General features: G+C 69.3%; 42 protein-coding genes (2 of these 42 running past the window's edge). 19 read left to right on the top strand and 23 right to left on the bottom strand.

Annotation, left to right across the window (positions count from 1 at the left end; translation table 11 throughout):
* The 8 genes from rseP to rpsB form a co-directional block, all read right to left on the bottom strand.
* Positions 1 to 450: the 5' portion of an RIP metalloprotease RseP gene (rseP, locus tag LRG10_RS02050; protein WP_238634559.1), read on the bottom strand. 918 nt of this gene lie to the left of the window's left edge; only the first 450 of its 1,368 coding nucleotides appear in the window; it begins with the start codon at positions 448 to 450; the stop codon falls past the left edge of the window.
* A gap of 7 nt (positions 451 to 457) precedes the next feature.
* Positions 458 to 1,630, bottom strand: a complete 1,173-nt coding sequence (locus LRG10_RS02045) for a 1-deoxy-D-xylulose-5-phosphate reductoisomerase (RefSeq protein WP_201242671.1) — start codon at positions 1,628 to 1,630, stop codon at positions 458 to 460.
* Positions 1,630 to 2,454 (bottom strand): phosphatidate cytidylyltransferase, encoded by an 825-nt coding sequence (locus LRG10_RS02040; RefSeq protein ID WP_201242638.1) that lies wholly within the window; start codon positions 2,452 to 2,454, stop codon positions 1,630 to 1,632. The genes LRG10_RS02045 and LRG10_RS02040 overlap by 1 nt, the downstream gene beginning before the upstream one ends.
* Positions 2,447 to 3,226, bottom strand: coding sequence for a polyprenyl diphosphate synthase (gene uppS, locus LRG10_RS02035; protein WP_201242639.1), 780 nt, complete (start codon positions 3,224 to 3,226; stop codon positions 2,447 to 2,449). The genes LRG10_RS02040 and uppS overlap by 8 nt, the downstream gene beginning before the upstream one ends.
* Positions 3,227 to 3,235: 9 nt before the next feature.
* A complete protein-coding gene (frr, locus tag LRG10_RS02030; RefSeq protein WP_201242640.1) occupies positions 3,236 to 3,793 on the bottom strand; it encodes a ribosome recycling factor in 558 nt (185 codons plus the stop codon).
* Complete coding sequence (pyrH, locus tag LRG10_RS02025) at positions 3,790 to 4,536, bottom strand: UMP kinase (protein WP_201170595.1); 747 nt, start codon at positions 4,534 to 4,536, stop codon at positions 3,790 to 3,792. Before pyrH ends, frr begins: the two co-directional genes overlap by 4 nt.
* A gap of 76 nt (positions 4,537 to 4,612) precedes the next feature.
* Entirely contained in the window at positions 4,613 to 5,488 is an 876-nt protein-coding gene (gene tsf / locus LRG10_RS02020) for a translation elongation factor Ts (RefSeq protein ID WP_201242641.1), read from the bottom strand.
* 15 nt (positions 5,489 to 5,503) lie between these two features.
* On the bottom strand, positions 5,504 to 6,247 hold the full coding sequence (gene rpsB, locus LRG10_RS02015) for a 30S ribosomal protein S2 (RefSeq protein WP_238634552.1): 744 nt from the start codon (positions 6,245 to 6,247) through the stop codon (positions 5,504 to 5,506).
* A gap of 280 nt (positions 6,248 to 6,527) precedes the next feature.
* Between rpsB and map the strand changes: the two genes are divergently transcribed.
* From map to LRG10_RS01980, 7 genes are all read left to right on the top strand, one after another.
* On the top strand, positions 6,528 to 7,295 hold the full coding sequence (map, locus tag LRG10_RS02010) for a type I methionyl aminopeptidase (protein ID WP_201242642.1): 768 nt from the start codon (positions 6,528 to 6,530) through the stop codon (positions 7,293 to 7,295).
* Positions 7,296 to 7,324: 29 nt separating this feature from the next.
* A complete protein-coding gene (glnD, locus tag LRG10_RS02005; RefSeq protein ID WP_238634550.1) occupies positions 7,325 to 9,991 on the top strand; it encodes a [protein-PII] uridylyltransferase in 2,667 nt (888 codons plus the stop codon).
* The gene (gene dapC, locus LRG10_RS02000) at positions 9,988 to 11,187 is read left to right on the top strand and encodes a succinyldiaminopimelate transaminase (RefSeq protein WP_201170602.1); all 1,200 of its coding nucleotides are present in this window, start codon (positions 9,988 to 9,990) and stop codon (positions 11,185 to 11,187) included. The genes glnD and dapC overlap by 4 nt, the downstream gene beginning before the upstream one ends.
* Positions 11,188 to 11,197: 10 nt before the next feature.
* Positions 11,198 to 12,019, top strand: coding sequence for a 2,3,4,5-tetrahydropyridine-2,6-dicarboxylate N-succinyltransferase (gene dapD / locus LRG10_RS01995; protein WP_201242644.1), 822 nt, complete (start codon positions 11,198 to 11,200; stop codon positions 12,017 to 12,019).
* Positions 12,016 to 13,155: a succinyl-diaminopimelate desuccinylase gene (dapE, locus tag LRG10_RS01990; RefSeq protein WP_238634543.1), complete on the top strand. Its 1,140-nt coding sequence runs from the start codon at positions 12,016 to 12,018 to the stop codon at positions 13,153 to 13,155. The genes dapD and dapE overlap by 4 nt, the downstream gene beginning before the upstream one ends.
* A 95-nt stretch (positions 13,156 to 13,250) precedes the next feature.
* Complete coding sequence (locus tag LRG10_RS01985) at positions 13,251 to 14,975, top strand: activator of (R)-2-hydroxyglutaryl-CoA dehydratase (RefSeq protein ID WP_201242646.1); 1,725 nt, start codon at positions 13,251 to 13,253, stop codon at positions 14,973 to 14,975.
* Positions 14,959 to 18,372, top strand: coding sequence for a BadF/BadG/BcrA/BcrD ATPase family protein (locus LRG10_RS01980; RefSeq protein ID WP_238634541.1), 3,414 nt, complete (start codon positions 14,959 to 14,961; stop codon positions 18,370 to 18,372). The genes LRG10_RS01985 and LRG10_RS01980 overlap by 17 nt, the downstream gene beginning before the upstream one ends.
* A gap of 38 nt (positions 18,373 to 18,410) precedes the next feature.
* On the opposite strand, the gene dapB is transcribed toward LRG10_RS01980, so the two are convergent.
* Together dapB and dnaJ are read right to left on the bottom strand one after the other, a co-directional pair.
* Entirely contained in the window at positions 18,411 to 19,214 is an 804-nt protein-coding gene (gene dapB, locus LRG10_RS01975) for a 4-hydroxy-tetrahydrodipicolinate reductase (RefSeq protein WP_201170611.1), read from the bottom strand.
* Positions 19,211 to 20,371, bottom strand: coding sequence for a molecular chaperone DnaJ (dnaJ, locus tag LRG10_RS01970; RefSeq protein ID WP_201170613.1), 1,161 nt, complete (start codon positions 20,369 to 20,371; stop codon positions 19,211 to 19,213). Before dnaJ ends, dapB begins: the two co-directional genes overlap by 4 nt.
* A gap of 267 nt (positions 20,372 to 20,638) precedes the next feature.
* Here dnaJ and LRG10_RS01965 point away from each other — a divergent pair, with 267 nt between their 5' ends.
* A complete protein-coding gene (locus LRG10_RS01965; RefSeq protein ID WP_238634539.1) occupies positions 20,639 to 22,072 on the top strand; it encodes a TonB-dependent receptor in 1,434 nt (477 codons plus the stop codon).
* Between the two features lie 13 nt (positions 22,073 to 22,085).
* On the opposite strand, the gene LRG10_RS01960 is transcribed toward LRG10_RS01965, so the two are convergent.
* The 6 genes from LRG10_RS01960 to LRG10_RS01935 all read right to left on the bottom strand — a co-directional run bounded on the left by LRG10_RS01960 (position 22,086) and on the right by LRG10_RS01935 (position 30,572).
* Positions 22,086 to 23,069 carry a hydrolase gene (locus tag LRG10_RS01960; RefSeq protein ID WP_238634537.1) on the bottom strand — a complete coding sequence of 328 codons (984 nt, stop codon included), beginning with the start codon at positions 23,067 to 23,069 and terminating at the stop codon, positions 22,086 to 22,088.
* Complete coding sequence (locus LRG10_RS01955; protein ID WP_338018465.1) at positions 23,066 to 25,873, bottom strand: sensor histidine kinase; 2,808 nt, start codon at positions 25,871 to 25,873, stop codon at positions 23,066 to 23,068. Before LRG10_RS01955 ends, LRG10_RS01960 begins: the two co-directional genes overlap by 4 nt.
* A complete protein-coding gene (locus tag LRG10_RS01950) occupies positions 25,870 to 26,067 on the bottom strand; it encodes a hypothetical protein (RefSeq protein ID WP_201242928.1) in 198 nt (65 codons plus the stop codon). The genes LRG10_RS01955 and LRG10_RS01950 overlap by 4 nt, the downstream gene beginning before the upstream one ends.
* A 1-nt stretch (position 26,068) precedes the next feature.
* Entirely contained in the window at positions 26,069 to 28,192 is a 2,124-nt protein-coding gene (locus tag LRG10_RS01945) for an exonuclease domain-containing protein (protein ID WP_201171829.1), read from the bottom strand.
* Positions 28,192 to 28,569 (bottom strand): response regulator transcription factor, encoded by a 378-nt coding sequence (locus LRG10_RS01940; protein WP_201171826.1) that lies wholly within the window; start codon positions 28,567 to 28,569, stop codon positions 28,192 to 28,194. Before LRG10_RS01940 ends, LRG10_RS01945 begins: the two co-directional genes overlap by 1 nt.
* Positions 28,570 to 28,649: 80 nt before the next feature.
* Positions 28,650 to 30,572, bottom strand: a complete 1,923-nt coding sequence (locus LRG10_RS01935; protein WP_201171825.1) for a putative nucleotidyltransferase substrate binding domain-containing protein — start codon at positions 30,570 to 30,572, stop codon at positions 28,650 to 28,652.
* Positions 30,573 to 30,849: 277 nt separating this feature from the next.
* Between LRG10_RS01935 and LRG10_RS01930 the strand changes: the two genes are divergently transcribed.
* The 3 genes from LRG10_RS01930 to LRG10_RS01920 all read left to right on the top strand — a co-directional run bounded on the left by LRG10_RS01930 (position 30,850) and on the right by LRG10_RS01920 (position 34,074).
* Entirely contained in the window at positions 30,850 to 33,141 is a 2,292-nt protein-coding gene (locus LRG10_RS01930; protein ID WP_201171819.1) for a sodium:solute symporter, read from the top strand.
* A gap of 100 nt (positions 33,142 to 33,241) precedes the next feature.
* A complete protein-coding gene (locus LRG10_RS01925) occupies positions 33,242 to 33,478 on the top strand; it encodes a hypothetical protein (RefSeq protein ID WP_201171817.1) in 237 nt (78 codons plus the stop codon).
* A complete protein-coding gene (locus tag LRG10_RS01920; RefSeq protein WP_201171814.1) occupies positions 33,475 to 34,074 on the top strand; it encodes a tetratricopeptide repeat protein in 600 nt (199 codons plus the stop codon). The genes LRG10_RS01925 and LRG10_RS01920 overlap by 4 nt, the downstream gene beginning before the upstream one ends.
* Positions 34,075 to 34,212: 138 nt before the next feature.
* Here the strand turns inward: LRG10_RS01920 and LRG10_RS01915 are convergent, their stop codons facing one another.
* From LRG10_RS01915 to LRG10_RS01895, 5 genes are all read right to left on the bottom strand, one after another.
* Complete coding sequence (locus tag LRG10_RS01915; RefSeq protein WP_201171804.1) at positions 34,213 to 34,407, bottom strand: hypothetical protein; 195 nt, start codon at positions 34,405 to 34,407, stop codon at positions 34,213 to 34,215.
* Between the two features lie 84 nt (positions 34,408 to 34,491).
* Entirely contained in the window at positions 34,492 to 36,429 is a 1,938-nt protein-coding gene (acs, locus tag LRG10_RS01910; RefSeq protein ID WP_201171803.1) for an acetate--CoA ligase, read from the bottom strand.
* 159 nt (positions 36,430 to 36,588) lie between these two features.
* On the bottom strand, positions 36,589 to 37,953 hold the full coding sequence (locus LRG10_RS01905) for a sigma-54 dependent transcriptional regulator (RefSeq protein ID WP_201171802.1): 1,365 nt from the start codon (positions 37,951 to 37,953) through the stop codon (positions 36,589 to 36,591).
* 6 nt (positions 37,954 to 37,959) lie between these two features.
* Positions 37,960 to 40,917: a sensor histidine kinase gene (locus LRG10_RS01900; protein WP_201242923.1), complete on the bottom strand. Its 2,958-nt coding sequence runs from the start codon at positions 40,915 to 40,917 to the stop codon at positions 37,960 to 37,962.
* Positions 40,907 to 41,098, bottom strand: coding sequence for a hypothetical protein (locus tag LRG10_RS01895; RefSeq protein ID WP_201171796.1), 192 nt, complete (start codon positions 41,096 to 41,098; stop codon positions 40,907 to 40,909). The genes LRG10_RS01900 and LRG10_RS01895 overlap by 11 nt, the downstream gene beginning before the upstream one ends.
* A 164-nt stretch (positions 41,099 to 41,262) precedes the next feature.
* On the opposite strand from LRG10_RS01895, the gene LRG10_RS01890 reads away from it, so the two are divergent.
* Complete coding sequence (locus LRG10_RS01890; protein ID WP_238634535.1) at positions 41,263 to 43,335, top strand: TonB-dependent siderophore receptor; 2,073 nt, start codon at positions 41,263 to 41,265, stop codon at positions 43,333 to 43,335.
* On the opposite strand, the gene gluQRS is transcribed toward LRG10_RS01890, so the two are convergent.
* Positions 43,318 to 44,205, bottom strand: coding sequence for a tRNA glutamyl-Q(34) synthetase GluQRS (gene gluQRS / locus LRG10_RS01885; protein ID WP_238634533.1), 888 nt, complete (start codon positions 44,203 to 44,205; stop codon positions 43,318 to 43,320). The two genes, LRG10_RS01890 and gluQRS, sit on opposite strands and share 18 nt — an antisense overlap.
* A gap of 13 nt (positions 44,206 to 44,218) precedes the next feature.
* Positions 44,219 to 44,575 (bottom strand): preQ(1) synthase, encoded by a 357-nt coding sequence (queF, locus tag LRG10_RS01880; protein WP_201171786.1) that lies wholly within the window; start codon positions 44,573 to 44,575, stop codon positions 44,219 to 44,221.
* A gap of 71 nt (positions 44,576 to 44,646) precedes the next feature.
* On the opposite strand from queF, the gene smc reads away from it, so the two are divergent.
* The 7 genes from smc to LRG10_RS01845 form a co-directional block, all read left to right on the top strand.
* Positions 44,647 to 48,144 (top strand): chromosome segregation protein SMC, encoded by a 3,498-nt coding sequence (gene smc, locus LRG10_RS01875; RefSeq protein ID WP_238634531.1) that lies wholly within the window; start codon positions 44,647 to 44,649, stop codon positions 48,142 to 48,144.
* Between the two features lie 13 nt (positions 48,145 to 48,157).
* On the top strand, positions 48,158 to 49,339 hold the full coding sequence (locus LRG10_RS01870) for a cell division protein ZipA C-terminal FtsZ-binding domain-containing protein (RefSeq protein WP_238634529.1): 1,182 nt from the start codon (positions 48,158 to 48,160) through the stop codon (positions 49,337 to 49,339).
* Between the two features lie 23 nt (positions 49,340 to 49,362).
* Positions 49,363 to 51,495, top strand: coding sequence for an NAD-dependent DNA ligase LigA (ligA, locus tag LRG10_RS01865; protein ID WP_238634528.1), 2,133 nt, complete (start codon positions 49,363 to 49,365; stop codon positions 51,493 to 51,495).
* 98 nt (positions 51,496 to 51,593) lie between these two features.
* Positions 51,594 to 52,814: an efflux RND transporter periplasmic adaptor subunit gene (locus LRG10_RS01860; RefSeq protein WP_201171768.1), complete on the top strand. Its 1,221-nt coding sequence runs from the start codon at positions 51,594 to 51,596 to the stop codon at positions 52,812 to 52,814.
* The gene (locus tag LRG10_RS01855; RefSeq protein WP_201171766.1) at positions 52,811 to 55,864 is read left to right on the top strand and encodes an efflux RND transporter permease subunit; all 3,054 of its coding nucleotides are present in this window, start codon (positions 52,811 to 52,813) and stop codon (positions 55,862 to 55,864) included. The genes LRG10_RS01860 and LRG10_RS01855 overlap by 4 nt, the downstream gene beginning before the upstream one ends.
* Positions 55,851 to 57,371 carry a TolC family protein gene (locus tag LRG10_RS01850; RefSeq protein ID WP_238634527.1) on the top strand — a complete coding sequence of 507 codons (1,521 nt, stop codon included), beginning with the start codon at positions 55,851 to 55,853 and terminating at the stop codon, positions 57,369 to 57,371. Before LRG10_RS01855 ends, LRG10_RS01850 begins: the two co-directional genes overlap by 14 nt.
* A 25-nt stretch (positions 57,372 to 57,396) precedes the next feature.
* Positions 57,397 to 57,671, top strand: the 5' portion of a protein-coding gene (locus tag LRG10_RS01845; protein WP_201171763.1) for a DUF2867 domain-containing protein. 220 nt of this gene lie beyond the right edge of the window; the window shows 275 of its 495 coding nt (coding positions 1–275); it begins with the start codon at positions 57,397 to 57,399; its stop codon lies beyond the right edge, outside the window.

The raw sequence follows: 57,671 nt of genomic DNA, 5'->3' as shown, positions 1-57,671 counted from the left end.
CTCCCCCCGCTCGAAACCGGCCATCTCGGCCGGTGAATCGGTGATGGGCTCGTCGACGATGGGCCGCATTTCGACCATGCCGAGCACCGCCACCAGCCAGTAGGCCACCACCGCGAACAGGAAGTTGGCCGCGGGCCCCGCGGCGACGATGGCCGTGCGCTGTCCCAGGGGGCGATTGTTGAAGGCGCGGTGGCGCTCGGCGGGATCGACCTCGCCCTCGCGCTCATCGAGCATCTGTACGTAACCGCCGAGAGGGATGGCCGACAGGCAGTACTCGATGTGGTCCGGGCCGCGCCCGCGCCAGCTCAGCAGCGGGCGCCCGAAGCCGACCGAGAAGCGGCGCACGCGGACGTTGCACCAGCGCGCGACGAGGTAGTGACCGGCCTCGTGGACCGTCACCAGGATCGCGATGGCGACCAGGAAGGCGATGATGCTCCAGACGATGGTCATAGTCGAATCAGTCCGCGATGCGCCGCACGGCCTCTTCGGCCTGGCGGCGGGCCCGCGCGTCGATCCCACGGGCCGAATCCAGATCCTGGGGGGGCGGTGGGGTTTCCGCCGCCAGGGCCTCCTCGATCACTGGCGCGATGCGGTCGAAACGGAGACGCCCGTCGAGGAAGGCATCCACCGCAATCTCGTTGGCCGCATTGAGCACGGCACAGGCACCGCCGCCGGTACGCAGCGCCTGATAGGCCAGGCGCAGGCACGGGAAACGGCGCTCGTCCACAGCCTCGAAGTCGAGACGACCCGCCGCAGCCAGGTCGACCAGATCGACGCCGGAGGCGATCCGCTCGGGATAGCCCATGGCGTAAGAGATCGGCACCCGCATGTCCGGCGACCCGACCTGCGCCAGGTAGGAACCGTCACGGTAGCCCACCAGCGCATGCACCAGGCTCTGTCGATGAATGACCACATCGACGCACCGAGGTTCCAGGTCGAAGAGGTGGCAGGCCTCGATGACCTCCAGGCCCTTGTTCATCATCGTGGCCGAATCCACGGAGATCTTGCGACCCATGGACCAGTTCGGGTGCGCCACAGCCTCCTCCGGCGTGACCGCAGCCAGGGTGTCGGGATCGCGATCGCGGAACGGGCCGCCGGAGGCGGTGAGCACGATGCGCTCGACCCCCGCCGTGGCATCTGCACCGGCCGGCAGTCCCTGGAAGACCGCGTTGTGCTCGCTATCCACGGGCACGATCCGGGCTCCGAACCGCTTCGCCGTCGCCATGAACAGCTCCCCGGCGACGACCAGTGTCTCCTTGTTGGCCAGCAGGATCCGCTTGCCGGCGCGGCAGGCCGCCAGCGAAGAGGCCAGACCCGCGGCGCCGACCACCGCCGTCACCACGGCGTCCACGTCGCTATCCGCCGCCAGGGCCGCCACACCCTCCTCGCCGGCATCGACCTCGATGTGCTGCAGCCCCTCGTCCCGGAGGCGATGGCGCAGTTCGTCCGCCGCCGCCGCATCGGCAAGGGCCGCGCGTGCTGGACGGTGCTCGCGGCAGATCCGCAGCAACCCCTCCCAGTCCCGGCCGGCGGCCACCGCGTGGACGCCGAACCGTTCCGGATGCCGGGCCGCGACATCCAGGGTGCTCGTGCCGATGGAGCCGGTGGCCCCGAGTACTGCCAGCTGCATCAGATTCCGCTCTGCCACCACGCTAACCCCGCTGCTAGAACCGGCGCCGCCGCAGTCAGGCTGTCGATGCGATCGAGGATCCCGCCGTGCCCCGGCAGGATGCCGCCGCTGTCTTTCACGCCGCGCTGACGCTTGAGCATGCTCTCGAAAAGATCCCCCACCACCGAGGCAACAACGACCGCCACCGTCAGCAGGGCCAGCGCTCCCAGCCCCGGGGCCTGCGGCTGCAGGGCGAGCACCAGCAGCCCGCCCCCGAGCAGCGCAGCGGCACCCCCACCGAGCGCCCCTTCCCAGCTCTTGCCGGGGCTGATCCGCGGTGCCAGCCGGTGGCGGCCCCACGCCCGACCGGTGAAGTAGGCGCCGGTGTCCGCCGCCCAGACCAGCACCAGCAGGAATGTATGCCAGAACGGCCCCCAGGGCGTGCTGCCGTGGAGGTAGACCAACGCCAGCCAGCACGGCCACAGCACCAACCAACCCACCAGGGCAGCCCGCAGGGGCGAAGGCGCCGGGAGGTCACGCCGGCTGTAGAGCAGGAGCCACACCAGGGCCCCGACCCACAGACCGGCCACCGCATAGAGAATACCGCCAGCCGCGACACCGGCTTCCAGAAGCAACCACCCCGGCAGCAGGGTGGCGGCGAACCCGCCCACGATGGCCGCCCTACGCGCCGTGTCCTGAACCCCGATCAACGTGGTCCACTCCCAGGCCGCAAGGGCCGCCGTGGCCCCCAGCAGCACGGCGAGCACCCCGGTGGGGAGCAGCCAGATGGCGGCGAGTAATAGGGGGCCCAACGCCAGTGCCGTCAGCACCCGTGCCTTAAGCATGGCGCACCGACTTCAGCGGACGGGAGGATACGGCGCCAAAGCGGCGATCCCGCCCGGCATAGTCCTCGATGGCGCGGGCTAGCTCCTCGGTGCCGAACTCCGGCCAAAGCGTCTCGGCGAAGTGGAGCTCGGTATAGGCCATCTGCCAGAGCAGGAAGTTGGAGATGCGTCGCTCGCCCCCGGTGCGGATGAACAGATCGGGATCGGCCACATCCGGAAGGGACAGCGCGCCGCGGAAGGCCTCCTCGTCGATGGCCTGCGGATCGACCTCTCCGCGGGCCGCCGACGCCGCCAGGTGGCGGGCCGCCTCGGCGATCTCCCAGCGTCCGCCGTAGCTGGTGGCCACGATCAGATTCAGCCCGGTATTCCCGGCCGTCAGCGTCTCGGCATCGACGAGCCGCCGCTGCAGGGCCTTATTGAATTGCGCCCGATCGCCTATGAAGCTCAGGCGCACCCCGTTCTCGTGGAGCCGCTGCAGCTCCTCATCGAGCGTGGTCCGGAACAGCTCCATCAGCACGCGGACCTCGCCGCGCGGACGACGCCAGTTCTCGCTGCTGAAGGCGAAGAGCGTCAGTGCCTCGAGTTCCAGGCGCCCGCACGCCTCGACCACCTCACGCACCGAGCGCACGCCAGCGCGGTGGCCGGCGTAGCGCGGCTGCCCACGCCGCTGCGCCCACCGCCCATTGCCATCCATGACGATGGCGATGTGGCGCGGTAACTCGACACCGGCTAATCGCTCGGCGATCTGCGCTGGCCCATTCGTCTCCGCCATACGACCTGCTCAGACCTCCATGAGCTCGCGTTCCTTCTCCTCGAGCAGGTCGTCGACTTGCGCCACGTACCGATCGGTGAGCTTCTGAATGGCCTCTTGGGCGCTGCGCTCCTCGTCCTCGGTGATGTCCTTGCCCTTGGCCAGGTCCTTGAGGTCCGAGTTGGCATCCCGGCGGACGTTGCGGATGGCGACGCGGGCCTGCTCGGCCTCGTTCTTGACCAGGCGGACCATCTCCTTGCGGCGGTCCTCGGTCAGTGAGGGCAGCGGCACCCGGATGACCTGCCCGGCCGTAACCGGACTAAGCCCCAGGTTCGAGGCCATGATCGCCTTCTCGATGGCGGGCACCATGTGCTTTTCGAAGGGCGTAACGGCGAGCGTGCGCGAATCCTCCACGCTGATGTTGGCCGCCTGCTTGATGGGCACCTCCATGCCGTAATACTCGACATTCACCTGATCAAGCAGACTTGTATGGGCGCGCCCGGTGCGCAGCCGAGCCAGGTCGTGCTTGAGGCTCTCGACAGCTTTGGCCATCCGGCGGTCGGCGTCTTCCTGGATATCTTCGATCACGATGATTCCTCCTGGGCGCTGGGCAGACCCGGGTCGACCACGGTGCCCACCGGCTCGCCACGGGCCGCGGCGACCATGGTACCCGGGCTGGTGATGTCAAAGACCATGATGCGCATCGCTTGATCGCGGCACAGGACGATGGCGGTCGCGTCCATGACCTCCAGGCGCTTGCTCAGCACTTCATCATAGGTGAGCTGCTGATAGCGTTTCGCCTCGGGGTCGCGGACCGGGTCGGAGCTGTAAACCCCGTCGACCTTGGTTCCCTTGAGCAGCAATTCGGCTCCGACCTCCACGGCGCGCAGACTGGCGGCGGAGTCGGTGGTGAAGAAGGGGTTGCCGGTACCGGCCGCGAAGATCACCACCCGGCCTTTCTCCAGGTGACGCACCGCCCGGCGGCGGATGTAATCCTCGCAGACCTGATTGATCTTGATGGCCGACATGACGCGGCAGAACACGTTCCGCCGCTCCAGAGCGTCCTGGATGGCCAGGGCGTTCATCACGGTGGCCAGCATGCCCATGTGATCGGCGGTGACGCGGTCCATGCCCGATGCGGCCAAGCCGGCCCCGCGGAAGATGTTGCCACCCCCGATGACCACCGCCACCTGGACCCCCATGGCGTTGATCTCGGCGAGCTCGTCGGCGATGCGATCGAGCGTGTTGGCGGCGATCCCGTATTGTCCGTCACCCAGCAGCGCCTCGCCGCTGAGCTTGAGCAGTATCCGGCGATAGTGCGGCACCGTCATGACTCCGGCCTTTCGGTGAGCGGGCGCGGTGCCCGGGAACCCCGGGCACCGCCGTTGCTGATAGCGCCGCCCGGGCTCAGGAGTCGCGGACCTGGGCCATCACCTCGTCAGCGAAGCTCTCGTCCTTTTTCTCCTTGCCCTCGCCGACCTCGTAGCGCGCGAAGCGGGTCACTTCCGCGCCCTTGGCCTTGAGCAGGTCCCCGACGGTCTGATCCGGGTCCTTGACGAAGGGCTGACCGAGCAGCGTGATCTCGCTCAGATGCTTATTGAGCCGGCCCTCGACCATCTTTTCGACGATCTCTTCCGGCTTGCCACTCTCGCGAGCCTGCGCCAGCAGTACCTCTTTCTCGGAGGCCAGCTGATCCGACGGCACATCGTCGGGGCTGACGCAAACCGGCGAGGAGGCCGCGATGTGCATGGCCAGGTCGCGGCCGAGCTGCTCGTCGCCCCCGGTGTACTCGACCATCACGCCGATCCGCGCGCCGTGCAGGTACTGAGCCACCTGGTGGTCCCCAGCGTAGCGGATTAAACGGCGGACCTCGATGTTCTCGCCGAGCTGCGCGACCATCTCCTGGCGCAGGGTCTCCACCGACTTGCCGTCGACCTCGCTGGCCAGCAGGGCGTCCAGGTCCTCGGCGCCGGAGTCCAGAGCCCGTTGCGCCACGGACTCGGCGAAGGCGCGGAACTCGTCGCCGTTGCCGACGAAGTCGGTCTCGGAGTTGACCTCGACGAGCACGCCGGCCTTGCCGTCATCGGAGCGGGCCGCCACGATGCGGCCTTCGGCCGCGACCCGATCGGCCTTCTTGTCGGCCTTGGCCAGGCCCTTCTTGCGCATCAGCTCTGCGGCGGCCTCCAGGTCGCCGTCGGCCTCCACCAGGGCCTTCTTGCACTCCATCATGCCGGAGCCGGTGCGCTCACGAAGCTGCTTGACCAGATTTGCGGATACGGACATCTCTGTTTGCCCCCCTCAGGATGCGGTGTCGTTGATCTCGACGAAGTCGTCCTTGCCCGAGGCCGCGGCATGACTGGTTGCCTGCTTGGCCTCGAGGACGGCATCGGCGATACCGCTGACGTAGAGCTCGATGGCACGGATGGCATCGTCGTTGCCGGGGATGACGTAGTCGACCTCGCGGGGCGAGCAGTTGGTGTCCACCACGCCGATGACCGGGATGCCGAGCTTCTTCGCCTCGGAGATGGCGATGTGCTCATAGCCCACGTCGACGACGAACATGGCGTCGGGAAGGCGCTCCATGTTCTTGATGCCCGAAAGACTGCGATCAAGCTTCTCGCGCTCGCGACTCAGCGCCAGCGCCTCGCGCTTGGTCACCTTGTCGAAGGTGCCGTCCTCCGCCTGGGTCTCCAGGTCCTTGAGGCGGGCGATGGAGTGCTTGACGGTGCGGAAATTGGTCATCATGCCACCGAGCCAGCGGTGATCGACGTAGGGCATCCCGCAGCGGGCCGCATGCTCGCGGACCAGCTCCCGCGCCGGCCGCTTGGTCCCGACGAAGAGGATCCTGCCACCGTTGCTGGCCAGGCGCCCGGCGAAGTTCAGGGCGTCCTTGTAGAGGGGCAGCGTCTTCTCGAGGTTGATGATATGGATCTTGTTGCGCTCACCGAAGATGAAGGGGCGCATTTTCGGATCCCAGAAGCGGGTCTGGTGCCCGAAGTGCACTCCCGCTTCCAGCATCTGACGCATGGAAACGTCGGCCATGTCGGATCTCCTTGGATCGGGTTGAGCCTCCATACGCCCGCAGACGACGACCCGGTCGCGCACGGCCACCGGGCACCCGGTCGAATGTGACGGCGTATGTGTGGATTCAGTGGTTTTCCCAGTTTGCTGGGCGCACCTTTACGCCGCAGCAGCGCGGTTTATACCACTATCGACAGTCGGTTACAAGAATGAACTGCACGGCCTGCCGATGCTGGGCAACACCCTCCACGGCCGGGCGGCGACACACCGCAGGCGAACTCCACATGTTATGATGAGGCGCATGTCTGTACCCATCAAAACCGCTGAAGAGATCGAGGGCATGCGCCGCGCCGGCCGGATGGCCGCGAGCGTGCTGGACATGATCGCCCCCCGGGTCGAGCCCGGGGTGACAACCGAGTACCTCGACGAGCTCTGTCATCGCTACATCACGGAGGAGCTCGGGGCGACGCCGGCGCCGCTGAACTACCGCGGCTTCCCCAAGGCCACCTGCACCTCGGTCAATCACGTCGTCTGCCACGGCATCCCCGGGCCGAAAAAGCTCAAGAAGGGCGATATCCTCAACATCGACGTGACGGTCATCGACCCCGAGGGCTGGCACGGCGACACCAGCCGGATGTTCTACGTCGGCGAGCCGAGCATCCTGGCCCGACGCCTCGTGGAAACCACCCGCGACTGCCTCTGGCGCGGCATCGAGCAGGTCCGGCCCGGCGCCACTCTGGGGGATATCGGCCACGCCGTGCAGTGCCACGCGGAGGAGCACAACTTCTCGGTCGTGCGAGAGTACTGCGGCCACGGCATCGGGCAGAGCTTCCACGAGGAGCCACAGGTGCTTCACTACGGCCAGCCCGGCACCGGCATGCGCCTCGAGCCCGGTATGACCTTCACCATCGAACCGATGATCAACGCCGGAAAACCGGCCACCAAGCTGCTGCGGGACCAGTGGACGGTGGTGACCAAGGACCGCAGCCTCTCGGCCCAGTGGGAGCACACCCTGCTTGTCACCGAGACCGGCTACGAGATCCTCACCCCGGCACCGGACGGCCGCTGAGTCGCCGCCCCATCGACAGGAGCCCCACCATGCCCGCCACGGCCCGCCCCGCCGTCCTGGAGTCCGGTGATCTAGCCCGGGCGCTGGAGGCGGGTGAGCCGCTGCTGCCCACCCTGCGCCAAGCCCTGCGGCAGGCTGATGCAGAGTTCGCCGAGCGATTCCGCGCCGGGACCGGCGCCGAGGAACTGGTTCCGGAACGGGCCGCCCTGGTGGATGAGGTGGTCCGACAATTGTGGCGAGGCAGCCTGGGCGGCGACGATCCAGGCGGCTGCGCGCTCCTGGCGGTGGGCGGCTACGGCCGCGGCGAGCTGCACCCGGGGTCCGACATCGATGTGTTGGTCCTGGTCGCCCCCGGGCGCAGAGAGGCGCTCACCCCTTCGCTCGAATCCCTCATCACCGGGTTATGGGATCTAGGTCTGGACATCGGTCACAGCGTTCGCAGCGTCGAGGAGTGCATCGAGGCCGCCGGCGACGACATCACCATCGCGACTAATCTCATGGAGTCGCGCCTGCTTTGCGGCGACCCGCAGCTTTGTCAGTCGCTGCGCCAGGCCATGTCGGCCGAGCGCATCTGGCCAAGCCCGGCCTTCTTCGAGGCCAAGCTGGCCGAGCAGCAGGCCCGCCACGCCAAATTCCACGACACCGCCTACAACCTGGAACCAAACATCAAATCCAGCCCCGGCGGTCTGCGCGACATCCAGATGGTGGGCTGGGTCGCCAAGCGCCACTTCGGGGCCGAGCACGTGCATGAGCTGGTCGCGGAGGGGTTCCTGACCGAAGCCGAGTACCAGGCCCTCCACGCCGGCCAACGCTTCCTCTGGGACGTGCGCTTCGGTCTGCACCTGATCGCCGGTCGACGCGAGGACCGTCTGCTCTTCGACCACCAGGTCGGTCTGGCCGAGCTGTTCGGCTACGTCGATGACGACCGCACCCTGGCCGTCGAGCAGTTCATGCAGCGCTACTTCCGCACCGCCATGGACATCTCGCGGCTGAACGAGATGCTCCTGCAGCACTTCCAGGAGGCGATCCTCTACGCCGGTTCGGGTACCGAGCCGACCCCGATCAACAAGCGCTTCCAGATCCGCCGCGACTTCCTTGAGGTCACCGACCCCTCGGTATTCCGGCGCTATCCATTCGCCCTGCTGGAGGTCTTCCTGGTGCTGCAGCAGCACCCGGAACTCAAGGGCGTGCGTGCCTCGACCATCCGGCTCATCCGCCAGCACCGGACGCTCATCGACGAGAGTTTCCGGCGCGATCTGCGTTGCCGCAGCCTGTTCATGGAGATCCTCCGCCAGCCCCAGGGCATCACCCACGCCCTGCGCCGGATGCACCGTTACGGCGTGCTCGGGCGCTACATCCCGGCGTTCGGGCGAATCGCCGGGCGCATGCAGTACGACCTGTTCCACGTCTACACCGTCGACTCGCACACCCTCTTCGTGGTGCGCAACCTGCGCCGCATGGCCCTGGCCGAGCACCGTGCCGAGCTGCCCCTGGCCCACGACATCATGCAGCAGCTGCCAAAACCCGAGCTGCTCTTCCTGGCGGGGTTGTTCCACGACATCGCCAAAGGCCGCGGCGGCGATCACTCCGAACTGGGCGCCACCGATGCCTATAACTTCTGCATCCAGCACGGGCTCGGGGCCTACGACGCCCGCCTGGTCGCCTGGCTGGTGCGCCACCACCTGGACATGTCGGTCACCGCGCAGCGCAAGGATCTCTCCGACCCGGCGGTGATCACCGAGTTCGCCCGCGCCATGGGCGACCAGCCCCACCTGGACTACCTCTACCTGCTGACTGTCGCCGACATCCGCGCCACCAACCCGGAACTCTGGAACGCCTGGCGGGCCGCGCTGCTCAACGAGCTCTACGGGCTGACCCGGGCCGCCATCCGCCGCGGACTGGGTAAGCCGCTGGACAAGCGCGAGCTGATCCGCGACACCCAGCGCGATGCCCGGCGAATCCTCCGCCAGCGCGGTTACGGACCGGGGCGCATCCGCAAAGTCTGGGGGGAGCTGCCGGAGGACTACTTCCTGCGCCACAGCGCCGAGGAGATCGCCTGGCACACCGAGGCCATTGCCGAGGCGCTGCCGGCCCAGCTCCCGCTGGTGCTGGCCGCCGCGCAGGACGCTGGAGGCGGCACGCGGATCTTCCTCTACGCACCCGACAGCACCGATCTCTTCGCCCGCTGTGTATGGGCCCTGGACCGGCTCGGTCTGAGCATCCAGGATGCCCGCGTGATCACCACCGACGCCGGCTATACCCTGGACAGCTACCGGGTGCTGGAACAACACGGCGAGCCACCGCGGGAGGAACAACGTATCGAGGAGGTGCGCCGCGTGCTGGCCGCCGCCGCCGCTGAGCAGGGCCCGCCCCCGGCCCCGGTGGCGCGGCACATCCCGCGACAGCTCCAGCACTTTCGCACCGAGACGCAGATCCGCTTTACGGACGACCCGGACAACACCCGCACCGTCGTGGAGCTGATCACCGCCGACCGGCCCGGACTGCTGGCACGGGTAGGCAGGGCGTTCTCGCAGTGCGGCGTGCGGGTCAAGAACGCCAAGATCGCCACTATGGGAGAGAGGGCCGAGGACGTGTTCTTCATCACCGATGACCAGGGCAAGCCTTTGCGCCGGCCGGCGCAGTACCGCTGTGTGCGTCAGGCCCTGCAAGGACTCCTCGACGCGGAGGATCTATGAATCGCGGTCTCTCCGAGCTGCAGCCCTACCCCTTCGAGCGCATGGAGCGGCTTCTGGCCGGGCACCGCGCACCGGCTGCAGCGCCCATCCGGCTGGGTATCGGCGAGCCCCAGGATCCGCCCCCCGAGCTGCTCACCCGGGTGCTCCGCGACAACCTGGATCAGGTAGCTCGCTACCCGGCCACCCGGGGCCTCGAGTCGCTGCGCGAGGCGATCGCCGCTTGGCTGTGCCGGCGTTTCGACCTGCCCGGGACGGCCGTGGACCCGGCGTACCACGTGCTACCCGTCGCCGGGACCCGCGAGGCACTGTTTGCCATCGCCCAGACTGTCATCGGCCGCGGCCGGCCGTACGTGGCCATGCCCAACCCGTTCTATCAGATCTACGAGGGTGCAGCGCTGCTCAGCGGCGCGCGCCCGCTCTACCTGCCCATCGACCCGGGCAGCGGGCTGCCGGATCTCGACGCCATCGAGCCGCGGACCTGGCAGCGGGTCCAGCTGCTCTACCTCAACAGCCCGGCCAACCCGACCGGCGCCGTGGCCGGCACCGACTACCACCGCCGTGTGCTGGAACTCAGTGACCGGTACGGCTTCATCGTGGCCGCCGATGAGTGCTACAGCGAGATCTACGCCGACGAGGACGATCCCCCGCCCGGACTGCTGCAGGTCTGCCAGGCCGAGGGGCGCACCGACTTCCACCGTTGCCTGGTCTTCCACAGCCTGTCCAAGCGCTCCAACGCCCCCGGCCTGCGCTCCGGGTTCGTTGCCGGCGACCCGGGCCTGATCCACGCCTTCCTGCGCTACCGCACCTATCAGGGCTGCGCCCTGCCCCTGCACGTGCAGGCCGCGAGCACCGCAGCCTGGGGCGACGAGAGCCACGTCATCGACAACCGGGCGCGCTATCGCGAGCGCTACCGGGAGGTGTGTACCATTCTCGCCGACGCCCTCGAGGACGTTTCCCCGCCGCCGGCGACCTTCTATCTCTGGCCGCGCACACCGGTGGACGACCAGGAGTTCACCCGGCGGCTTTGGGAGGAAGAGCACGTCACGGTTCTACCGGGCAGCTTCCTCTCCCGCACCGGCCCTGACGGGGTTGCTCCGGGGGCGGGACGCATCCGCATGGCGCTGGTTCCCGACCTGGCCACCTGCATCGAGGCGGCGGAGCGGATCCGGCGGTTTGTCCAGAGAAATTTCCAATAGGGAGCCCAGCATGGCTGCAGACATCCAGAAGGTGATCGAAGAGGCGTTCGAACAACGCACCCGCCTCAACCCGAATGACACCCCCGCCGAGATCCGCGAGGCGGTCGATGAGGCCCTGCGCCGTCTGGATAGCGGCCAGGCACGGGTGGCCGAACCGGGCAACGGGGGCTGGCAGGTCAACGAGTGGCTGAAGAAAGCCGTCCTGCTCTCCTTCCGGCTCAACGACAACCGCCTGATGCGCGGCGGCGTGACCAACTTCTTCGACAAGGTGCCGATGAAGTTCGCCGACTGGGGCGAGGACGCCCTGCGCGAGTCCGGCGTGCGCGTGGTGCCGCCGGCGGCAGCGCGGCGCGGCAGCTACATCGCCCCCGGGGTGGTGCTGATGCCTTCCTACGTGAACATCGGCGCCTATGTGGACGAGGGCACCATGGTCGACACCTGGGCCACGGTGGGCTCCTGCGCCCAGATCGGCAAAAACGTCCACCTTTCGGGGGGGGTGGGCATCGGCGGCGTACTCGAGCCGCTGCAGGCCAACCCGACCATCATCGAGGACGAGTGCTTCATCGGCGCCCGCTCGGAGATCGTCGAGGGGGTGATCGTCGGCCGCGGCGCGGTGATCTCCATGGGCGTCTACATCGGCCAGAGCACCAAGATCTACGACCGCAACACCGGTGAGGTCCACTTCGGGCACGTTCCAGAGGGTGCCGTGGTCGTCCCGGGAAACCTCCCCGCCGCCGATGGCAGCCACAGTCTTTACTGTGCCGTGATCATCAAATACGCGGACGAGAAGACCCGCGCCAAGGTCGGCATCAACGAGCTGCTGCGCCCATGAGCGCAACCCTCGAGCTGGCCCGGGAGCTGATCCAGCGACCGTCGGTGACCCCCGAGGATGCCGGCTGCCAGACCCTCATCGCCGAACGCCTGGCCGCGGCCGGCTTCGGCGCCGAGTGGTTGAGCACCGGCGGGGTGACCAACCTGTGGGCGCAGCGCGGTACCGGGCGGCCGCTGTTCTGCTTCCTCGGCCATACCGATGTCGTCCCCAGTGGCCCGGAGTCAGCGTGGCAGCACCCACCTTTCCAGCCCATCGTCGAAGATGGCTATCTCTACGGCCGCGGTGCGGCGGACATGAAGGGCAGCGTCGCCGCCTTCACCGCTGCCGTGGAGCGCTTCGTCGCCCACCATCCCAAGCACGCCGGCGCCATCGGGGTCCTGCTGACCAGCGACGAGGAGGGTCCTGCGGTGGATGGCACGCGCCACGTGGTGGAGACCCTGGCCGAGCGGGGCAGCGCCATCGACTACTGCCTCGTCGGCGAGCCCAGCAGCCAGGCGCAGTTGGGGGACGAATTCAAGGTCGGCCGCCGGGGGTCGCTGACCGGCCACCTCACCGTCCACGGCGAGCAGGGTCACGTCGCCTACCCGCACCAGGCGGACAACCCCATCCACGGTTTCGCACCGGCGCTGCAGGAGCTCGTGGCCACCGAGTGGGATCAGGGTGACGACGACTTCCCGCCGACCAGCTTCCAGATCTCCAACATCCAGGCGGGCACCGGGGCGGACAACGTCATCCCCGGCGCCATGGAGGTCGTCTTCAACCTGCGCTACGCCCCGACGGTCTCCGCCGAGGATCTGCAGCAACGTATCGAGGCGATCCTCCACCACTACGGCGTCCACTACACGATATCCTGGCGGCACTCGGGCGGCCCCTTCGCCACCCGAGGCGGGGCGCTCATCGAGGCCGTCGAGCAGGCGGTCACTGCGCACACCGGGCGCTGTCCACGGCGATCGACCTCCGGGGGCACCTCCGATGGCCGCTTCATGGGCCCGACCGGCGCGCAGGTGGTGGAACTCGGCCCGCTGAACGCCACCATTCACAAGGCGAATGAGCACGTCGCGGTCGCCGACCTCGAAGCGCTGGAGGCGATCTACTTCGACATCCTGCAGCGCCTGCTGGACTGCGCGGCAGGCTGAGCCCCGGGCGGCGAGGGGCCCGGGGGCGATTTGATGCCTTCGGGCAACAGGATTAGATTGGAAGGCTGACCGGATCAGCGGTACGCGAGTGGCCCATGGAACCGAGCCCGCCGACGCACCCGCAGGACGGCGCGAGGCGTCACTACCGGCGCCCCGCCGAGCGGCCGTTCACCCGCGAGGAACGGGACCGGGTCACCCTGCTCTTCGGCAGTCTCAGCGTCGCTCATGATCGGCTGCTCACCGCCGCCGTGCGGGGTCTGGGTTACCATGCCGAGGCGATCCCCACGCCGGAGCGCGGCGATCTGCAGACCGGCCGGGAGCTTTGCAACAACGGCCAGTGCAATCCGGTCTACTTCGTCGCCGGCGCCCTGATCAACCACCTCGAACGGCGCCGAGCCGAGCGCAACCTCGCGCGGGACGAAGTTACGGACCGGTACGTCTTCGTCACGCCGGGCTCGTGCGGGCCCTGCCGTTTCGGGATGTACGAGGCGCAGTACCGGCAGGCCCTGGCCAAGGCCGGCTATCCGGGGTTCCGGGTGATCGCCTTCGACAAGAAGGGCGGCGGCGATGGCCACCCGGACGAGGGCTACGGAGACGGACTCTCCGTGGACCTTGGTCTCTACATCGCCGTGCTCGACGCCCTGTTCATGGCCGACGTGCTCAATGCCGTCTTCTACCGGGCGCGCCCCTACGCTACCGATAGCTCCGCGGCCGAACGGACCTTCGAGGCCTGCCTGAGCGAGTGCGAGCGGGCGCTCGGCCAGGGACGGCCGCATCCCCGGGTGACGGCCACGGCCCGGCTGCTGGCCGCCGTGACCCCCCTGTCCAGTGCCGAGGATGCCGCCCGCCTGCTCACCCGCCTGCGGGATTCGACCTGCACCGCCGCCCTGTCCCGCTGTCGCAGGATCATCGAAGCGGGTTTCGAGGTGGACTACCTGCGCCCGCGTCCCTTGGTGAAGGTCACCGGCGAGTTCTGGGCGCAGACCACCGAGGGGGACGGCAACTTCCGCATGTTCGAGTTTCTCGAGGGGGAAGGCGCCGAGATCCAGGTGGAACCGGTCGCCGGATGGGTCGACTACATGCGCCACGGGCTCCACGGCCAGCTCGATGAGGCCCGGGCGGCCGAGGCGGCGGCTCACGTCCGGACGGGCCGCGCCCTACTGCGGGCCACCACCACACGGTTGCGCCACTGGCTGATCGAGCAGATCGGCCGGCTCCTCCATCGCGAGTACGACCGCATGCGCGCCGCCCTCGGTAACTGTGCAGCCCCGCTGGCCGACCAGCGCACCCTGGAGCGTCTCGGCCGCCCCTACTACCACCCGCGCATCACCGGTGGCGAGGGACACCTTGAGGTGGCCAAGACGCTCTACTACCACCGCAACCGTCTGGCGCACATGACCCTCTCGCTCAAGCCCTTCGGCTGCATGCCCTCGACCCAGTCCGACGGGGCCCAGGCAGCCGTGCAGGCCGACTATCCGGATATCCGCTTCCTGCCCATTGAGACCTCCGGCGAGGGCGAGATCAACGCCTACTCGCGGGCACAGATGGCGCTGGGCGAGGCGCGCGAGTCCGCCCGCAACGAGTTCCAAGACGCCCTGACCGCCCGCGGCACCGACCTGGACACGCTGCGCGCCTACATCGCCGAACGCCCGCAGCTGCGCAGCCCGCTCTACCCGATCCCCCATACCGGCGGGGCGATCTGCCGGGCGGCACGGTTCGTCCATCACCTGGCCGATCGCATGGCCAGCCACCCGGACTCGCCCCGCCACGCCGCCACCGAGCACCAGCCCGGGGAGCCCCGTCATGCCCAGCCCCGCTGATCACGCCCCGATCCTGGTCGGCCTGGACGTCGGTTCCACCACGGTCAAGGCCGTAGTCATCGACGGTGCCGACGATACACTGCTCTGGCACGACTATCGCCGCCACGAAACGCGCCAGCTGGAGACCGTGCGTGACTTCCTCGCCCGGATCGAGGCAGCCATCCCAGCGGCGCGTCGCGAAGACCTGCGGCTGTTCACCACCGGCTCGGGGGGCGGCAGCGTCGCCCGGGCCCTGGGGGCGCGGTTCGTGCAGGAGGTCCACGCCGTGTCGCTGGCCGTCGAGTCGCGTTTCCCCGACGTCGGCAGCGTGGTCGAGCTCGGTGGCCAGGACGCCAAGATCATCGTCTTCAAGTCGCTGGAAGACGGCAGCAAGCGCAAGATCCCGGCCATGAACGACAAGTGCGCCGGGGGCACCGGCGCCGTGATCGACAAGATCGCCGCCAAGCTGGCCATCGCGCCGGAGCGGCTCGGCGACATGGGCTATGTCGGCCACACCGTCCACCCGGTGGCCGGGAAGTGCGGGGTCTTCGCCGAGACCGATATCAACTCCCTACAGAAGCAGGGGGTCGCCGCCGAGGAACTGATGGCCTCACTGTTTGAGGCCATCGTGCAGCAGAACCTCTCCGTCCTGACCCGGGGCCACACCCTCCACCCCCGGGTGCTGCTGCTCGGCGGGCCGAACACCTACATCCGCGGCCTTCAGGAGTGCTGGCGAAGCCACATCCAGGCCCTCTGGGAGGAGCGAGGCGTCGACTGGAACGCGCCGCTGGAGGCAGCCGTCCACGTCCCCGAGCAGGCCCAGTACTTCGCCGCGCTCGGCGCGGTCGCGTTCGGGCGCAGCGAGCTGGCCGATGACCCGGACGCCGGGCGCTACCCGGGGCCGGGCGTGCTGGACGATTGGCTGACGGAGCAGCGCACCGGCGGGCGGCGCCCGGGCGGCGCACCGCCCCTGGTCCAGGATTCCGCCGAGCTGGAAACGTTTCTGCGCGAGTTCCAGCCGCAACCCTGGCAGCCGGCCCGCTTCTCCCCCGGCGAAAGGGTGACCGGCTATGTGGGGATCGACGCCGGGTCCACCTCCACCAAGGGCGTCCTGCTGGATCCGGACGGCGAGGTCCTCGCCAAGGCCTATCGACTCTCCGGAGGCAACCCCATCGAGGACGCCGTTGCCCTGCTCGCCGAACTGGAGACCGCCGTCCTGCGCCAAGGGGCGGAACTGGAAGTCCTCGGTGTGGGCACCACCGGATACGCCAAGGATATCCTGCGCGACGTGCTGCATGCGGATACCGCGGTCGTCGAGACGGTGGCCCACGCCCACGCCTGCGAAAAAGAGCACCCCGGGACCGACTGCATCGTCGATGTCGGCGGCCAGGACATCAAGCTGATGTTCCTGCGCGACGGCCGGGTCCGCGACTTCCGTCTCAACACCCAATGCTCGGCGGGCAACGGCTACTTCCTGCAGGCAACCGCGCGCGCCTTTGGCATCGAGCTCGAGGACTACGCCGAGACCGCGCTCAGCGCGGAGGCGATGCCCGTGTTCAACCACGGCTGTGCGGTCTTCCTGCAGTCGGACATCGTCGACTTCCAGCGCAAGGGCTGGCAGCGCCACGAGATCCTCGCCGGCCTGGCGGCGGTCCTGCCGAAGAACATCTGGCTCTATGTGGCGCGGCAGCCCAACCCGGCGGATCTGGGACGGCGTTTCGTCTTACAAGGGGGAACGCAGCACAACCTCGCCGCCGTGAAGGCACAGGTGGACTACCTGCGCGAGCGCTTCCGGCAGGTGGGGGCGGAGTGTGACATCCGCGTGCACCGCCACTGCGGTGAATCCGGGGCGATCGGCGCGGGGCTCGAGGCCCGCCGACTGCACCGCAGCGAGCACCGCCGCTCGACGTTCATCGGCTTCGAACGCGCGCGCCGCCTCCAACACCACACCATCCGCGACGAGCGCACACGGTGTCGTTTCTGCCGCAACCTCTGCCTGCGGACCTTCATCGACGTGGCCACCGGCGACGTCACCGAGCCGGCAACCGGGGCCGATACGCCACCCCGGACCTCGGTCCCCTTGGCCCCCGGTTTCCGGCGCGTAATCATCGCCTCCTGCGAGCAGGGCGAGGTCGAGGACAAAGACACCATGCAGCGCATCAAGGCGGCGCTCGATCGCGACGCCGAGCGCAATCCGAATCACCTGGACCGCGCCGCCCGCGAGGTCTTCCGCACCCCGCAGGTCGAAGGGGTCGCCGACCCGCTGCCACAGACCCGCCTGCCCGGCCCGCTGGGCCGCCCTGCGGCCCGCCGCCGGGCGGCGATGGCCTATCGCCGTCAGGTGCGCATCGGTATCCCCCGGGTCCTGAACCTCTACAGCTGCGCGCCCTTCTTCCTCGGCTATTTCACAGCGCTCGGCGTCCCCGAACGGGCGCTGGTCTTCTCCGACTACACCGATCCGGAACTCTACCGTCGCGGCGCCAACCGCGGCAGCATCGACCCGTGCTTCCCGAGCAAGCTCGGCATCCCGCACGTCCATAACCTGCTTACCCGCAAACACCGCCGGCGCCCGCTCACCCACATCTTCTTCCCGATGATCAAGAGTCTACCCGGCGCTCTGGACGGCGCACTCGCCGCCCAGGCGTGCCCGACGGTGCCGGGCACCGCCGAAGCCACCCACGCCGCCTTCCGCCGCGAGGGGGACGTGTTCGCCGAGCACGGGATCCGCTTCCGCAAGACCCTGGTCAACCTGGACGACGCGGCGCTGTGTGCCGAACAGATGCGCGCCGACTGGGGAGAGGAACTCGGCATCAGCGCCAGGGAGTCAAGGCGCGCCGCGGAACAGGGCCTGGCAGCCCTGCACGCCTTCCACGAGCGGATGGAGGCCGAACAGCGGCAGACGCTGCAGCGGCTGGAGCAGGAAGGACGGGTGGGTATCGGGGTCCTCGGCCGGCCCTACCACAACGATCCGGGCATCAACCACGGCATCCTCGATGATCTGCAGCGCAAGGGCTACCCGATCCTGTGGCAGGACGCCCTGCCCCGCGATCCGGCCACGCTCGAGCAGCTCTTCGGCGCCGAGGTGCGCGCCGGCGCCATGCGCTCGGCGCTGGCCATCGACGACGTCTGGAAGCACGACTTCTCAGAGCACAGCTCCCGCAAGCTCTGGGCGGCGAAGTTCATCGCCCGCCACCCCAACTTGGTGGCCGTGGAGCTGTCGAACTTCAAGTGCGGCCACGACGCCCCGATCTACTCGGTGATCGAGGCGATCATCGAGCAATCCGGAACACCCTACTTCTGCTTCAAGGACCTAGACGAGAACCGCCCCGGCGGATCGATCCAGATCCGCACCGAGACCATCGACTACTTCCTGCGCCGATACCAGGCCGAGCTACCCGCCAAGCGCTCGGCTGCCTGAGCACGGAGCGGCCGAGCGGCCGCCCCGTGCTCAGGCCTTCACACGCCGATCAGATCGCGCATGTCGTAGAGCCCCGGCGGTTGTTCCACCAGCCACGTGGCGGCCCGCAGGGCGCCGGCGGCAAAGGTGGTGCGGCTCGAGGCCTTGTGGGTGAGCTCGACCCGTTCACCGTCCCCGCCGAAGAGCACGGTATGCTCACCGACGATGTCGCCGGCACGGATCGTCTCGAAGCCGATGGCCCGCCGGTCGCGCTCCCCGGTGTAGCCCTCGCGGCCGTAGACGGCGCATTGCCCCAAGTCACGTCCCAAGGCATCGGCCGCCGCCTCGCCGAGCCGAAGCGCAGTACCCGAAGGGGCATCCACCTTGTGGCGGTGGTGGGCCTCGATGATCTCGATGTCGCTGTGCTCACCGATGGCGCGGGCGGCCTGCTCGACCAGCGCGGTCAGCAGCGTCACTCCGGTCGAATAGTTGGCCGCGTGCATGACCGCCACTTGCTCCGAGAGCTGCCGCACCGCCTCGCGCTGGGCCTCGCCGAGGCCCGTGGTCCCCAGTACCAGCGGGCGGCCGGCCTGCGCACAGGCAGCAGTCACCGCCTCCGTCGCCTCGGGGAGGCTGAAATCGATCACAGCCTCGGAGGCAGACACGGCGGTCGCAATGTCGTCCCCGACGGTCACGCCCACCGCCCCTTGCCCGGCGAGTTCACCGGCATCCCGACCGACGGCCTCGCCACCGGCCCGGTCGGTGGCGGCGGCCAGATGCACCCCCGGCTGCCGGTGCACCACATCGATCAGCATACGGCCCATGCGGCCGCCGGCCCCGATGATGCCGATGCCCAGGCTCATATCCGCCACTCCTCGATAAAGCGCTTGACCTTGTCGAGCCACGACGAGGTGTGCGGATGGTGCTTGCCTCCGGTGTCCTGCAGGGTCGCCTGAAACTCCTCGAGCAGCTCACGCTGGCGCTTGGTCAGGTTGACCGGCGTCTCGACGTGGATCCGGCAGAGCAGGTCGCCCTGGCGGTTGCCGCGCACCGGCTTGACCCCCTTGCCGCGCAGGCGGAACACCTGGTTGGGCTGGGTCCCCGGCGGGATGCGCAGGTTCACGCGGCCGTCGAGGGTGGGCACCTCAACCTCGCCGCCGAGGGCCGCGGTGACGATGTCCACCGGTACCTGGCAGTGCAGGTCGGCCCCGTCACGCTCGAAGAACTCATGCTCGCGCACGGCGACCTGGACGTACAGGTCACCCGGCGGACCACCGCGCTCGCCCGGTTCGCCCTCGCCGGAGAGGCGGATGCGGTCGCCGGTATCGACGCCGGCGGGGATGCGCACGCTGAGGGTCTTGCGGTCCTCGACCCGACCCCGGCCCCGGCACTTGGGACACGGGTCGGTCACCACAACGCCCTCGCCGCCGCAGCGCGGACAGGTCTGCTGGATGGAAAAGAATCCCTGCTGCACGCGCACGTCGCCGTGGCCCTTACAGGTCGGGCACGTCTGCGGCTTGGAGCCGGCCCGGGAGCCCGAGCCCTTGCACGAGTCGCATTCGACGTGGGTGGGCACCTGGATCTGCTCCTCGGTACCGCGCACCGCGTCCTCGAGGCTCAGCTCGAGTGTGTAGCGCAGGTCGGCACCGCGGAAGGCCCGGCTGCGGCCGCCGCCGCGGCCACCCCCGGAGCCGAAGATATCCCCGAAGACGTCGGAGAAGATATCCGAGAAATCGGGACCGCCCGGTCCGGCGCCACCACCGTAGCCGCGCGGCCCGCCACCGCCGGCGGACGGATCCACCCCGGCGTGGCCGAACTGGTCGTAGGCGGCGCGCTTCTGCGCGTCCGAGAGGACCTCGTAGGCCTCCTTGACCTCCTTGAAGCGCTCGGCCGACTCCTCGTCCCCCGGATTGCGGTCCGGATGGTACTTCTGGGCCATGCGCCGGTAGGCCTTCTTGATCTCGGCGTCAGAGGCGTTCTTGTTGACCCCCAACACCTCGTAGTAGTCACGCTTCGCCATAGGCTGCTCCGCGTTTCAGCACCCGGTAACGACAAAGGCGCAGGAGGGTGTCCCACCCTGCGCCTCCGCTCTGGCGGGGGGCCCCCCCCCCCCCGGCCCCCCCCCGCGGGGGCGTGGGGGCCCCGCGGGCGCGGGGCCCCCCCCCCCCCCGACGAGGCCGAGCGTGGCTCGGCCACCGCCTTCGGCCGGCTGGGCGGCGACTGGGGCGTCCTGGCCCACATCGGTGCGGTCAACCGGGATGACTACCGCGTTGGCGGCGGCGGGAGCATGCCGTACTCCGGCGGCCGCGACCGCGACTACCTGGCCCGCATCAGCCGGGTTCCGGCCAGCGGGCACCAGCTGCGCTTCGGCGTGCAGCGCAACACCTTCGAGGGGGACCACCACTACGGCTCCTGGGGCAGTGACTTCGGCGACCCGCGCGAGACCACCCGGCAGGATCCGGTGGGCCAGGAGCAGCGGCGCGAGACCTGGACGGCAGAGCACCGCTACCGCCCGGCCGACCCCCACGTGGACTGGCAGGCCCGTGTCTACCGCAACGACAACCGCCTCGAGCGCCAGGACCGCAGCACCGCCACCCGGGCCGTGGAGCACGGTGGCGACGTGCGCAACACCTTCACCCTGGACGCCGGGCCGACCCGTCACCGGCTCACCGCCGGTTTCGACTACTACACCGAGGATGGGCGCATCGGCCAGACCGACGGTCCGCGGCTCAGCCACCGCTCGCGCAACTTCGGCGCCTTCCTGCAGAACCGGATGCGTTGGGAGCGGCTGCGCCTCTCGGCGGGGCTGCGCTTCGACGACTACAACACGGACCTGGTGGAGCAGGACCTGGACGGTGACGCCGTCTCGCCCAACCTCAGCGCCGAGCTGGAGATGAGCGCCGGCTGGAGTGCGTTCGCCGGCTACGGCGAAGCGGTCAGCGGTGCCGGCGTGCTGCCCATCGGCTGGCTGGCCTACATCGACGATGAAGAGACCAACCTCAACGACGGCGAGCCGTTCGAGGCCGAGGAGTCGCGCCGCACGGAGGGCGGCCTGCGCTACCAGGGGCGGGATTGGATCACGGCCCGCGACCGCTTCGACTTCGAGGCGACGCTCTTCGAGACGCGCATCAAGAACAGCATCGAGCGCAATGATCCCTGGGGGTCGCCCCACCAGTACCGGGCCGGGAATCCCCATGACGATTTTCCGCAAGACTTCTTGGACAATAATCAGCCCCTGGTGGGCGGAATCCGCAACCGCCCCGATCCGGTCCGCCTGCGTGGCTACGAACTGCGCGCCGCCTGGGGCGTGGGCCCCTACGACGCCCGGCTCTCGTTCCTCAGCGCCGAGGCCGTCGACGATGACGGTGACCCGGTGGGGGTGATCCGGCGCCTGGGTGGGGGCGGCGGTGACCGCCTGGTCTTCGATCAGCGCTGGTCGGCCCACGAGACCCTGACCCTGGGCTACACGCTCACCTGGGTAGGCGATCACACCGACGTGCCCGACGACGAGCCGGAGCGCGACGGCTACCACCTCCACGACGTTCAGGCCGAGTGGCGGCCGTGGGCCGACGACCGCCTGACCCTGGCGCTGGCGGTGCACAACCTCTTCGATGAGCAGTATGCGGAGCACACCTCGCTGGCGGTGGAGGAGAACGACGAGTGGCAGATCCGCGATGAGCCGGGTCGGGACGTGCGGGTGACCGGGACGCTGCGCTTCTGAGCCCGGCGCCGGTCTAGCCGGTAGAGGGCGGGTTGCCGAGCGCGGTCTCGATAAGCCCGGCGATCCGCCCGTCCAGCCAGTAGCCGGCCCGGCCCGGCCGGGTGCCGTGGACGAAGCCGACGTGCCCGCCGTGGCGCTGCAGCTCCATAGACACCCCGGGGCCGAGTTCGTCGGCCTGCGGGATGGTCTCCGATGGTACGAAGGGGTCGTCCGCCGCGTGGAGGATCCGGGTGGGCTGGCGGATGGCGCCGAGACGCTGCCGGCAGCTGGCCCGCCGGTAGTAGTCGGCGCTATCGCGAAAGCCGTGCAGCGGCGCGGTGAGCAGGTCGTCGAACTCGCGCAGGCGGCGGATGCGCCGGATCCGCTCCACCGGCACCGGCGCATCGCTGCGTGCGGCGAACTTGGCCGCGGCCATCGCCCGCAGGCGGCGCAGCAGGTACGCCTGGTAGACGCGCGCAAAACCCTGCTCCAGGGCGTCGGCGCAGCGGTCCAGCTCGAACGGCACCGAGACGGCCACGGCCAGCGCCACCGGGCAGTCGCCGCGCTCGGCCAGCCAGTTGAGCAGCATCGAGCCGCTCAACGAGAAGCCGACCACCGCCAGGGGCTGCCCGGGGCGCCGCTCGACCAGGCCGGCGACCACCGCCTCGAGATCGTCCCAGGCCGCCGCGTGGTAGGAGCGCCGGTGGCGGTTGGGCCGCCGCCCGGCCCCCCGCGACTGCAGGACCACCGATCCGATACCGCGCCGAGCCAGCTCGGCCACCAGCCCGCGCACGTAGGCCGAGTCGCTGCTGCCGCCCAGGCCGTGGCCGATAATCGCCAGCCCCTGGCCCGGGGGGCCCCAGGCCAGCTCCAGAAAGTCGCCGTCGGGCAGCTCGAAGGTCTCCGACGTCAGCGGGATCCGCGGCGGGCTGCGCAGCAGGGCCGGGAAGACGGTCTGGGCGTGGCGGCCCGGCAGCCACCAGGCCGGTTGGAAGGCGGGGGGCTGCGGATCGGTCACGCGGATGCCTCTCCTGGGGATGTCGGTCCGTGTTCGGTGAACGCTACATAGCCGGTGACGTTGCTGTGCTCGCCGCCGGCGCACGGCAGTTCGCAGACGAAGCTGGCCCCGGCGCCGGGTTCGCTCTCCACCCACAGGGTGCCCCAGTGGGCGTCGGCGATCAGCCGGCAGATGGCCAGCCCCAGGCCGCTGCCCTTGGGCTTGCCGGCCTGTTGCTGAGAGATCTGGTGGAACTTGTCGAAGATCCGTCGCTGATCCTCCTCGCTGATGCCCGGGCCGTTGTCGGTCACCGACAGGCGCAGGGTGTCGCCGCGGCCCGGCTCCAGGCGCAGCCAGACCTGCCCCTCGCCGGGCTCGGTGAACTTCGAGGCGTTGGAGAGCAGATTGATGATCAGCTGCATCAGCCGGTCCGGATCACCCTTGACGGCGTTGTCGTCGCTGGTGACCTCGATGTGCAGCTGCGTCTGCCGGTCGGCGAAGAGCTGCTGGGTAGACTCGGCCGCCTCGCGGGCCAGGCGCGAGAGGTCGACGTCCTCCAGCTGCCACTGGGCCGAGCCGCTCTCGATCTTGGACAGGTCCAGCACCTGGTTGATCAGTCGGGTCAGACGCTCGCTCTCGCGGACCACGACCTCAAGGAATTCGCGGCGCTGATCGGCGTCCATCTCGGGGTTGTTGAGCAGGATCTCGCCGAAGGCGCGGATGGAGGTCAGCGGCGTGCGCAGCTCGTGGCTGACCATGGAGACGAACTCGTCCTTGAGCTGGTCGAGCTCCTTGAGCCGCTCGTTGGCCGCGCGCAGCTCCTCGGTGGCGCTCTCCAGGGCGCGGGATTTCTCCTCGAGCTGCCGTGAGTACTCGATGGCCCGCGAGGTGGCGTCGAGGATCTCCATCACGCCCTCGTAGGAGAGGGCCTCACCCTTGACGATGGAGGAGACCATCACCCGCGCCGAGGCGGAGCCGATGGACCCGGCGAGCAGGCGCTCGACGTGGTTGACCAGCTCGGGCCGAGCCTGCTCGGCCTCGTCCAGCGGGCGGCCGCGGTGGGCGCCGTACTCGCGGATCACCTCGGCGGAGCGTTCCGGGCCAAGGAAGCGGCCGAGCAGATCCTGCAGATCGCCCACGGTGGCCGTGCCTTCCCAGAAGCGGGCGTCGCGCTCGGAGCGCAGGAAGACGTCGACGAACAGCGTGGCCTGGATGCGCTCCATGTCGCCCTGTCGATCGAACAGCGAGACCCCCAGCAGCAGCCCGAGGTTGGCGAGCATGGTCCAGAAGAAGGCGTGGGCGATCGGATCCATACCCTCCAGGCCGAACAGGGCGTAGGGGTGCAGCCACTCGACCCCCCACGGCCCGTCGCGGAGCAGCTGTTCGCCAAGCAGGCCGGCCTCGGCCAGCGAGGGCAGTAGCAGGGTGTAGACCCAGAGCAGGAAGCCGGCCACCAGCCCGGCCAGCGCCCCGCGCCGGCTCGCCCCCTTCCAGAACAGCCCGAGCAGCACCGCCGGCGCGAACTGGGCCACCGCGGCGAAGGAGATCAGCCCGATGGAGACCAGGGCGTGGGTGTCGGCGATGAGCAGGTAGTAGATATAGCCCAGCGCCAGGATGACGCAGATCACCAGGCGTCGGATGGCGACGATCAGCCTCGACAGGTCGTGCCGGCCCCGGGCGTGGAAGCGGCGCAGCCGCAGCAGGGCCGGGGTGACGATATCGTTGCTGACCATGATGGCCACGGCGATGGTGGCGACGATGACCATGCCGGTGGCCGCCGAGAAGCCGCCGATGTACACCAGCAGCCCGAGCAGGCCCTGATCCACCGCCAGGGGTAGGGCGAGGACGTAGTCGTCCCCGGGGATCTCGTCGCCGAAGAACAGCAGACCGGCGAGTGTCACCGGCAGGACGAACAGGTTGATAACCAGCAGATAGAGGGGGAACAGCCAGGAGGCCGTGCGAATATGATCCTCGTTGACGTTCTCCACTACGCTCACTTGCCACTGCCGCGGCAGGAAGAGAATGGCCAGGGCTGACAGCGCCAGCATGGCGATCCAGCTCTGGTAGCCGCCGGGCAGCCCGGTGAGCAGCCCGAGTTCCTGGATGGCCGGGGTGGCCGCTGCCTCGCGGAAGAGCTCCACCGGACCCGCGAAGAGAACGAAGGTGACGAAGATCCCCACCGCCAGGAAGGCGATGAGTTTGACCACCGACTCGAAGGCCACGGCCACCACCATGCCCTCCAGGCGCTCGGTGGCGTCGATGTGGCGCGTGCCGAAGAGGATGGTGAACAGCGCCAGGAGGACCGCTACGTAGAGCGCCTTGTCGTCGAGGAGGCCGGCGCTGCCCGCCTGGACCGCCTCCATGTCGGGGAAGTGCAGCAGCACGTCGAAACTCGATGAGACGGCCTGCAGCTGCAGGGCGATGTACGGGGTGGTGCCCACCAGGGCGATGAACGCCGCCAGGCCGCCGAGCAGCATGCTCTTGCCGTAGCGGGCGGCGATGAAGTCGGCGATGGAGGTCAGCCGGTAGAGCTTGCTGATGCGCACGATCTTGCGCAACACCACCCACCAGACGATGGCCATCAGGGTGGGGCCGAGGTAAATGGTCAGAAAGGCCAGCCCGTGTTCAGCGGCCAGCCCGACGCTGCCGTAGAAGGTCCAGGCCGTGCAGTAGACGGCGATGGAAAGGGTGTAGACGTACGGGTTGTTGACCAGCGACAGGCCGCGGTCGCCGAGCTTGTCCGCCGTATAGGCGACGGCGAAGAGCAGCCCGACGTAAAGGGCCGAGACCAGCAGAATGGTCCAGGCCGGCAGCACGGCGCTCACCCCCGTGCGGCCGCCCGGTTGAGCCGGGCGACGGCCGCGATCAGTCCGGCCCAGACGGTGAAGAAGTAGGCGTAGAGCACCGGCACCCCGAGCACCTTGCCGTCCACCGCGAACAGCGATAGCACCGGGTAGTTAAACAGCACCACCCCGAGCAGGGCCAGGGCGGTGAGTCGCTCGCTGCGCCGTCCCGTCACGTCAGAACTGAGCCTGCTGCTTGCGGACCTCGATCATCTGTTCGGAGGCGTTGATGGCCTCGCGCAGGGTGGTGACGCCGCGCTCCTCGAGCAGGGGTAGCATCTGCGCGAAGATCTCGCCGGTGACCAGGGTATCGCCCAGCGCGGTGTGGCGGCCGCTGATCTCCACCCCCAGCCGGTTGGCGATGGCCTCTAGGGTGTGCTCGGGGGTGTGGTCGTGCAGGAAGACCGAAAGCAGCAGGGTGTCGAGCACCGGGTTCTCGAACCTCAGGCCGCACTGCTCCTCCTTAAGGCGGATGAACTTCATGTCGAACGCCGCATTGTGGGCGACCAGTACCGAGTCGCCGACGAAGGCACTGAACTGCGGCAGGACCGTGGTGATCCCGGGCTTGTCGGCGACCATCTCATCGCGGATGCCGTGGAACTTGATCGACGCCTTGGGGATGGGCCGGCCCGGGTTGACCAGCTGCTCGAAGCATTCGCCCTCGAGGATGCGGCCGTTGACCATGCGCACCCCGGCGATGGAGATGATCTCGTCGCCCTCCGAAGGGGCCAGGCCCGTGGTCTCGGTGTCGAAGATCACGAAGGAGAGCTGGGCCAGAGGACGGTCGAGCAGCTCGCCCTGGTCGGCGGCCTGGTCGGCCAGCGAGAAGTCGTAGAACTCCGGCCGCGGCGGCAGCCGCTCGCCCGGTTGCTCCCACTGGCGCCGCGACACCGGCACGGGGATGCGGAGTACCGCGCGGTCTTCACAACGCGGCTGGGTCTGGCTCCAGGCCACGCTGTCGTGGCGCTCCAGGACGCCACGCGGTGTCAGCTGTCCGGTGGCCTCGGGCAACTCCTCGTCGAGCCACCCCTCGAGCTTCTCCGGCGGGATCGGTGCCCCCGTCCAGGAGAGATCCAGATAGACCCGCTGGTCGCCCATGAGCGGCTCGGCCCGGACCGACTCGATGCCCAGGTCGCCGCGCAGGTGGCGCAGCAGGTGCTCCAGCACCAGGCCGATGGAGTGGCTCTCGGCGTGCATCCAGAGCGGAATGCCGACCACCTCCACCCGGGGCAGCCCCTCGGGATGGCGGCGCAGCACACTGGCGAAGAGATCGGCGCTGCTGATGTCCGCCATCGTCCATGGGGCGGAGACCAGGCGGTGGGTTTCCCGGGCCATGCGCTCGAAGCGCCGGCTCAGCTCGCGGCTCTCGTGGACCATCATGGCCTCGAAGGACTGCCGCTGCTCGCGGGCCATGGCCTCGTCGCCCTGCCCGAGGCTCTCGGCGGCGGCGCGCAGGTTCGCCAGCGGTGCGCGCAGCGATTCGACGGCGCTGCGCAGGGCGTGGTCACGTCGTGCCACCCCCTCGATCTTGCGGGTGATGTCCTCCAGGGTCAGCACGAATCCGGAGCGCAGCGGGCTGGAGGAGGGCAGCAGGCTCATCCGGCAGTGCAGCAGGGCACCGTCGTCTACCGTTGCGCAGACGAACTCGGCCCGGTTTTCGGCGACCGTGTGGTCCTCGGCGATGGCCAGCCGGTGCTGGAGCATCTCCAGGGTGTGGTCCACCGCCGAGCGGGCCAGCACATCGTAGATCGAGCGCCCGAGGCCCAGGGCGTCGTTGCGCAGGATCTCCCCGGCGGCCGGGTTGTAGAGCAGGATCCGCCCCTCGGTGTCGCAAACGATCACACCCTGCTGGATTTCGCGCAGGACGATCTCCAGGCGCGTTTTCTGGTTCTCCGCCCCCTGCGCGCCGGAGCCCAGCGCCTTGGCCACCTCGCGGCGGCTCTCGTAGAGATTGCTGCCGAGGGTCTGCAAGCTCTCCGGGAGTTCGCCGAGCAGGTGCATGCTCGGGATCTCCAGCTCGTGGGCCGGATTGGAGTGGGCCATGATCGATGCGCCGCGGGCCAGGGCACCCAGAGGGCGGATCACCGCGGCGTCGAGGAGGATCCAGATGGCTACGGTGGCCCCCATGAGCACGGCGCCGGCGGCCCCGAAGGCGAGCAGCGCGTTGGCGCGCTCCGGGCCCTCGGGGACGTGGCCCAGGGTCAAGTAACCGACGGTGGCCAGCGCAGCGGCGATCAGCAGGAGCAGGAACAGTGCCGGTGCCCAGAACTTCAGCCGGCGGCGAGCCATGGCGCTGGCCATCACTGCGCCCCGTTGGCCAGGATGTGCTGGACCGTCTCCACCACTTCCTGGGTCGAGAACGGCTTGGTGATGTAGTCGTCCGCGCCCATGGCCAGCCCCTTCTCGCGCTCCACGTCACGGCCCTTGGCGGTGAGCATGACCACCGGCAGGTGCGCCCACTCGGCGCGCTGGCGAATCTCCTGACAGACCTCGTAGCCGTCCTTGCGGGGCATCATCACGTCGAGCAGCACCAGGTCCGGGATGCGCGCCTCGAGGGCCTCGAGGGCCTGCTCGCCGTCCTGGGCGGTGCGTACCTCGAAACCGGCCTGCTTCATCAGGAACTCCAGGGACAAGACGATGTTGTCCTCATCGTCCACGATCAGGATCTCTTGGCTCATCTTCGTGGCCGCCTCCTCTCGGTTATCGTGCCGGGTCGCCATCGCCGGGGGCGTGCTGCCCCCCCGGCGAGCGCCCTATTCTAAAGGCCGAAGACGCCTTGTACGCGGTCCTGGAAGCGCTTGACCGCTTTCATGCTCGTCGCCAGGGACTGCCGGGTCAGGTCGTCCAGCTCCTCGGGGTCGATGTACTTGTCCGGAATCTGCCCCGCCTGATGCTGCTCGATCTGGTGGGTCAGCAGCAGGTCGAGCAGTTCCTCGTGGGCGGTCAGGACCGAGTCGACCATCTCGCTGGTGAGCACACCCTCGCGGCGCAGGCCCTTGAGCCGGGCGACGGTGTTGGTCTCCCGCACGTTGGCGGAGAGTGCGTAGATGCGCGCGCCGTTGGCGATGATGCGCAGGCCCTTGCGCTTGATATCGACGCAGCCGTGACCATTGTCGGAGCGGCGCGAGCGGATCAGGCGGTTGAACAGCCCCACGGCCGGCTGCCCCTCGGCGTCGTCGCCGGTCATGAAGCGCAGCAGTTTGGGCTGCTCCTGCAGGGTGGCGAGGACGAAATCCCAGAGCTCGGTGACCAGCCCCTGCTCACCGTAGAGGAGTTCGAAATCCAGAAAGATGTTGCTCCACCGGGCCGAGGTGCTGTTCGGGTGCCGGGCGATGTAGCGCAACTGCTGCCGCCAACGCTCCAGCGCGTGGCGGTACTCCGGGTTGCGGGCCATGATATCGCCCTTGCACCACTCGTAGCCGAGCTCGTCGAGGCGGACGTTGACCCGCTCGGCGAAGTTGGCGAACCACTCCGCCTCGGTCTCGTCCAGGGGGCGGGGCTCGCTGCTGCCGCGGGGGTAGTCCCCGATGATCATGGCGTTGTCCTGATCCGGGTTGATCAGTGCCTCGCGGCGGGCCAGCGAGCCGAGCACGAGCAGGGCGTAGGGGCGCGGGGCCTCGCCCCATCCCTCGCCGTGGAGTTCGTCGAGGACGAGGTCGATGCAGCGGCGCTGGAGCTGCAGGTGGAATTCGCTGAGCAGGTAGGTGGCGCGGCTCGCCTCGCGGTTGTTGTTCCAGGCCTCGCGGGCGACGTAGCCCACCTCGCCGGCCAGTTGGCGCAGCTCCGCCATGCTGGTGGCTCGGTTGGTGCGCTCGCGCATGACCGTCTGCTGCGCCATGATCGCCTGCAGCATGTTCGACTGCGAGAGCATGCCCACCGGGCGCGTGCCGTCCATGACCACCAGGTACTTGACGTTCTCCCGCGCCTGGATGTCCTTGGCCTCGGACAGTGGCGTTTCCGGACCGATGGCGGTGATCCGCTCGGCGGCCTCGACGATGGAGGCGTCCGGGCTGAGTCCGCGGGTGAAGATGGCCCGGCCGATGGTGCGCAGCGTGGCCAGGCCCACCAGTCCACCAGCCTCGTCGAGCACGCCGATGCTGCCGATCTGGCGCTCGTCCATGAAGCGGAACGCCTCGGCGAGGCTGCAGTCCGGCTGCTGGTAGGTCAGCGGCGTGGACATGGCGGTGCGGGCCGGCTGCGACAGGGCGCCAGTGGGGCTGCCGCGGTGCTGCCAGGAGTTGGCGCGGATCCGGTCGGCGATGATGCGGCTTAGGGTGTCGGCCAGCGCCGGGTGCTCGCGTTCGAGGGTGCGCACGTCCTCGAAGGGGACGCCGACGACCAGCGTCGGCCGGGTGGCGAGGGCGGTGAGGGTGTAGGGCTCGTCGTCGAAGTAGCTTGACAGCCCGAGCAGGGTCACCGGCTCGCGCACGGTGACCACGTTGTGCGCGTCGCGCAGTTCCACGCGCCCCTCGTAGAGGATAAAGAGCGTATCCCGGTCCGGGTCGCCGAGGTGGAAGAGCACCTCGCCACTGTCCAGGTGGTGGACGCTGCCCCGGCCGAGCAGGGCACGCAGGACCCCGTCGTCGAGGTTGCGGAAGACCTCGTTCTCGGCCAGGCGGCGGATATCCAGCGTGTCGGCGGATACGTGCGGTTCCCCGGGGCTGTTCGCTCCGGTGGCCATTGGCGCTTCTCCTGTGCGGGCGTCTGCTCGCTTTGATCATGCCCAAGCCCGGCCGCGGAGACAAATCACTGTGCGGGTGTTACTCACCGGTGTTACCTGCGGGAACGTGGCCTGTTACCGCGGGTAACGTCCGCGCGGGGAGGCCGGGACCGGCGCCCAGGTGCATCAGCGGGTTAGCGGGCCACGCAAGGGTGGCACGTTTTTCGCTAGGTGCTTGCCGCCCCCTGTGGGGGGTGCAACACCTCATAACTCCAGAAATGTGAGGGGGAGACGCGTAATGTCAGCTATGGCCATATGGCTGTTGGTGTTTGTAGGCCTGTACTGGGGCTACTGCATCTTCTGGGGTATCAAGGGATACCTCTGGTCGCGCACAGCCAGCGACTACTTCGTGGCTGGGCGTTCCGTCAGTATGTGGGTCTTCATACTGGCGGCGACGGCCACGTCCTTCTCGGGATGGACGTTCGTGGGCCACCCGGGCCTGATCTACGAGGCCGGCCTGCAGTACGCCTACGCCTCGTTCTACTCCATCTGCATCCCGTTTACCGGCATGCTGTTCCTCAAGCGCCAATGGATGATCGGCAAGCGCTGGGGCTACGTCACGCCGGGCGAGATGTTCGCGGACTACTTCCGGACGGACTCGATCCGCATCCTGATCCTCATCGTGGCGCTGATCTTTGCGGTGCCGTACCTGGGGATCCAGCTGCGCGCTTCGGGCTTCCTGTTCCATGTGCTCACCGACGGCTGGATGGGCGTCGAGATCGGCATGTGGCTGCTGTCCGCGGTGGTGCTTTTCTACGTGGCCTCGGGCGGTCTGCGTGCCGTGGCGTACGTGGATGCGGCGCAGGCCGTGCTGCTCATGGCGGGTATCTTCGTCATCGGCATCGTGGCGCTCTACTACATCGGCGGCTGGAACAACTTCACGCACGTGATTGCCGGCCTCGTCGAGTGGGAGACGGCCACCGGCGGTGCTGGGGAGATCTCGCCGGGCATGGTCCCGGGTGATTCCGGTGCCAGCGGCTACGTCGCCATCCCGGGTGCCATCCAGTGGGTCGGTGCCGCGGCCAATGCCCAGGGCGGCGTCTGGACCGGCGTGATGAACATCACCTACATGCTGGCGCTGGGCGGCATCATGGCTTCGCCCTCGTTCACCATGTGGGCGTTCTCCAACCAGAACCCGCGGCCGTTTGCGCCGCAGCAGACCTGGATGTCCCCGCTGGGCGTCGGTGCCCTGATGTTCACGTTCCTGGCGATCCAGGCAATGGCCACCCACGGCCTGGGCGGCAACACCGAGTTCGCCAAGGACATCTTCTCCGACCAGTACGGCGAGGAGCTGGCCGAGTACCGGACGCTGTTCGAGCCGGGTGCGGAACACCGGGGGCTAGTCGACGAGGTGCGCCAGCGCCTCGATGCCGGTGAGTCCCTGGACGGCATGAACCTCAGCCCGCTGGTGCCCTCGGCGGTCATGCAGCGTGGCATGATCCAGGCCGAGCACCCCGAGCTGAACCGTCAGGAGGTCGAGCAGGTCATTGCGGCCGGTCTGGCGGCGCTGTCCATTGGTGAGGATCCGCGCAACATGGATCCGGACTGGCTGGCAGCCCTGCCGGGGGATCTCGAGCGGGCCTGGCTGGACCTGTCCCTGGATCGGGGCGGTGACAGCGAGCTGGTGCCCCAGCTGCTGAATATGCTGGAGGCGGCAGCGCCCTGGTTGGCGGCCCTGCTGGCGGTCTGTGCCTTGGCGGCCATGCAGTCCACCGGTGCGGCGTACATGTCCACCACCAGTGGCATGTTCACCCGTGACCTGCTGCGTCGCTACATCATGCCGAACGCCAGCAACCAGACCCAGGTCGTGGCGGGGCGGATCTTCGTCACCATCCTGGTGCTTGCAGCATTGACCGTGGCAACGGTGACCACCGACGCCCTGGTGCTGCTCGGCGGTCTGGCCACCGCGATGGGTACGCAGATGTGGGTGCCCCTGGCAGCCATCTGCTTCTTCCCCTGGCTCACCCGTCCGGGTGTCGTCTGGGGCCTGAGCGTGGGCATCATCGCCGTGCTGATGACCGAGAACCTCGGCATCGACCTGCTGGCGGCGATGGGCGTCGACGTGCCCTGGGGTCGTTGGCCGCTGACCATCCACTCGGCTGGGTGGGGCCTGGTGCTCAACGCCCTGGTGGCCGTGATCGTCTCGGCAATGACGCAGAACAACAAGGAAGACTACGATCACCGCATGACGGTGCACGCCTTCCTGCGTGAGCATGCGTCGCTGCCGGCCGAGAAGCGTCACCTGATCCCGATCGCCTTCACCATCGTCATCGGCTGGTGGATCTTCGCCTTCGGTCCGGGCGCCCTGCTGGGCAACTGGGTCTTCGGCGATCCGACCAACCCCGATACCTGGTGGTTCTTCGGCCTGCCGTCCATCTGGGTCTGGCAGCTGCTGTGGTGGGTGATCGGTATCTACATGATGTGGTTCACCTGCTACAAGTGTGAGATGAGCACCGTGCCCGAGAAAGAAATCGAGGTCCTCTTCGACGAGGATCAGGGCAAGGCCCGCTACGACGTCAGCCGTCCGTAACGGGTCGGTGATCATCGGATCACTTTGACCGGGAAGCGTAGGGGGCCATTTCGGTCCCCTACGCCCCTTCCTTCCAGAAGGCTTCATTCGAGCGAGCGATATGGATCCGACGCTTCAATTCCTGTTCTGGGTCGTTTTGCTGGTCGTCCTGCTCTTCTATCCCGTCAGTCAGTGGATCTGGGTGTTGAGCGTCCGGCGGCTGCAGCGGAGACTGGATCGGGAGTTGTCCGAAGAGGAGCTGGCGGGGCAGAAACGGCGGGCCCGCGTGCTGACCGCCATCATCCTGCCGGTGTTTTCTTTCTTCCTGAATTCCGCAACGTTGGGTGTGTTGCAATGATCAAGATTACCGAGCGGGGGTACCGGACCTGGGTGGTGATCGCCATCGTGGCGGCGCTCCTGCCGCTGGGCTATGCCCTGTACCAGGGCGTGGCACCGGATCGGGGCCCGGGCGATGTGAAGACCATCGCCGGCGACCGTGCCTTCCAGGATCGGCGTTACGAGCGCGCCCTGGAAGAGTATTCCCGGGCGCTGGAGGAGGCGCCGCAGCACCGTTACGCCCACCTGGGCAAGGCGACCACGCTGCTCGAGCTCGGCGAGTTCGAGCGCGCTATCGACCTCTACGATCGGTTCATCGAGTGGATCGACCCGGAATTCGCCGGCGCCTACGCGAATCGGGGCATTGCCTATGACCGGCTTGGCGAGCACGAAAAGGCGCTGGCCGATTACCGCAAAGCGGCGGAGCTGGACGAGGCCGTGGACGACGGCCCGGGGTGGTTGACCCGGTTCTTTCACATGGGTCCGGACGGACAGCCGAGCATTTCCGAGCGGGCTGATTATATCGAAGAACAATTGGCGCTGCCGGAGTCGGAGCGCAAGCTTTCCGATCCGGAGAAGGACAGCCAGCAGCGGGCCTATACGCAGCGGCCCGACTAGCGCATCAGAAGAGAGGGGGTGGTGCGGCGTCTGCCGTGCCGTGCCCGATCCTGCCGGGTGGGATGTCCGTCCCGCCTTTCTCCCTACCCGACCCAACCCCACCACGGCCCGCCTCAACGGGCCGTGCCGTGGCGCGGTTCAGGCCGCGTCCAGCGGCGCCACGCCGAGGATCGGCAGCCCGAGGATATCGACGAAGAGAAAGCGCATCGCGAAGATCAGGGCGATGCAGCCGAAGAGCAGGTGCACAGTGGGGTGATCGCCGTCCGGGTCCTTGTAGGTCAGCCCGTGCCAGGCGATGGCGAGGGTTACGAGAAAGTAGATCCAGGGTGACATGGGTCTCTAGGGCTTGGTGTTCTAGGGTCCGGGTTCAGGAACAGCAGGACGGGGCCGGTTGCCCGGCCCCGTCCGTCTCCCGCCTTACTGGTTGGCCCGATCTTCGATCAGGGTATCCACCACGGTCGGGTCGGCCAGGGTGCTGGTGTCCCCCAGGCTGTCGAGTTCGTTCGCGGCGACCTTGCGCAGGATGCGGCGCATGATCTTGCCGGAACGGGTCTTCGGCAGCCCCGGCGCGAACTGGATGATGTCCGGCTTGGCGATGGGGCCGATCTCCTGGATGCAGAGCTTGACCAGCTCCTGTTTGAGCTCCTCGCTCGGCTCCTCGCCGGCCATGAGGGTGACGTAGGCGTAGATGCCCTGACCCTTGACGTCGTGGGGGTAGCCCACCACGGCGGCCTCGCTCACCTTCTCGTGGAGCACCAGGGCGCTCTCGACCTCGGCCGTACCCATCCGGTGGCCGGAGACGTTGATCACGTCGTCGACCCGGCCGGTGATCCAGTAGTAGCCGTCTTCGTCACGGCGGGCACCGTCGCCGGTGAAGTACTTGCCCGGATACGCGGCGAGATAGGTGTTGATGAACCGCTCGTGGTCGCCGTAGATGGTGCGCATCATGCTCGGCCAGGCGCGGTTGATCACCAGGTTGCCGTTGGTCGCGCCCTCGAGCACGTTGCCCTTGTCGTCGACCAGCTGCGGCTCCACGCCGAAGAAGGGCAGGGTGGCGGAGCCGGGCTTGAGGTCCATGGCGCCGGGCAACGGCGCGATCAGGATCGAGCCGGTCTCGGTCTGCCACCAGGTGTCGACGATGGGGCAGCGGTCCTCGCCGATGGTGTGGTAGTACCACTCCCAGGCCTCGGGGTTGATCGGCTCACCGACAGTGCCGAGGATGCGCAGGCTCTTGCGCGAGGTCTTCTTCACGTGGTCGTCGCCCTGGCCCATCAGCGCGCGGATGGCGGTCGGGGCGGTGTAGAAGATGGAGACCTCGTGCTTGTCCACCACCTGCCAGAAGCGACCGGCATCGGGGTAGGTGGGCACGCCCTCGAACATCAGGGTTTTCGCGCCGTTGGCCAGGGGGCCGTAGACGATGTAGGAGTGGCCGGTCACCCAGCCGACGTCGGCAGTGCACCAGTACACCTCGCCATCCTGGTAGTCGAAGATGTACTTGTGGGTCATCGCCGTGCCAAGCAGGTACCCAGCGGTGCTGTGCTGCACCCCCTTCGGTTTGCCGGTGGAGCCGGAGGTGTAGAGGATGAACAGCGGATCCTCCGCGTCCACGTGCTCCGGCGGGCAGTCCGGAGAGGCCTCGGCGCAGGCTTCGTGGTACCAGACGTCGCGCCCGTCGTTCCAGGCGATATCACCGCCTGTGCGACGGACCACGAAGACCGTCTTGACGTTGGGGCAGCCCTCCAGGGCCTTGTCGGTGTTGGCCTTGAGCGGGATCTTGCGGCCACCACGCACACCCTCGTCCGAGGTGATGACGACCTCGGCATCGGCGTCCTGGATCCGATCGCGCAGGGCCTCGGGCGAGAAGCCGCCGAAGACCACCGAGTGTACGGCGCCGATGCGCGCGCAGGCGAGCATGGCGACCGCCGCCTCGGGAACCATGGGCAGGTAGATGCAGACGCGGTCGCCCTTCTTGACGCCGCGGGCCTTCAGGGCGTTGGAGAAGCGGCCAACCCGCTCGTACAGGTCGCGATAGGTGATGTGCTCATCCTGGTCCGGCTCGTCGCCTTCCCAGATGATGGCGGTCTGATCCCCCCGGGTCTCCAGGTGACGATCCACGCAGTTATAGGCCACGTTCAGGGTCCCGCCCTCGAAGAAGCGGATGTCGCCCTTGGCCAGATCCCAGTGACAGGTGGTGCCCCACTTGCTGAACCAGTCCAGGAACTTATCCGCCTGCTCCGACCAGAACCCTTCGGGATCCTGGATCGAGCGGTTGTACATCTCCTGGTACTGCTCGAAGTTCAGATGGGCGTCCCGCTGGATCGCCTCGGGGACAGGGTACACCTTGGTCTCCGACATCGTTCTCTCCTCCCGGATTTCTGGTCGGTCAAGCTGGCCGTCTCCTGGCGACGACCCGGCCGTAAGTGCCCGCGCTCTGGTCACGCGGGGAGGATAGCAGAGCAAAGTGTTACGAGGTTGCACGCCTTCCGGTCCACAGGTGTGTCGAAAGGTAACACGTCACGCCCGGTTGCTACCCGGCCGTGGGATCCCGTGGCGCTGTCGTTTCTCCCACAGCGCCTTGCGGCTGATGCCGAGCCCTCGGGCCAGGGCGGTCTCGGTCATGTGATCCTGGTGTGTCAGGACATACTGGCGGAAGTAGTCCTCCAGGGACAGGTCCTGGCGTGGGCCAGTCTCGGCCGTGGCGCCGGATTCGGACCCGGCTGCCGCGCTTTCGGCCGCGGGCAGGCCGAGCATATCCGGGCTGATGGTGTTGCCTTCGCTGAGGATCACCGCCCGCTCGATGGTGTTCTCCATCTCGCGCACGTTGCCCGGCCAGGAGTATGCGCCCATGGCGTCGATGGCTGCCTGCGAGAGCTCCAGAGGGGCGCGGTTGAGCCGCTGGCAGGTCTTCTCCAGCAGGAAGCGGGCGAGTTCGGGGATGTCCGGGGCGCGTTCGCGCACCGGGGGCAGGCGGATCTCCATCACGTTGATCCGGAAGAATAGATCCTCGCGGAACTCGCCGGCGCCGGCCAGGCTCTTGAGGTCGCGGTGGGTGGCGGCCACCAGGCGGATGTTCACCCGCCGGGCCTGTGTCGAGCCGATGCGCCGGATCTCCCCCTCCTGGAGGACCCGCAGCAGTCGTCCCTGGGCCTGCTGGGGCAATTCGCCGATCTCATCCAGGAACAGCGTGCCGCCGTCGGCGGATTCCACTAGCCCCGCACGGGCGCCGACGGCGCCGGTGAAGGCGCCCCGCTCATGGCCGAAGAGCTCTGCTTCGATCAGTCCGTCGGGGATCGCCGCGCAGTTCACCGCCACCAGAGGCCCCTCGTGGCGCTCGCTCTGCTCGTGCAGCGCCCGGGCCACCAGCTCCTTGCCGGTGCCCGATTCGCCCAGGATCAGCACCGAGGTATCGGTGGGGGCGACCTTGCGGATGCGCTCGAAGACCGCCCGCATCGCCTCGCAGTTGCCGACGATGCCGGTGACCGGGTAATCGCGCTCGACGTGGGCCTTGAGGGCGGCGTTCTGGCGCTGTAGCCGGCCTTCCTTGAGGGTGCGCTCGACGAGCAGCAGCAGCTCGTCGTGGTCGAAGGGTTTGGCAATATAGTCCGCTGCGCCCTGGCGCATGGCTTCCACCGCCGACTGCACGCTGGCGTAACTGGTCATGATGATCACCGGGGCCGTGGTGCGCTCGATGGCCTCGGTGCCGGGCTCGCCGGGCAGGCGCATGTCGGCGAGGATCAGGTCGAAGGCGTCCAGGTTCCAGCGCTCCTGGGCCTGTTCGAGAGAGTCGGCCTGGTGGACACTGTACCCGTGACGGCTCAGCAGCCGCTCCAGGGCCTTGCGGATGACCGATTCGTCCTCGATGAGCAGCAGGTCGGCCATTTGGGGTTATTCCTCCTTGGTCGCGGCGTGCTCGGCCGGCGGCGCGGCATCGAGCACCGGCAGCGTGATCCACGCCGTGGTGCCGCCGCTGTCGGCGGTGATCGAGAACTCGCCTCCCTGTTCACTGACGATGTTGTAGACCAGCGGCAAGCCGAGGCCGGTGCCCTGACCCACGGCTTTGGTGGTATAAAACGGCTCGATCACCTTATCAAGCAGTTCGGCCGGGATCCCCGGGCCGTTGTCCACCACGCGGATCTGCACGCGGTCGCCGTACCGGCGCGCCGAGATTGCGATCCGTCCGCCAGGGCCGCAGGCGTCGGCCGTATTCGAGAAGAGGTTGACGAAGACCTGGGCCAGCCGCTGGCGGTCGCCGCGGACCTGGAGTTCGGCCCAGAGCTGGTTGTCGATCTCCAGGTCCTGGCCGCGCTTGCTCAGCTGGACCAGCCGGCGCGCCTCTTCGACAACTTCGCTCAGCGGCACGGGGTCCGGTGTTCGCTCGTCGGCGCAGCCGGCGTGGGCGTAGCCGATCAGCGTCTGCACGATGTTGTTGATCCGGCGTGTCTGTTCGAGGATTTCGTCGACGCTCTCGCGCAGGATCTCGGGGTCGGACTCGCCGCGCAGGTTCTGTGCCAGGGAGTCGATGCCGGTCACCGGGTTGCCGATCTCGTGTGCCACGCCCGCGGCCAGTCGGCCGATGGAGGCCAGCCGCTCGCTGTGGGCCAGCTCCCGCTCGAGGCGGCGGATGTGGGTGATGTCCTCGATGATCATCAGGGTGTCTCCGGTCCGCCCGCGGCCGGATTCGCGGATGCACGTCTTGTGCAGCGACAGCCAGCGCTGCTCACCGCCGGATTGCGGGATCTGCTCCTGGTGCTGTGGTTGCTCGATGGTCAGGAACCGGTCCAGGAGGTAATCCCACGGTGCCTGCAGGTCGCAGATCCTTGAGCCCAGCGCGGTGTTCGCCGGGATGCCGGACAGGCCCTGCATCGCCGTGTTCCAGCGCACCACGCGGCCGTGGGTGGTGACCGCTACGACCCCCAGAGGCAGGTCCTCAAGGATCTGGCGGTGGTAGCGGCGCAGTCGGTCGAGTTCCGCGGCGAGGCCGCGGAATCGGTTGCGTGAGGACTCCAGACGCTCCTCGATCTGGCGGATGTTGTGTGTCAGCGCCGTGCGGGCCGTCCGGTCGAGCTGGAGCCGCTTGTCGACGATCATCCGCGCGAGCATCGGCCCCATCATCCCGGAGAGGTTGCGCTCGACCTGATCGCGCAGGGCGCGCAGGCGGTCGGGCCGGTTTTCGCTCCATTGCAGCCCCAGGTCGTGCAGCGCCTGGGAGACCTCCTGGCGTGCCGCTTCCTCGCCGGTGACCGGTGCTAGCTGGACCACGAACTGCGAGGGCGAGGCCGCCTGCAGGGTGCCGGGTGCGACCGCTGCCGTCTGGTCGCGGCAGACCTCGGCGGCCTGTCGCTCCGCCGAGCGCTGCGGCGTGAACAGTGAGACGCCCACGAAGAGCAGGCCGTTGAGGGCCAGGGACCAGAAGGTGGCGATGCCGTAGAGCTCAGTGGCGCTCTCTCGGGCCTGGGGGAAGCCGAGCAGGAAGAACGGCTCGGTGCCAGCCAGTGCCGGCAGCAGCACGGTGTCTAGCCAGATCAGCGCACCGCCGAGCAGGCCGGCCACGAAGCCGTAGACCGTGGCTCGCTGCCAGTAGAGGACGCCGATGATCCCGGGCAGGAACTGCGCCATGGCTAGGAACGACATCAGCCCCCACTCGACCAGCGCTTCGGTGCGGTCGAGCAACTCGTAGAAGGTGAACCCGAAGACGATGAGCAGGGTAATCAGGAACCGCCGGGTCCAGCGGAGGGTGGCGTACAGGTCGGGCTCCTGATGCGGTAGCGACTTGATCAGCGGCATGACCAGGTGGTTCAGGGTCATCGACGACAGGGCCAGGGTCGAGACGACGATCATCGCCGTCGCTGCCGAGATGCCCCCCAGGTACACCAGCAGGGTCAGCGGCTCGGAGCCGGATAGGGCGGCCAGGCCGAGTACGTAGTAATCGGGGGCCGTGCCGGCATCCAGCGCGGTGCCGGACCAGAGGATCGGCGGCACCGCCAGCGCCAGCAGCAGGAGCATGAGCGGGAAGGCCCAGCTGGCGCGGGTCAGGCTGCGCGGCGACAGGTTCTCGGTAAAGAGGATGTGGAACTGGCGTGGCAGCAGGAAGGCGGCCGCGAAGGTCAGGGTGAGCAGGCTCAGCCACGGCCCCTCCAGCGCCGGCTGATAGAAGTCGTCCGTCTGCTGTGGCTGCTCGCGCAGCCATGCCGACAGGCCCGCCGGGCCGTCGAAGGCGAGGTCGACGGCCACCCAGGCGACCATCAGTAGGGCGCCGAGCTTGACCAGGCTCTCCAGGCCGATGGCGACCACCAGCCCGGTGTGCTTCACCCGCGGAGTGACGTGGCGGGCGCCGAAGATGATCGCGAAGACCGTCACGATCAGACAGAAGGCCAGCGCCAGGGGGCGCGGGTCGTGGCCCCCGCCGGTGAGCACCAGGGTCGACTCGGCCACGGCACGGATCTGCAGGGCGATGTAGGGCAGGATGCCGGCGAGCATGATGGCGGTGACCAGGACGCCAGCGAACTGGCTGGAGAAGCGGAAGGCGAAGACGTCGGCCACGGAGGTTAGCTGCTGGTTGCTGGTCAGGCGCAGCAGGGGGGCGAGCAGCACCGGCGTCAGGAGGAAGGCGGCGGTGACCCCGAGGTAGATGGTGGCGAAGATCAGGCCGTGCTCGTCGGCGAAGCCCACCGAGCCGTAGTAGCTCCACGTGGTGGCGTAGACACCCAGGGCGAGGACGTAGAAGACCGGGTGACGGACCACCGCCCGCGGGAACCAGCGTCGGTCTACCGCGAAGGCGATGACGAACAGCAGCCCCAGGTAGGCGACCCCCACCAGGAACAGGGTCAGCAGGTCAAAGGTCACGCCCGCTCCCCCGTTCGATCAGCCAGCCGCCCAAGGCGATGACCACTGCCCAGCCCAGGTATGGCACGTACCAGGGCGGCTGGGCCTGCATCCACCAGTCGGTGAACGGCGTGGCCAGCAGGAAGAGCACCAGCAGGAACAGCGCCACGCTTCCGGCAGCGGGTCCGGGTCCATTGCGCAACAGGAATCTCCTCCAGGCGGCGCCGGTTCGGGGCGCTCTCGTTATGTTACGGAAAGTAGCACGGCGGCCGCAGCGTGGCCAGTTTCCGAAGCCGCCGTCAGTTTGTTCCGACGCTTCGGGGTCCCGTATCCTCGCCCCCAGTCGACCGCACCAAAGGGATGTTGATGCGCGCGCTACCGTCCATAAGCCTGGGTGCACTGGTGCTCGGCGGCCCCCTGGCCGCGGGGTGGGCCGTTGCTGCGGAAGGCGCCCTGCCACCTGTCACCGTCCTCTCCGAGCCCGCTGTGGGCAGCGACATCCCTGGGGGCGAGGGCGCCCGTGCGACGGACCGGGCCGGCTTCAGCCGCACGGAGTTGGATGAGTCCACCCTCGCGACCCGCCGCCCCGATCGCCTGGAAGGGCTGGCCGGCGGGGTGCCCGGAGGGCATGCCGGGCGCGAGGAAGGCGGCCTGGGCACCGCCTGGACCCTGCGCGGCTTCACCGTCACTACCCCGCAGTGGAACGGTCTGACGGATATCGATCGGCTCTTCGTCCGCGACCCCTACACGATTGAGCGTGTCGAGATCGTCCCCGGCCCCGATGCGATCCTCCAGGGGGTCGGCTCACCCGGTGGCGCCATCCGTTACCACGGCAAGCGACCGGAACACACGCCGGCCCATGAGGTGGGCGTGGAGGTGGGCCATCCGGACCACCGGCGCGTGGTGGCTGACAGCACCGGGCCGATCGGCGACGACCTCGCCTACCGCCTGACACTGGCCGGCCAGGATGGCGAGCGCCGTCCCGCCGCGCAGCCGACCGAGCGGCTCCATGTACTCGGTGGCCTCGCCTGGCGCTACCACGCCGACGGCGAGCTGCGCCTCGAGCACGAATTCCAGCGCAATCGTCGGCCCTACGACATGGGCACCGTCTGGCTGGAGGACGGCCCGGTCTACGATACCCCGCTGCACAGCCCGGAGCAGGAGAGCGACCGGCGCTATCAGCGCAGTGCGCTCTACTGGGACCACCAGCTCACCGAGGGCCTGGGCGTCTCGCTCAGCGCCGCGTACTCCGAGGTGGACCGGGAGGAGTTGATCCTGGGGTTCTACTCCTTTGGCCTGTTGCCGGCGCCGGAGCCGGTGGCCGGCTACGCGGCCAGAGTCGATGATCAATACACCCAGGAGGATCTTCGGCTGCAGGTCGATTTCGAGCGGCGCACCCACTGGGGACGGTGGCAGGCGGTCGCCGGCGCGGATGCGCACCGACAGGAGATCGACTTCCAGCGCGACCAGCTGCGTTATTGGGATGACGAGGGCGACTGGTGGCAGCAGTTCAGCGTTGATCCCCGGGATCCCGACTTCTCCGGGATCCGCCTCGGCAACCTGGCCCTGGAGCGCCAGGAGGGCCCGGAGGAGGTCGATCGGTACGGGGCCTACCTGGCCAATCGCATCGAGCTTGGCGAGCGCTGGGCCTTCACCGCCGGGGTGCGCCACAACGAGTACGAGGTGCGCGAGGGCGATGAGGACGATCCCCAGCTGGCGGTGGTGGCCGAGGACCGTGGGGTCACTTGGCAGGCCGGGGCGGAGCTGGATGTGACCCCGCGAAGCCGCGTCTACGTGCACGCCGGGACCGGCCTGCGCCCCAATGAGGGCGAGGATCGTCACGGCGATTTTCTCCCCTCGCGGGAGAGCGCGATCACCGAACTCGGCTGGCGTCATGCGCCGACCGACCGCCAGCAACTGGCCGTGGCCGCCTACCACCTGCGCGAGGAGAACCTGCCGCAGGAGGATGAGGCGTATCCGGATGAGGACTACTTCCGCGCGGTCGGCGAGGTGGAGGTGGAAGGGGTCGAGGTGCACTACCGGCTGCAGACCGAAGCCTGGCAGGTGGTGCCCAACGTAACCATCCAGCGCAGCCGCAGCTACGATGAGGAAGAGCCGCAGCAGCGCGGCAACCACCTGGAGGGCGTACCCCGCCACCTGGCGGGCCTGGAGCTGCGCCACGATCTGGGCGCGTACACCGCCCTGCCGCTCAGCCTCTGGTATTGCGGCGAGTACGTGGGTGGCTGGTACCTGGATGATGCCAACGAGTACCGCACCGACGCCTACACCGTGCACAGCCTCGGCGGCACCCTCGAATGGTCCCGGGGCGCCCGGCTCGACCTGCGCGTCAACAACGCCACCGACGAGCGCTACCTGGCGGCCCCGCGGGTGCAGGGCGAGCGCCGCGAGGTGCGGGTGGCGCTAAGCCAGCGGTTCTGATCCGGCGCGCGCCGCCAGGGTCCAGGCCAGCACCTCCGCGGGGGCGGCTCGGCGCAGCCGCTCCGGGGCCGAATAGCCGAGCAGACCCAGCGCCTCGACCAGGTTCGCCGCGGCCCGGTCCTCGCTCAGCGGCGGCGCCCGGTTCTGCTTGGAGAGCTTCTGGCCGTGCTCGTTGAACGCCAGCGGCAGGTGGTGGTAGATCGGGGTGGGCAGCCCGAGCAGGCGCTGGAGGTGGATCTGTGGCGGTGTGCAGACGAGCAGGTCCTGACCGCGGATGACGTGGCTGTAACCGAAGGCGGCATCGTCCACCGCGCAGGCGAGGTGGTAGGCGAAGAAGCCGTCGGCGCGGCGGATGACGAAATCGCCCACCTCTGCCTCCAGCTCGGTGGTGATCCCGCCGGCGGCGCCATCGGTAAAGCGGATCCGCGCCCCGTCGGTGCGCACCCGCACCGCGCGTTCCTCGCGGCCGGCGGGCAGCCCGTCGCGGCAGGTGCCCGGGTAGACCGCCCCGATGGCCCCGTGGCGGCGGGCGGCGGCCTGGATCTCGCGGCGTGAGCAGGCGCACGGGTAGGCCAGGCCGGCGCCGCGCAGGCGCTCCAGCGCGGCCTGGTACGCCGCACCGCGCCGGCTCTGGTAGACCACCTCGCCGTCCCAGCCCAGCCCGTGTGCCTCCAGGATCCGCAGGATGGCATCGGCGGCCCCGGGCTCCTCGCGCGGCGGGTCGAGGTCGTCGATGCGCACATGCCACGTCCCGCCGTGGTGGCGGGCCTCGATCCAGCTGCCCAGCGCCGCCACCAGCGAGCCGAAGTGCAGCGGCCCGGTGGGCGAGGGGGCGAAGCGGGTTGAGAACGGTGCGCCGGGCCCGCTCATGCCGTCCCTGGGGTCAGCGGCCGTGGTGCTCCACCTCGACCGTGGTCCAGATCCCGCCGCGCACGTTGAAGTGCGCCGTCAGCTTCATATGGCGCGGCTGCGTGGCGTCGACCAGGTCGGCGAGGATCTGGTTGGTCAGCGCCTCGTGGAACCCGCCTACTTCGCGGTAGGACCAGATGTAGAGCTTCAGCGACTTGAGTTCGACGCAGTGCCGGTCCGGGGTGTATTCCAGGTTGAGCGTGGCGAAGTCGGGCTGGCCGGTCTTCGGGCACAGGCAGGTGAACTCCGGGATCTCCATCCGGATGGTGTAATCCCGCTCCGGGTTGGGGTTTGCGAAGGTCTCCAGGGCGTTCGAGGGTTCAGTCGACATGGCTTTCCAAGGGTCCGGTGAGGCTTGATAATGGTCCGTTATCTTAACCGGACGCGCCCGTCGTCTCTACGATGCATCTCAAGCGGATCAAACTCGCCGGCTTCAAGTCCTTCGTGGACCCCACTTCGGTGCCCCTGCCCGGACGCATGGTCGGCGTCGTGGGGCCGAACGGCTGCGGCAAGTCGAACATCATCGACGCCGTGCGCTGGGTCATGGGCGAGAGCTCGGCCAAGCACCTGCGCGGCGAGTCCATGAGCGATGTCATCTTCAGCGGCTCGAGCGCCCGCTCGCCGGTGGGGAAGGCGAGCATCGAGCTCATTTTCGACAACACCGACGGGGCCATCGGCGGCCAGTACGCCGCCTACAACGAGATCTCCGTCAAGCGCCAGGTCAATCGCGAGGGGCAGTCGCAATACGCCCTCAACGGCACCCGCTGTCGGCGGCGCGATATCTCGGATGTCTTCATGGGCACCGGCCTGCGGCCGCGGGGCTACACCATCATTGAGCAGGGCATGATCTCGCGGGTGATCGAGTCCCGCCCCGAGGAGCTGCGCGTCTACCTCGAGGAGGCTGCGGGCATCTCCGTCTATAAGGAACGCCGTCGCGAGACCGAGCGCCGCATCCGGGATACCCGCGAGAACCTGGAGCGGCTTGAGGATGTCCGCGACGAGGTCCACAAGCAACTCGAGAAGCTGCGCCGCCAGGCCGAGACCGCCGAGCGCTACCGCTCCTACAAGGCTGAGGAACGGCGCCTACGCGGTGAACTCTCGCTGTTGCGGCTGCGTGATCTGGATCAGCGCATCGCCGAGCGCGACGCCAGCATCCGCGAGCAGGAGAACCAGCGCGAGTCGGCGGTGGCCGAGCAGCGCCGCGCCGAGCGTGAGATCGAGGCCCTGCGCGAGTCGGCCCGGGAGCGCCACGAGGCGCTGAACACCATCCAGGGCCGCTACTACGAGATCGGGGCCGAGATCGCCTCGGTGGACGAGCGCATCCAGAGTGCCCGCGACCTGCGTCGCCGGCGGGAGGAGGAGCTGGCCGAGGCCCGCCGTGCGCTGGAGGAGCTGGACGCCACGGTGACCGCCGATCGGGACAAGCGCGCGGTCCTCGAGGAGCGGGTCGAGGAGCTGGAACCGGCCCTGGAGGCGGCCAGCGAAGAGGAGCAGGTGGCGGAATCCGCTCAGGAGGACGCTCGCGGGCGCCTGGATGCCTGGCGCGACGAGGCCGACGCCGTCCGCGCCGAGCAGACCTCGGCGCAGCGGCGCGAGGAGGTGGAGCGGACTCGTCATGACGCCGCCGCCCGCCGGGTCCGTGAGCTCGACGAGCGCATCGAGGCCCTCGACGACGAGCGCGACTCGGTGGATCTGCACGCGCTGGAGAGCGCCATCAGCGAGTTGGAGTCGGAGGAGGAACAGCTCTCCGCCGAACTTGAGGACCTGCAGCAGCGCCGCGATGCCGCCGCCGAGGAGCTGGAGACCCGCGCCGCCGAGCGGGACGAGGCGGCCCGGGAGCTGGAAGCGGCCCGCGAGGCGGTCTCCGGGACGCGGGCGCGGCTGACCTCCCTGGAGACCCTCCAGGAGTCGGCCCTGGGCCGGCGCGGGGACGATCGCCACGCTTGGCTCGAACGCCGCGGCTGGGCCGCCGCCCCGCGCCTGGCCGAGACGGTCCGTGTCGATGCCGCCTGGCAGCGGGCGGTGGAGGCGATCCTCGGTGACGCCCTGCAGGCCGTCTGCATCGAGCCGGAATCGCTGCCCAGCGAGGGGGCCCCGGACGGCGGGCCGCTGACCCTGGTCGGCGAGGCCCAGTTGCTGCCGGCACCGGCCGAGGATCGCCTGGCGGCGCATGTTCACGGCAGCGAGGCGGCCCGCGAACTCCTCGCCGGGATCCGCTGCGCCCCGGACGCCGCCACCGCCGAGGCCCTGCGCCCCGAGCTGGCCGCCGGCGAGACGGTGGTCACCCCCGACGGGGTGTGGATGGGCGCCAACTGGGTGCGCCTGCCCGGGCAGGAGGACGCCGAGAGCGGTGTGCTCGAGCGCGAGCAGGAGATCCAGGCTCTGCGCGAGGAGGTGGAGAATGCCGAGGCGCGGGTCCAGGAGGCCGAGGGCCGGCTGGCCGACGCCCGCGGCGGGGCCGCCGAGGCCGAGCGCCGGCGCGATGAACTGGCTGCCGAGCTTGGTCCGCTGCACCGGCGCCACGCCGACCTGCAGGCTCGTCTGGAACACCGCCGCGAGTCCCTCGAGCAGGCTCGGAAGCGGCGCGAGGAGCTGTCCGGAGAGCGCAGCCGCCTGGTCGAGCAGCGCGATGCGGCCAGCGAGGAGCAGGAGGAGGCCGCCGCCGCTGCCGAGGAGGCCGCCGCCGCTGCCGCCACGGCCGCCGAGCGCGCCGCCGAGGTCGAGGCGCAGCAGCAGGATCAGCGCGAGCAACTCGAGCGCGCCGGCGAGCGGCTGCGCGAGGCCCGTGAGCGGCGCTACGATCTGGCCGGCAAGCTCGAGAGTGCCCGCACCGCTCTGGAGTCCGTGCGCGAGCAGCTGCGCCGCTCCGAGGAGCAGCGTGAGCGCTACGACCGCCGTCGGGCGGAGCTGGAGACTGCTCTGGGCGACGATGAAGACCCGGTTGCCGAATTGACCGAAAAGCGCGAGACCCTGTTGGCGCGCCGGTCCGAAGCGGAGGCGCAGCTGACCGAAGCGCGCAGCGAGGCTGAGCATCTGGATCATCAGCTGCGCGAGCAGGAGCAGGCGCGGGCCGAGGCCGAGCAGCGGGCCGAGCAGTTGCGCGAGGGGCTGGAGGGGCTGCGCCTGGAGACCGGCGAGCTGCGCGTCCACCGCAGCCACGAGGCCGATGCCCTGGCAGAACTCGGCGAATCGGAGGCCGAGGTGGCCGAGCGCCTGGCCGCGGATGCCACCGTCGCCGCGTGGGAGCAGGCCCTGGAGCAGGTCAGCGAGCGTATCCGGCGCTTGGGATCGGTAAACTTGGCGGCCATCGACGAGTGCCAGCAGCTGGAGGAGCGCCGCGGCTATCTGGACGAGCAGCACGCTGATCTCAACGAGGCGCTGGAGACCCTGGAGACGGCGATTCGCCGCATCGACCGGGAGACCCGGGCGCGTTTCCGTGAGACCTTCGATCAGGTCAACGAGGGGCTGGGGCGGTTCTTCCCCCGGTTGTTCGGGGGCGGGCGCGCCTATCTGGAACTGACCGACGACGATCTGCTGTCCACCGGGGTGGTGGTCATGGCGCAGCCGCCGGGCAAGCGGGTATCGAGCATCCATCTGCTCTCCGGCGGCGAGAAGGCGCTGAGTGCGGTGGCGCTGGTTTTTGCCATCTTCAACCTCAACCCGGCGCCGTTCTGTCTCCTCGACGAGGTGGACGCCCCGCTGGATGAGGCCAACGTCGGTCGTTTCTGCGATCTGGTCGAAGAGATGTCCGAGAAGGTCCAGTTCGTGCTGATCACCCACAACCGGACCACCATGGAGCGGGCCTCCCACTTGCTCGGGGTCACCATGAACGAACCCGGCGTCTCGCGGCTGGTTGCGGTGGACGTGGACGAGGCGCTCGATATCGCCGAGGCCGGATAACGGAGAGAGACCCATGGATGCGATGCGTTGGACGATCCTGGGCGTAGGGGTGCTGGTGTTGCTGGCGATCTACGCCTTCGGCCGGTGGCGGGATCGGCGCCGCCGGCACGCCGAGCAGAAGCCGGCCGCCGCGGCGGCGGGTAGCGCACAGGGGCGCGGGGGCGTCGCCGGCGCCGGCGAGGAAGGGGGTGGCGGCGATTTGCGCCCCGGCCAGTCAGAGCGCCCGGTGATCGATGACGATGAGCTGCGCGGCATCGACGATCTCCTTGCCGAGCGGGAAGAGCTGGCCCCGGAGGAGCTCGACCTGGGGTTGGATCTGGGCGAACGGCCCGCTGCGTCGGGTGCGACGTCGCAGACGGGCGAGCAGGGCGACGATCGGCCCTGGTGGCAGTCCGCCGAGGCAGCCGCCGGCGAACCGGACGAGCGAACCGGCACGCCGCACCGCTCCGCTGCCGCCGAGGCGGAACGCGCCGGCCTGGCACCAGCCGGGGAGCAGCCGCAGGCGGCGGCCGGGGAACCCGTAGGGGCGGGGGCGGACGCCGCCGGAAGCGGTTCGCAGCCAGCGGGGCATGCCGACGCGGAGCCGGTCGGGGCAAGCGACGCCGGGAGCGGGGCAGAGAAGTCGGAGCCGTCGCCGGCAGGGAGGGGCGGCGGGACGGCCACCGCCGGGGTCGAGGAGCCGGCGCCGCTGAAGCTCTCGCCGGCCTCGCAGGTGGAGATCGCCGCCTACCGCAGTGGCGATGTCGAGGAAGCGGAGAAGATCCTGGTGGCGTTTGTGGCCGCCCCGGAAGGCGAGCGTTTCCGGGGGGCGGCGATCGAGCGGGCCCTGCGGCGGGTGCGCATGGTTCCGGGCGAGCAACGCATCTGGCACCGCCGCGGGCAGAGTGAGACGGGGCGAGTGACCCTGTTCAGTGCGGCGAGCATGGTGGAGCCGGGGTATCTGGACCCGGAGGAGACGCTGCCGGGCCTGGAGACCCCGGGGCTGGTGTTCTTCATGCAGCTACCCCTGCCAGTGGATGGCGAGCAGGTGCTCGACGCGATGCTGGCCACGGCCTACCAGGTATCCGTGGAACTCGGTGGCGAGTTGCTCGATAGCACCCGTTCCACCATGACGCAGCAGATCGCCGAGCACATGCGCGAACAGCTGCGCGAGCACCGGCGGCGGCTGCACATCGCCGTGCATAAGCGCCAATAAGACCCACCCGACAAGGAGCGAGCGTGGCTGAATCGACGCCGTCCCGCGAGCAGGCGCAGCGACGCGTGGCCGAGCTGCGCGCCGAGATCGCCGAGCACGATCACCGCTACTACGTCCTCGACCGGCCGAGCATCTCGGATACCGAGTACGACGCCCTGTTCGCCGAGCTGCAGCGCCTGGAGGCGGCCTACCCCGATCTGGCCACCGCCGACTCGCCCACCCGGCGGGTGGGCGGGACCGTGCAGGAGGGCTTCGCCGCCGTCGCCCATGACACCCCCATGCTCTCGCTGGACAACGCCTTCGAGGGCGAGGATCTGGTCGAGTTCGACCGCCGCATCCGCGACCGGCTCGGCGTGGCCAGCGTGCTCTACACCGGTGAGCCGAAGCTCGACGGCATCTCGCTGAGCCTGACCTACGAGGACGGTGTGCTGGTGCGTGCCGGGACCCGGGGCGATGGGCAGAGCGGTGAGGACGTGACCCACAACGTGCGCACCGTCGGCAGCGTGCCGCTGCGCCTGCGCGGCAGCGGCCATCCGGCGCGGCTCGAGGTGCGCGGCGAGGTGGTGATCCGAAAGGAGGATTTCGAGCAGCTCAATCAGGCCCGTCTCGAGGCGGGCGAGCGGCCCTTCGCCAACCCGCGCAACGCTGCCGCCGGGTCGCTGCGGCAGCTCGACCCGCGGATCACCGCGCAGCGACCGCTGACCCTGTTCACCTTCGGCGTCGGCGAGCCGCTGGCGCTGGGGGTGGCCACCCACTGGGAGGTGCTCGAGCGCCTGGCCGAGTGGGGCTTTCGCATCACCGCGCCGCTGGAGCGCCTGGAAGGCGTGGCCGCGTGCCAGGCCTACCGCGAGCGGCTCATCGAGGACCGGGATGCACTGCCCTTCGAGGTGGACGGCGCCGTGTTCAAGGTCGATGACCTGGCCGCCCGCGAGCAGCTCGGCTTCACCGCCCGCGCCCCCCGCTGGGCCCTGGCCTTCAAGCTCCCGGCCCGGGAGGCGACCACCGTGGTCGAGCGGATCGTCCCCTCGGTGGGACGCACCGGCAAGGTCACCCCCCTGGCCCGGCTGCAGCCGGTGGAGGTGGGCGGTGTCACCGTTGCCCGCGCCAGCCTGCACAACGCCGACGAGCTGGCGCGCATGGACGTGCGCGAAGGCGATACCGTCATGGTGCGCCGTGCCGGCGACGTCATCCCGCAGATCACCGCCGTGATTCACGACAAGCGCCCGCGGCAGGCCGAGCCGTGGCGCTTCGAGGAGCGCGTGCAGACCTGCCCGGAGTGCGGCTCGGCGGTGCAGCGCATCGAGGGCGAGGCGGCCCACCGGTGTGTGGGCGGCCTCTACTGCCCCGCGCAGCGCGAGGGGGCCATCCTCCACTTCGCCTCCCGCCGCGCCCTGGACATCGACGGGCTGGGCGAGAAGATCGTCGAGCAGCTGGTGGCCAAGGGGCTGGTGGCCGACCTGGCTGATCTGTTTCGCCTGAGCCACGCCCAGTTGGCCGGGCTCGAGCGTATGGGCGACAAGTCCGCCGATAACCTCCTCGCCGCCCTCGAGCGGGCGCGGCGTACAACGCTGGCGCGGTTCCTCTACGCCCTCGGGATTCCCCATGTCGGTGAGGTGACCGCGCGCCGCCTGTCCGAAGCGGCCTACGGTCTGACGGCCGCGATCCCCCGCGGCGATTTGGGCCGGCTGCGAGAGGCCGCCGGCGTGGAAGCGGGGACGGCGATCACCAGCGAGGCGCTGTTGCGGGTGATGGCGGCCCCGGCCGAGGAGCTCGAGGCCGTGGAGGATGTCGGCCCGGTGGTGGCGCGGGCCATCGCCGGCTTCTTTGCCGAGCCCCACAATCGCGACGTGGTCGATCACCTCTGCGCCGCCGGGGTCCGCTGGCCTGAGCCGGAACCGCCGGAGCAGGTCGCCGCGTCACCCCTGGCCGGCTGCACCCTGGTGCTCACCGGCACCCTGGAGGGCCTGACCCGGGACGAGGCCAAGGCCGCCATCGAGGCGTGTGGCGGTCGGGTGACCGGCAGCGTCTCGAGCCGGACCGACTACCTGGTGGCGGGGGCGGATGCCGGCAGCAAGCTGAACAAGGCCCGGGAACTCGGTGTCGAAATCCTCGATGAAGCCGGCCTGCGGGAATTGCTCGGCGAGCGCGGGGCGTAGCCACTGCGCAGCGGGCCCGGGCCGGTTTTCCCCGAAGCGGCCCAGGGGATTGGTATACTTTGCCGCACCTCTCCAACCGGTGAACCGATCGAGACTCCATGCCCGTCAGAGCCCGTAGCCGCATCCAGACCTTCCTCCTGTGGGGCGCCAGTGCCCTGATCGTGATCGGTGCCGTGGCGCTGTTCCGCGCCGACCTGGGTACCGGCGCCGGCCCCGGCGGGGAGCGCGAGAGCGCCGCCGTAGCCGTCGAAGTGGAGCCGGTGGAGCGTCGCGACCTGAAGGATGTGCGCCGCTTCGACGGCAACCTCGAGGCGAATGTGCGCTACGAGCTCGCCCCCAAGGTCACCGGTGAGCTGCGCAGCCTGGAGGTGCGCATCGGTGACACCCTCGAGCCCGGCGACCTGATCGCCCGGCTCGATGATCAGGAGGTGGCGCAGGAGGTGGCCGAAGCCGAGGCTGGCCTCGAGGTAGCACGCGCGCAGCTGGCCGAGAGCCAGGCGGCCCTGGCCTCCGCCGAGCGCGACCTCAACCGCACCCGCGAGCTGAGGGAGCGCGAGATCGCATCCGCCGCCGAGCTGGAGGCGGCCGAAGCCCAGGTGGCCGCCGAGCGCAGCCGCGTGCAGCTGGCGCGCGCGCAGATCGCCCAGCAGCAGGCGGCGCTGAGCGCCGCGCAGATCCGCCGCTCGTTCACCGAGATCCGCGCCGACTGGGACGACGGCGAGCGGGTGGTCGGCGAGCGTTTCAAGGACCCCGGTGCCACGGTCAGCGCCGGCGAGGCGATCCTGACCCTGCTGGATGTCTCGCAGCTGCGGGCCGAGGCGTTCGTCACCGAACGGGAGTACGCCCGCCTGATGCCCGGCCAGGCCGCGCGGCTGCGCGTCGAGGGCTACCCGGATACCGATTTCCCGGCCGAGGTGGCTCGCCTGGCCCCGCTGTTCAGCGCCACCACGCGCCAGGCCCGGGTGGAATTCACCGTGCCCAACCCCGAAGGCCGCCTGCGTCCGGGCATGTTCGCCCGCCTGGCGGTGGAGGTCGGGCGCGCCGAGGACGTGGTCACCGTCCCCCGCGAGGCGGTCATCCAGCGCGGCGGCCGGTCCTCGGTCTTTCTGCTCAAGGAGGCCGAGGAGGGTCCGCCGCGGGTGCGCCTAGTGCCGGTGGAGACCGGTCTGCGTGCCGGGGGGCGCGTCGAGGTGCGCCCGCAGGCGGAGGGCGAGGCGCCCCTGAGCGGCGCCGTGGTGACCCTCGGTCAGCACCTGCTCGCCGACGGCAGTCGCGTCGAGGTGGTCGGCGAGCCGGGTAACGAGGTGGCCGCGCCGTGAAGATCGCCGCCTTCTGCGCCCGGCGTCCGGTCTTTACCGTGATGGTCACGCTGATCGCCGTGACCCTGGGCCTGAACGCCCTCGACCGGCTGCCGGTGGACCTGCTGCCGGAGATCGAATACCCCACCCTGCGCATCTCCACCAACTACCCGGGCGCGGGCCCCGAGGAGGTGGAGTCGCAGATCGTCGAGCCCATCGAGAACGCTGTTGCCCCGGTGGCCGGGGTGGAGCGCATCGAATCGGTCTCAGCCGAGGATCAGGGCGACGTCAGCCTCTCCTTTGCCTGGGGGACCGATCTGGAGGCCGCGGCCAACGACATCCGCGAGCGGCTGGATCGGATCGTCCGCGATCTGCCGGACGAGGCCGATCGGCCGCGGCTGCGCTTTCTGGACCTCTCCGACCGTCCCGTTCTGGTTATCGGTTTGTCTGCCGAGCTCGATCCCATCGAGTTGCGCTCTCTGGCCGAGGACCGCATTCGCGACCGCCTGGAGCGGGTGCCCGGGGTCGGGGCCCTGGATATCTGGGGCGGTCTTGAGCGAGAGATCGAGGTTGCAGTGGATCCGGGGCGTCTGCGCGCCGCGCAGCTCTCCCTGGAGGATGTTCGTGAGGCCATTGCGGATGCCGACTTCGAGGTGGCCGCCGGGCGCCGGGCGGAGGGCCGCCTGGAACTCGGGCTGCGCGTGCCGGGGCGGGTGACCGACCTCGACGCGCTGCAGGGGTTGCCGGTGGCCCGCGGGGAAGACGGATCGCTGGTCCGGCTGGGGCAGTTGGCGCAGGTCCGCGACACTCACGAGGAGGAGACGCGGCGTATCCGCATCGACGGTGAGCCGGGGATCCGCCTGGCGGTCCGCGGTCGCTCCGACGCCAACACCGTGGCGACGGCAGAGCGGGTGCGCGCGGAACTGGAGCAGCTGCGCAACGAGTTGCCCCAGGTCAGCCTGACGCCAGTGCGCGACACCGCCGTCTATATCGAGCGCTCGATGCAGAACCTGGGGCGGGCGATCCTGCTCGGCGGTGTGCTAGCGCTGGTGGTGCTGCTGATTTTCCTGCGCGACCTGCGCGCCGCCATGGTGGCCGCGGTGGCCATCCCGGTGTCGCTGGTCACCACCTTCGCCCTGGTCTACTTTGCCGGTTTCACCCTGAACCTGATGACCCTGGGCGGTATTGCGCTCGGCGTGGGGCTGATGGTCGACAACGCCATCGTGGTGCTGGAGTCGATCATGGCCCGCCGCGAGCGCGGCCTGGCCCCTTATGAGGCGGCGGTCAACGGCACCCTAGAGGTGGCTCCGGCGGTGACCGCCAGCACCCTGACCACGCTGGCTATCTTCGTGCCGCTGGTCTTTCTCGAGGGGATCGCCGGGGCGCTATTCACCCAGCTCGCCTGGGTGGTCGGCTTCGCCCTGTTCGGCTCACTCATTGTGGCCTTCACCGTTGTGCCGATGCTCGCCGCCCGATTGCCCCAGCGCTCCGAAGGGGTGGCCCGGGTGGCCTGGTACCGAGCACTGGAGCGTGGCTACCGGCGTCTGCTCGGCGGTGTGCTCAGTCGCCGCGGCGCCGTGATGGGCCTGGCCACGGCGCTGGTGGTGCTGGCGGTGGCTATCGTGCCGCGGCTCGGCACCGAGCTCATGCCCGGCACCGACGAGGGCGACATCCGCATGAGCTTCGAGTGGGAGCCGGGGGTGTCGCTGGCGTTCATGGACGAGCGCATGCGCCGGATCGAGCAGCGGGCCGTCGCCATGGTGCCCGAGGCCGAGCACTGGGTCTCCAGTTCCGGCACCGGCGGCTTCCGTGCCGGCGGCGGGGACACCAGCCGCCTGGACTTCTCCCTGGTCTCGGTCACCGAGCGCGATCGCAGCACCGAAGAGGTGGCCGACGAGCTTCGCGAGGCCTTCCAGGCCACCCCCGGCGCCGAGGTGCGCGTGCGCGCCCGGCAGACCCGGCCGACCCGCGGTGGCTTCGGCGCCGAGGGCGAGGAGCTGACCATCGAGGTCTTCGGCTTCCAGCGCGAGACCCTGGACCGCGTGGCCGGCGCCATGGAGGAGCGGGTCAGCCGGGTGGAGGGGGTCACCGACGTGCGCACCGGTCAGGACCGCTCGGCGCCGGAGGAACAGCTGCACATTGACCGGGCCCGGGCGGCGGATATGGACGTCTCGGTCAGCCGCATCGCCAATACCATCGAGGTGGCCGTGGCGGGTGCCCGCGCCGGGCTCTATCGGGATACCGGCGAGGAGGTGGCGATCCGTGTGCGCCTGGCCGATGCCCGGCAGATCGAGCGTGAAGAGCTGCTCGATCTCACCGTGCCCAACCGCAGCGGTGAGCCGGTGGCTCTGCGCAGCCTGGTCAATGTGGTGGAGGGCGAGTCGCCGCTGACCATCGAGCGGCGCGACCGCCAGCGGGTGACCACGCTGCAGGCCAACATCAGCGGCCGGGATCTCGGTTCGGTGGTGGCCGACGCCCGCGCCGAGCTGGCCGGGGTCCCGGTGCCGCGTGGCTACGGCTGGCGCATCGGTGGCGACTACGAGGAGCAGGCCGAGGCGCTGCAGCAACTGACCATCACCCTGCTGCTGGCGGTGGCCCTAGTCTACATGGTCATGGCCTCGCTCTACGAATCCCTGCGCAATCCCCTGGTGGTGATGTTCACGGTGCCCCTGGCCGGTGTCGGCGTGGTGGGGATGCTCTGGGCCACCGGCACCACCATCAGCGCGCAGTCGTTCATCGGCATCATCCTGCTCGCCGGGATCGTGGTGAACAACGGCATCCTGCTCGTCGACCGCGCCAACCGCAGCCTGGTCCGCGGGGCCCCGCCGCGTCAGGCGGTGCTCATCGCCGGGCGACGACGGCTGCGCCCGGTGCTCATGACCTCGCTGACCACCGGCCTGGCCCTGCTGCCCTTGGCACTGGGCATTGGCGAGGGCGCCGAGGCGCAGGCCCCCATGGCCCGCGCCGTGCTCGGCGGTTTGATCACCGGCACCCTGATCACCCTGGTGGTCATCCCGGTGGTCTTCACCCTGTTCCACTCGGCGAAGGGCAGACGGCATGCGATGGTGTGACTGCGGCTGGCGCCGCCCGCTGACCGGCGGCCTGCTCCTGGGCGCGGCGCTGCTGCTCGCCGGCCGCGTGGTGGCCGGCGGCGACGAGGCGTGGGAGCTGAGCCTGGAGGAGGCGGTCTACAGCGCCGTCGAGCACAACCCGGCGCTCCAGGCCGAGCGCCTCGGCCCGGTGGTGGCGGGCACCTTTGAGCAGATCGAGCTGGGGGCGTTCGATCCGGAAGTCTTCCTAGAGGGGGACTACCGGCGGCGGCAGCTGGAGCAGATCGGCCTTGAGACCGGTCGGGCGCGGGATACCGATCGCACCGACGTCGGGCTCTCGGCCGGCATCAGTCAGCGTCTGCCTATGGGGGCCGAGTGGCGCCTGTCGGCGGTCCAGGACTTCGACGAGGATCGTGAAACCGGGCAGGAGCTTCATACCAGTGGCCTGCAGCTACGGCTCAGCCAGCAGCTCCTGCAGGGCCGGGGGCGAGCGGTCAACCTGGTCAGCCTGCGCCAGGCGGAGCTGGAAACCCTGCGCTCGGAGCACGAGCTGCAGGGCTTCGCGCAGCAACTGGTGGCGGACGTGGAGTCGGCGTATTGGGATTTCGTGCTCGCCGACCGCGAGATCGCCATCTTCGAGGAGTCCCTGCAGCTGGCCGAGCAGGAGGTGGAGCGGGCCGAGCAGCGGATCGAGCTGGGCGACCTGGCCGAGACCGAGCTGGCCCCGCTGGAGTCCGAGGCCGCCCTGCGCCGCCAGGAGCTGATCGATGCGCGCAGCCGCCGCGAGGCGGCGCGGCTGGAGCTGCTGCGCTTGATCGGCAGCGAGGATCAGCTCCAGGAGGATCGAGAGATCGAGCCCCTGACCGACCCCGAGCGCCTGGTCGTCGAGCCCGATCCGGTGGCCGAGCACCTGGCCCTGGCCCTGGAGCGGCGCCCGGAACTCAATCAGGCCCGCCTGGATCTGCGCAGCGAGAACCTGCAGGTTACCCGGACGCGGAATGGCTTGTTGCCCGAGCTCGAGTTGTTTATCCAGTTGGGCAGCAGTGGATATGCCGATTCTTTCAGCGGTGCGCCCCGGGACCTGGACGGGTCCAGCTACGACGCGCAGGTGGGGATTTCCCTGGGACGCTCGCTGACCAATCGCGCCCCTGAGGCGGAGCACCGCCAGGCGCTGACCCTGCGCAACCAGGCCAATCTGAGTCTGAGCAATATGGCCCGCTTGGTGCGCCACGATGTCCGCACGGCCCATCTGGAGCTGCAGCGGGCGGCCGCCCAGATCGAGGCGAGCCGTGCCACCCGCCGTGCCCGCGAGGAGCAGGTGCGCGCAGCAGATGAGCGCTTCCGGGCCGGGGATGCGACCGCCTTCGCCGTGGTCCAGGCCCAGCGCGATCTGCTCGAGAGTCGGATCAGCGAGGCGGCGGCGCAGGTGGAGTACCGCACCGCGCTGGTCGAACTCTACCGGCTGGATGGTACGCTGCTGGAGCGTCGCGGCATACAGGCGGCGACCGACGAGGGTGCGCCGCACTGAGGCGGATACCAAGGAGCCGTGGCCCATGACCAACCCGCTGGACTACCCGCGCTTTCCCTTTCGTGCCGGGGCGAGCGCGATGACCACGGCCCCCCTGTCGGCGGTCTGGGAGCAGTGCGTGTCGATCGGCGGGCCCAACCGCTACTACTACATGAACCCGCTGTGGAGCCTGCGCGAGTCGTTGGATGCGCTGCTCGGCGGTCGCGGGCTCAGCCGGGGGCGGCCGCTGCATACCGACCTGCGCCCCGGCGATGTCATCGACTCATGGCGGGTGCTGGTGGTGGAGCCGCGGGAGCGTCT

This window comes from Halorhodospira sp. 9628 (assembly GCF_022228075.1).
GTDB classification, from domain to species: domain Bacteria; phylum Pseudomonadota; class Gammaproteobacteria; order Nitrococcales; family Halorhodospiraceae; genus Halorhodospira; species Halorhodospira halophila_A.
This window is presented reverse-complemented; position numbering and strand designations above follow the sequence as displayed.

Coding starts and splice junctions, on each gene's coding strand:
- rpsB (WP_238634552.1), bottom strand. CDS start 6,247: ATGGCCGACGTTTCCATGCGTCAGATGCTGGAAGCGGGAGTGCACTTC.
- dapD (WP_201242644.1), top strand. CDS start 11,198: ATGGCTGCAGACATCCAGAAGGTGATCGAAGAGGCGTTCGAACAACGC.
- LRG10_RS01935 (WP_201171825.1), bottom strand. CDS start 30,572: ATGGCCACCGGAGCGAACAGCCCCGGGGAACCGCACGTATCCGCCGAC.
- uppS (WP_201242639.1), bottom strand. CDS start 3,226: ATGGCGGAGACGAATGGGCCAGCGCAGATCGCCGAGCGATTAGCCGGT.
- dapB (WP_201170611.1), bottom strand. CDS start 19,214: ATGAGCCTGGGCATCGGCATCATCGGGGCCGGCGGCCGCATGGGCCGT.
- LRG10_RS01965 (WP_238634539.1), top strand. CDS start 20,639: ATGCCGTACTCCGGCGGCCGCGACCGCGACTACCTGGCCCGCATCAGC.
- LRG10_RS01920 (WP_201171814.1), top strand. CDS start 33,475: ATGATCAAGATTACCGAGCGGGGGTACCGGACCTGGGTGGTGATCGCC.
- LRG10_RS01870 (WP_238634529.1), top strand. CDS start 48,158: ATGGATGCGATGCGTTGGACGATCCTGGGCGTAGGGGTGCTGGTGTTG.
- LRG10_RS01945 (WP_201171829.1), bottom strand. CDS start 28,192: ATGGCCAGCGCCATGGCTCGCCGCCGGCTGAAGTTCTGGGCACCGGCA.
- dnaJ (WP_201170613.1), bottom strand. CDS start 20,371: ATGGCGAAGCGTGACTACTACGAGGTGTTGGGGGTCAACAAGAACGCC.
- LRG10_RS01930 (WP_201171819.1), top strand. CDS start 30,850: ATGTCAGCTATGGCCATATGGCTGTTGGTGTTTGTAGGCCTGTACTGG.
- tsf (WP_201242641.1), bottom strand. CDS start 5,488: ATGTCCGTATCCGCAAATCTGGTCAAGCAGCTTCGTGAGCGCACCGGC.
- LRG10_RS01890 (WP_238634535.1), top strand. CDS start 41,263: ATGCGCGCGCTACCGTCCATAAGCCTGGGTGCACTGGTGCTCGGCGGC.
- dapC (WP_201170602.1), top strand. CDS start 9,988: ATGAATCGCGGTCTCTCCGAGCTGCAGCCCTACCCCTTCGAGCGCATG.
- pyrH (WP_201170595.1), bottom strand. CDS start 4,536: ATGACGGTGCCGCACTATCGCCGGATACTGCTCAAGCTCAGCGGCGAG.
- acs (WP_201171803.1), bottom strand. CDS start 36,429: ATGTCGGAGACCAAGGTGTACCCTGTCCCCGAGGCGATCCAGCGGGAC.
- gluQRS (WP_238634533.1), bottom strand. CDS start 44,205: ATGAGCGGGCCCGGCGCACCGTTCTCAACCCGCTTCGCCCCCTCGCCC.
- LRG10_RS01980 (WP_238634541.1), top strand. CDS start 14,959: ATGCCCAGCCCCGCTGATCACGCCCCGATCCTGGTCGGCCTGGACGTC.
- smc (WP_238634531.1), top strand. CDS start 44,647: ATGCATCTCAAGCGGATCAAACTCGCCGGCTTCAAGTCCTTCGTGGAC.
- LRG10_RS01985 (WP_201242646.1), top strand. CDS start 13,251: ATGGAACCGAGCCCGCCGACGCACCCGCAGGACGGCGCGAGGCGTCAC.
- LRG10_RS02045 (WP_201242671.1), bottom strand. CDS start 1,630: ATGCAGCTGGCAGTACTCGGGGCCACCGGCTCCATCGGCACGAGCACC.
- glnD (WP_238634550.1), top strand. CDS start 7,325: ATGCCCGCCACGGCCCGCCCCGCCGTCCTGGAGTCCGGTGATCTAGCC.
- LRG10_RS01860 (WP_201171768.1), top strand. CDS start 51,594: ATGCCCGTCAGAGCCCGTAGCCGCATCCAGACCTTCCTCCTGTGGGGC.
- queF (WP_201171786.1), bottom strand. CDS start 44,575: ATGTCGACTGAACCCTCGAACGCCCTGGAGACCTTCGCAAACCCCAAC.
- LRG10_RS01915 (WP_201171804.1), bottom strand. CDS start 34,407: ATGTCACCCTGGATCTACTTTCTCGTAACCCTCGCCATCGCCTGGCAC.
- LRG10_RS01940 (WP_201171826.1), bottom strand. CDS start 28,569: ATGAGCCAAGAGATCCTGATCGTGGACGATGAGGACAACATCGTCTTG.
- LRG10_RS02040 (WP_201242638.1), bottom strand. CDS start 2,454: ATGCTTAAGGCACGGGTGCTGACGGCACTGGCGTTGGGCCCCCTATTA.
- LRG10_RS01850 (WP_238634527.1), top strand. CDS start 55,851: ATGCGATGGTGTGACTGCGGCTGGCGCCGCCCGCTGACCGGCGGCCTG.
- map (WP_201242642.1), top strand. CDS start 6,528: ATGTCTGTACCCATCAAAACCGCTGAAGAGATCGAGGGCATGCGCCGC.
- LRG10_RS01905 (WP_201171802.1), bottom strand. CDS start 37,953: ATGGCCGACCTGCTGCTCATCGAGGACGAATCGGTCATCCGCAAGGCC.
- dapE (WP_238634543.1), top strand. CDS start 12,016: ATGAGCGCAACCCTCGAGCTGGCCCGGGAGCTGATCCAGCGACCGTCG.
- LRG10_RS01925 (WP_201171817.1), top strand. CDS start 33,242: ATGGATCCGACGCTTCAATTCCTGTTCTGGGTCGTTTTGCTGGTCGTC.